This window comes from Streptomyces sp. NPDC050704 (genome assembly GCF_040654355.1).
Taxonomy (GTDB): domain Bacteria; phylum Actinomycetota; class Actinomycetes; order Streptomycetales; family Streptomycetaceae; genus Streptomyces.
Map to the genome: position 1 here is coordinate 1 of NZ_JBFAHW010000072.1, position 51,137 is coordinate 51,137.

At 70.0% G+C, this 51,137-nt stretch carries 41 protein-coding genes and 1 pseudogene; 23 read left to right on the forward strand and 19 right to left on the reverse strand.

The window, feature by feature from the left end; translation table 11 throughout:
- Nucleotides 1-82 precede the first annotated feature (82 nt).
- Entirely contained in the window at nt 83-907 is an 825-nt protein-coding gene (locus AB0I18_RS33630) for a maleylpyruvate isomerase family mycothiol-dependent enzyme (protein WP_363109445.1), read from the reverse strand.
- Between the two features lie 154 nt (nt 908-1,061).
- On the opposite strand from AB0I18_RS33630, the gene AB0I18_RS33635 reads away from it, so the two are divergent.
- Nucleotides 1,062-1,880: a carbon-nitrogen family hydrolase gene (locus AB0I18_RS33635; RefSeq protein ID WP_363109446.1), complete on the forward strand. Its 819-nt coding sequence runs from the start codon at nt 1,062-1,064 to the stop codon at nt 1,878-1,880.
- Between the two features lie 48 nt (nt 1,881-1,928).
- On the opposite strand, the gene AB0I18_RS33640 is transcribed toward AB0I18_RS33635, so the two are convergent.
- Nucleotides 1,929-2,423, reverse strand: coding sequence for an LURP-one-related family protein (locus AB0I18_RS33640; protein WP_363109447.1), 495 nt, complete (start codon nt 2,421-2,423; stop codon nt 1,929-1,931).
- Complete coding sequence (locus AB0I18_RS33645; RefSeq protein WP_363109448.1) at nt 2,420-3,460, reverse strand: helix-turn-helix domain-containing protein; 1,041 nt, start codon at nt 3,458-3,460, stop codon at nt 2,420-2,422. Before AB0I18_RS33645 ends, AB0I18_RS33640 begins: the two co-directional genes overlap by 4 nt.
- Nucleotides 3,461-3,512: 52 nt before the next feature.
- Here AB0I18_RS33645 and AB0I18_RS33650 point away from each other — a divergent pair, with 52 nt between their 5' ends.
- Nucleotides 3,513-3,899: a cupin domain-containing protein gene (locus tag AB0I18_RS33650; protein WP_363109449.1), complete on the forward strand. Its 387-nt coding sequence runs from the start codon at nt 3,513-3,515 to the stop codon at nt 3,897-3,899.
- Nucleotides 3,900-3,979: 80 nt separating this feature from the next.
- On the opposite strand, the gene AB0I18_RS33655 is transcribed toward AB0I18_RS33650, so the two are convergent.
- From AB0I18_RS33655 to AB0I18_RS33665, 3 genes are all read right to left on the reverse strand, one after another.
- Complete coding sequence (locus AB0I18_RS33655; RefSeq protein WP_363109450.1) at nt 3,980-4,228, reverse strand: hypothetical protein; 249 nt, start codon at nt 4,226-4,228, stop codon at nt 3,980-3,982.
- 86 nt (nt 4,229-4,314) lie between these two features.
- Nucleotides 4,315-5,643, reverse strand: coding sequence for a M18 family aminopeptidase (locus tag AB0I18_RS33660; RefSeq protein ID WP_363109451.1), 1,329 nt, complete (start codon nt 5,641-5,643; stop codon nt 4,315-4,317).
- Between the two features lie 141 nt (nt 5,644-5,784).
- Nucleotides 5,785-7,611 (reverse strand): acyl-CoA dehydrogenase, encoded by a 1,827-nt coding sequence (locus AB0I18_RS33665; RefSeq protein WP_363109452.1) that lies wholly within the window; start codon nt 7,609-7,611, stop codon nt 5,785-5,787.
- 308 nt (nt 7,612-7,919) lie between these two features.
- Between AB0I18_RS33665 and AB0I18_RS33670 the strand changes: the two genes are divergently transcribed.
- From AB0I18_RS33670 to AB0I18_RS33685, 4 genes are all read left to right on the forward strand, one after another.
- The gene (locus AB0I18_RS33670) at nt 7,920-8,402 is read left to right on the forward strand and encodes an SseB family protein (RefSeq protein WP_363109453.1); all 483 of its coding nucleotides are present in this window, start codon (nt 7,920-7,922) and stop codon (nt 8,400-8,402) included.
- A gap of 114 nt (nt 8,403-8,516) precedes the next feature.
- Nucleotides 8,517-9,488, forward strand: coding sequence for a pirin family protein (locus AB0I18_RS33675; protein WP_363109454.1), 972 nt, complete (start codon nt 8,517-8,519; stop codon nt 9,486-9,488).
- A gap of 201 nt (nt 9,489-9,689) precedes the next feature.
- Nucleotides 9,690-10,718, forward strand: a complete 1,029-nt coding sequence (locus tag AB0I18_RS33680) for an ATP-binding cassette domain-containing protein (RefSeq protein ID WP_363109455.1) — start codon at nt 9,690-9,692, stop codon at nt 10,716-10,718.
- Nucleotides 10,715-11,533: an ABC transporter permease gene (locus AB0I18_RS33685; RefSeq protein ID WP_363109456.1), complete on the forward strand. Its 819-nt coding sequence runs from the start codon at nt 10,715-10,717 to the stop codon at nt 11,531-11,533. The genes AB0I18_RS33680 and AB0I18_RS33685 overlap by 4 nt, the downstream gene beginning before the upstream one ends.
- On the opposite strand, the gene AB0I18_RS33690 is transcribed toward AB0I18_RS33685, so the two are convergent.
- On the reverse strand, nt 11,514-14,675 hold the full coding sequence (locus AB0I18_RS33690) for a BTAD domain-containing putative transcriptional regulator (RefSeq protein ID WP_363109457.1): 3,162 nt from the start codon (nt 14,673-14,675) through the stop codon (nt 11,514-11,516). The genes AB0I18_RS33685 and AB0I18_RS33690 overlap by 20 nt on opposite strands.
- 759 nt (nt 14,676-15,434) lie before the next feature.
- Between AB0I18_RS33690 and AB0I18_RS33695 the strand changes: the two genes are divergently transcribed.
- Nucleotides 15,435-16,550: an AI-2E family transporter gene (locus tag AB0I18_RS33695; RefSeq protein WP_363109458.1), complete on the forward strand. Its 1,116-nt coding sequence runs from the start codon at nt 15,435-15,437 to the stop codon at nt 16,548-16,550.
- On the opposite strand, the gene AB0I18_RS33700 is transcribed toward AB0I18_RS33695, so the two are convergent.
- The gene (locus AB0I18_RS33700) at nt 16,463-18,712 is read right to left on the reverse strand and encodes a SpoIIE family protein phosphatase (protein WP_363109459.1); all 2,250 of its coding nucleotides are present in this window, start codon (nt 18,710-18,712) and stop codon (nt 16,463-16,465) included. The two genes, AB0I18_RS33695 and AB0I18_RS33700, sit on opposite strands and share 88 nt — an antisense overlap.
- A 176-nt stretch (nt 18,713-18,888) precedes the next feature.
- Between AB0I18_RS33700 and aspS the strand changes: the two genes are divergently transcribed.
- The 3 genes from aspS (at nt 18,889) to AB0I18_RS33715 (ending at nt 23,375) form a co-directional block, all read left to right on the forward strand.
- Nucleotides 18,889-20,652, forward strand: coding sequence for an aspartate--tRNA ligase (gene aspS, locus AB0I18_RS33705; RefSeq protein WP_363109460.1), 1,764 nt, complete (start codon nt 18,889-18,891; stop codon nt 20,650-20,652).
- A gap of 131 nt (nt 20,653-20,783) precedes the next feature.
- A complete protein-coding gene (locus tag AB0I18_RS33710) occupies nt 20,784-21,740 on the forward strand; it encodes an intradiol ring-cleavage dioxygenase (RefSeq protein WP_363109461.1) in 957 nt (318 codons plus the stop codon).
- 234 nt (nt 21,741-21,974) lie between these two features.
- Nucleotides 21,975-23,375, forward strand: coding sequence for an MFS transporter (locus AB0I18_RS33715; protein WP_363109462.1), 1,401 nt, complete (start codon nt 21,975-21,977; stop codon nt 23,373-23,375).
- Nucleotides 23,376-23,439: 64 nt separating this feature from the next.
- Here the strand turns inward: AB0I18_RS33715 and AB0I18_RS33720 are convergent, their stop codons facing one another.
- Nucleotides 23,440-24,891, reverse strand: coding sequence for an ATP-binding protein (locus AB0I18_RS33720; RefSeq protein ID WP_363109463.1), 1,452 nt, complete (start codon nt 24,889-24,891; stop codon nt 23,440-23,442).
- Nucleotides 24,892-25,037: 146 nt separating this feature from the next.
- Nucleotides 25,038-25,931 carry an oxidoreductase gene (locus tag AB0I18_RS33725; RefSeq protein WP_363109464.1) on the reverse strand — a complete coding sequence of 298 codons (894 nt, stop codon included), beginning with the start codon at nt 25,929-25,931 and terminating at the stop codon, nt 25,038-25,040.
- Nucleotides 25,932-26,179: 248 nt separating this feature from the next.
- Here AB0I18_RS33725 and AB0I18_RS33730 point away from each other — a divergent pair, with 248 nt between their 5' ends.
- The 5 genes from AB0I18_RS33730 (at nt 26,180) to AB0I18_RS33750 (ending at nt 31,586) form a co-directional block, all read left to right on the forward strand.
- Nucleotides 26,180-27,505 (forward strand): polysaccharide lyase family 1 protein, encoded by a 1,326-nt coding sequence (locus tag AB0I18_RS33730; RefSeq protein WP_363109465.1) that lies wholly within the window; start codon nt 26,180-26,182, stop codon nt 27,503-27,505.
- 233 nt (nt 27,506-27,738) lie between these two features.
- Nucleotides 27,739-28,386 carry a DUF4956 domain-containing protein gene (locus AB0I18_RS33735; RefSeq protein WP_363109466.1) on the forward strand — a complete coding sequence of 216 codons (648 nt, stop codon included), beginning with the start codon at nt 27,739-27,741 and terminating at the stop codon, nt 28,384-28,386.
- Nucleotides 28,383-29,240 (forward strand): VTC domain-containing protein, encoded by an 858-nt coding sequence (locus tag AB0I18_RS33740; RefSeq protein ID WP_363109467.1) that lies wholly within the window; start codon nt 28,383-28,385, stop codon nt 29,238-29,240. Before AB0I18_RS33735 ends, AB0I18_RS33740 begins: the two co-directional genes overlap by 4 nt.
- The gene (locus tag AB0I18_RS33745) at nt 29,237-31,090 is read left to right on the forward strand and encodes a carbohydrate-binding domain-containing protein (RefSeq protein WP_363109468.1); all 1,854 of its coding nucleotides are present in this window, start codon (nt 29,237-29,239) and stop codon (nt 31,088-31,090) included. The genes AB0I18_RS33740 and AB0I18_RS33745 overlap by 4 nt, the downstream gene beginning before the upstream one ends.
- 130 nt (nt 31,091-31,220) lie before the next feature.
- Nucleotides 31,221-31,586: a hypothetical protein gene (locus AB0I18_RS33750; RefSeq protein WP_363109469.1), complete on the forward strand. Its 366-nt coding sequence runs from the start codon at nt 31,221-31,223 to the stop codon at nt 31,584-31,586.
- Nucleotides 31,587-31,623: 37 nt separating this feature from the next.
- Here AB0I18_RS33750 and AB0I18_RS33755 read toward each other — a convergent pair whose 3' ends face one another.
- A complete protein-coding gene (locus tag AB0I18_RS33755; RefSeq protein ID WP_363109470.1) occupies nt 31,624-32,100 on the reverse strand; it encodes a hypothetical protein in 477 nt (158 codons plus the stop codon).
- A 69-nt stretch (nt 32,101-32,169) separates the two neighbouring features.
- The gene (locus AB0I18_RS33760) at nt 32,170-33,372 is read right to left on the reverse strand and encodes a glycosyltransferase (RefSeq protein ID WP_363109471.1); all 1,203 of its coding nucleotides are present in this window, start codon (nt 33,370-33,372) and stop codon (nt 32,170-32,172) included.
- 279 nt (nt 33,373-33,651) lie between these two features.
- Here AB0I18_RS33760 and AB0I18_RS33765 point away from each other — a divergent pair, with 279 nt between their 5' ends.
- Nucleotides 33,652-34,389 (forward strand): hypothetical protein, encoded by a 738-nt coding sequence (locus AB0I18_RS33765; RefSeq protein WP_363109472.1) that lies wholly within the window; start codon nt 33,652-33,654, stop codon nt 34,387-34,389.
- Between the two features lie 163 nt (nt 34,390-34,552).
- Here AB0I18_RS33765 and AB0I18_RS33770 read toward each other — a convergent pair whose 3' ends face one another.
- From AB0I18_RS33770 to AB0I18_RS33780, 3 genes are all read right to left on the reverse strand, one after another.
- Nucleotides 34,553-35,143, reverse strand: coding sequence for a hypothetical protein (locus AB0I18_RS33770; RefSeq protein WP_363109473.1), 591 nt, complete (start codon nt 35,141-35,143; stop codon nt 34,553-34,555).
- Complete coding sequence (locus AB0I18_RS33775; protein ID WP_363109485.1) at nt 35,140-36,615, reverse strand: HAMP domain-containing sensor histidine kinase; 1,476 nt, start codon at nt 36,613-36,615, stop codon at nt 35,140-35,142. The genes AB0I18_RS33770 and AB0I18_RS33775 overlap by 4 nt, the downstream gene beginning before the upstream one ends.
- A 77-nt stretch (nt 36,616-36,692) precedes the next feature.
- A complete protein-coding gene (locus tag AB0I18_RS33780; protein WP_363109474.1) occupies nt 36,693-37,391 on the reverse strand; it encodes a response regulator transcription factor in 699 nt (232 codons plus the stop codon).
- 296 nt (nt 37,392-37,687) lie between these two features.
- Here AB0I18_RS33780 and AB0I18_RS33785 point away from each other — a divergent pair, with 296 nt between their 5' ends.
- The 4 genes from AB0I18_RS33785 to AB0I18_RS33800 all read left to right on the forward strand — a co-directional run bounded on the left by AB0I18_RS33785 (nt 37,688) and on the right by AB0I18_RS33800 (nt 41,803).
- Nucleotides 37,688-38,548 (forward strand): DUF3152 domain-containing protein, encoded by an 861-nt coding sequence (locus AB0I18_RS33785; RefSeq protein WP_363109475.1) that lies wholly within the window; start codon nt 37,688-37,690, stop codon nt 38,546-38,548.
- 182 nt (nt 38,549-38,730) lie between these two features.
- Nucleotides 38,731-40,083: a pectate lyase gene (locus tag AB0I18_RS33790; RefSeq protein WP_363109476.1), complete on the forward strand. Its 1,353-nt coding sequence runs from the start codon at nt 38,731-38,733 to the stop codon at nt 40,081-40,083.
- 152 nt (nt 40,084-40,235) lie between these two features.
- Entirely contained in the window at nt 40,236-41,144 is a 909-nt protein-coding gene (locus AB0I18_RS33795; RefSeq protein WP_363109477.1) for a hypothetical protein, read from the forward strand.
- A gap of 134 nt (nt 41,145-41,278) precedes the next feature.
- On the forward strand, nt 41,279-41,803 hold the full coding sequence (locus tag AB0I18_RS33800) for a CAP domain-containing protein (RefSeq protein ID WP_363109478.1): 525 nt from the start codon (nt 41,279-41,281) through the stop codon (nt 41,801-41,803).
- A 28-nt stretch (nt 41,804-41,831) separates the two neighbouring features.
- Here the strand turns inward: AB0I18_RS33800 and AB0I18_RS33805 are convergent, their stop codons facing one another.
- The gene (locus AB0I18_RS33805; RefSeq protein WP_363109479.1) at nt 41,832-42,281 is read right to left on the reverse strand and encodes a helix-turn-helix transcriptional regulator; all 450 of its coding nucleotides are present in this window, start codon (nt 42,279-42,281) and stop codon (nt 41,832-41,834) included.
- 146 nt (nt 42,282-42,427) lie between these two features.
- Here AB0I18_RS33805 and AB0I18_RS33810 point away from each other — a divergent pair.
- Nucleotides 42,428-42,751 (forward strand): annotated as a pseudogene (locus AB0I18_RS33810) (anti-sigma factor antagonist); the annotation flags it as partial.
- 213 nt (nt 42,752-42,964) lie between these two features.
- Nucleotides 42,965-43,717 (forward strand): class E sortase, encoded by a 753-nt coding sequence (locus tag AB0I18_RS33815; RefSeq protein ID WP_363109480.1) that lies wholly within the window; start codon nt 42,965-42,967, stop codon nt 43,715-43,717.
- Between the two features lie 20 nt (nt 43,718-43,737).
- Here the strand turns inward: AB0I18_RS33815 and metG are convergent, their stop codons facing one another.
- Complete coding sequence (gene metG / locus AB0I18_RS33820; RefSeq protein ID WP_363109481.1) at nt 43,738-45,453, reverse strand: methionine--tRNA ligase; 1,716 nt, start codon at nt 45,451-45,453, stop codon at nt 43,738-43,740.
- A 163-nt stretch (nt 45,454-45,616) separates the two neighbouring features.
- Nucleotides 45,617-47,428, reverse strand: coding sequence for a VWA domain-containing protein (locus AB0I18_RS33825; protein ID WP_363109482.1), 1,812 nt, complete (start codon nt 47,426-47,428; stop codon nt 45,617-45,619).
- Nucleotides 47,429-47,674: 246 nt separating this feature from the next.
- Between AB0I18_RS33825 and AB0I18_RS33830 the strand changes: the two genes are divergently transcribed.
- Nucleotides 47,675-49,759, forward strand: a complete 2,085-nt coding sequence (locus AB0I18_RS33830; protein ID WP_363109483.1) for a PhoX family protein — start codon at nt 47,675-47,677, stop codon at nt 49,757-49,759.
- Between the two features lie 78 nt (nt 49,760-49,837).
- On the opposite strand, the gene AB0I18_RS33835 is transcribed toward AB0I18_RS33830, so the two are convergent.
- Nucleotides 49,838-50,854 carry an endonuclease/exonuclease/phosphatase family protein gene (locus AB0I18_RS33835; RefSeq protein ID WP_363109484.1) on the reverse strand — a complete coding sequence of 339 codons (1,017 nt, stop codon included), beginning with the start codon at nt 50,852-50,854 and terminating at the stop codon, nt 49,838-49,840.
- Nucleotides 50,855-51,137: the final 283 nt, after the last annotated feature.

Sequence of the window (51,137 nt, forward strand, 5' to 3'; positions counted from 1 at the left end):
CTGCTGCGCCCCCAGACCCCCGCTTTTCGGCCTGAACGGCCTCGTCCTCAAACGCCGGACGGGCTGAAAGCAAGACAAGCAACTACGGCGTGACCGCGAAGTTCCGCAGAATCGCTGCCGTCAGTTCCGGGTCGCCCTCGGTCTTGAGGCGGTCTGCCACCGACTCCGGTGTCACGCGGCCGCAGGCCAGCCGGAAGTACGTCTCCCAGTCGAGGGTGAGGGTGGCGGCCGGGCCCAGTGAGGGGGTGCCGTCTATCGAACCGCGGCCCTCGGCGTCCACCCGGACCGTGCGCATGAACTCGACGGGCCCGTGGACGTCGAAGACGATCGCCGAGTTCGGCGGCGCGCCCGCGTCCTTGGCGACGATCTTCGGGAGCCTGCCGAGCAGCACGTCGCGGGCGACGTACGCGCCCGGCGAGTCGAGGTTGCCCGGCCGGCCGAGGGCGGTGCGCAGGTCCTGCTCGTGCACCCAGACGTCGTACGCCCGGCTGCGCATGGCCTCTTCGAGGGTGATCTGGGTGCCGAGCGGGCCGCGCACCAGGGTGTCGGGCTGCCGCGACTCGTTCCGCAGCTGACGGTTGCGGCGGATGATCGTGTACTCCAGCTCGGAGGTCATCTCCGGCGCGGTGTGGTGACGGCGGACGTCGACCTGCATCTCCATGTACCGCTGGTGCTCGTTCGTCACGTGGTACAGGTCGCGGGGGAGGGTGTGGATCGGCCGCGGGTCGCCCAGCATCTCGCTGTCCATGCCGATGACATGCGAGACCAGGTCGCGAACCGACCAGCCTGGGCAGGGTGTTCGCCGGTTCCACTCACCCTCCACCAGCGGCGACACCAACTCGGATATCGCGTCGATGGAGTGGGTCCAGGCGTCGGCGTAGGACTGAAGGCTCGGATGCAGACTCACGGAACGGGACCCCTCGGGCGATAGGACGCGGGCAGTGCACAGGCAGCGGGTGTCTTGGGACGCTAAGTTACGCTGCTGCGAGGCACCCCGGCAGTGCTTTCGTGTGACGATCGTAGGCCCGTATCAACGGCTCGAATGCCAGGACGGTGGTAGTGTGCGCGCCTCTCTCCTCCAGATCGCCGTGACCGAGGGCGAATCGGTGGCCGCCCGCAGGCAGCGCGTCGCCTCGCTGGTACGCGAACAGGCCGGTGCCGATCTCGTCGTACTGCCCGAACTGTGGACGACGGGCGCCTTCGCGTTCGAGTCGTTCGGCGCCGAGGCCGAGCCGCTCGAAGGGCCCACGTACGAGGTGATGGCGAAGGCGGCGAGCGACGCGGGCGTGTGGCTGCACGCGGGCTCGATCCCCGAACGGACCGCATCCGACAGCGGCTCCGCCGCGGAGGACGGGCCCCTCTACAACACCTCCCTCGTCTTCTCCCCCGCCGGCGAACTGGCCGCCACCTACCGAAAGATCCACCGCTTCGGCTTCGACAAGGGCGAGGCCGTGCTGATGGGCGCGGGCTCGGAACTGGTCACCGTACGACTGCCGTCGACCACACTCGGCCTCGCTACCTGCTACGACCTCCGCTTCCCCGAACTCTTCCGCGGGCTCGTGGACGCCGGCGCCGAGACCCTCGTCGTCCCGGCCGGCTGGCCCGAGCGCCGCCGCTCGCACTGGACCCTGCTCGCCCGGGCCCGGGCGGTCGAGGACCAGTCGTACGTACTCGCTTGTGGAACGGCCGGTACGCATGCGGGAGTTCCGCAGGCCGGTCACTCGATCGTGGTCGATCCGTGGGGCGAGGTCCTCGCGGAGGCGGGCTCGGACGAGGAGGTCCTCACCGTGGAGTTCGACCCGGCGAAGGTCGGCGTGACACGGGAACAGTTCCCAGCGCTGAAGGACCGGTTGCTGGGGCTCGACACGCCCCGGCGTTGAGGCCGCCCGGCGTCAGTCGTTCCTCCGGCGTCAGTCGTCCGCCCGGCGTCAGTCGTCCTCCCGCTCCTTCTCCGCGAGGTGGATGACGCACACCGCCACCGCGATCAGCAGCGCCGGGTCCGCGTCCTCCCGTACGACGTCGACCCCGTACGTCTCCCGCAGCCGCAGCCACCGCCGTGAGATGTGCGCCAGCAGTTCCCCGTCGTACTCGACGGCGAACTCACGGTCGAGGATCTTGCCGCTGACGTCCAGCTCGGTGCCGTCGGTGAGGGCCACGCGGTAGTGGTTGCGCAGCAACGACAGCCGTTTGCGCCGGATGGTCGCCAGCGGCTCGCCGTCCCGCTCGATGACCATCGTGTCGCGCAGGGCGAGCATCTTCTGCCGGATGTCGATGAGGACGCGCCCCTGCGGGTCCTTCAGCTCGAAGGTGTCCCGCAGCCGCATAGCCTTGCCGTCGACGAGGAACACCTTCCGCCCGTGCTCGTCCTCGATCCAGTAGTCGTCACCGATGCCGAGGAGCCGGTCGCGTACCAGGAATCTCATACGGACAGGGCTTCCCCGGTGGCGGGTCCGAAACGCCGCCGGTAGGCCGACGGGCTGAGCCCGGTCTCGCGCCGCACGCGCGCGCGTAGGTTCGCGGCCGTGCCGAGCCCGCTCCTCTCGGCCACCACGTCGAGCCGCTCCTCCCCGCGCTCGATCAGCCGGCAGGCGAGGGCCACCCGCTCCCCCGTGAGCCAGGCCAGCGGAGTGGTCCCCAGCTGTGCGCGGAAACGGCGGTGGAGCGTGGCGGGGGAGACGGCCGCGCGGGCCGCCAGGTCCGCCACCGTCAGCGCCTCCCCCAGCCGCTCCTGCGCCCACACCAGCAGCGGCCCCAGCGACTCGTCGGGCACCTCCGGCACCGGCCGCTCCACGAACTGGCGCTGGCCGCCGTCGCGATGGGCGGCGAAGACGAGCCTGCGGGAGACATGGTTGGCGATCTCGGCGCCGTGGTCGCGGCGCCACAGGTGCAGCCCGAGGTCGAGCGCGGCGGCACTGCCGGCGGCGGTGAGGATGTCACCCTCGTCGACGAACAGCACGTCGGGCTCCACCAGGACCTTCGGATGCAGTTCGCGGAACGAATCGGCCCACAGCCAGTGCGTGGTGGCCCGCCGCCCGTCCAGCACCCCGGCCTCGGCGAGCGCGAAACTGCCGGTGCAGAAGCTCAGGACGCGGGCTCCACGCGCGTGCGTGCGGCGGATCGCGTCGAGTACGGCGCCGCCGCGCGGCACGACGTTGTCCGGACGGCCGGGTACGACGAGGGTGTCGGCGTCGTCCACGGCGTCCAGGCCGCTCGCCCCGGCCAGGGTGAAGAACCCGTGGTTCATCCGCACCTCGGGAGTCGGCGTGCACAGCGTCACCTCGTACAGCGGGTGTTCCAGCCCCAGTTCGGGCCGCGGCAGCCCGAAGAGCTCGGTGGCCACGCCGACCTCGAACGGGTTGGTGCCCTCGTCGACGATCACGGCCACTCGATGAGGACGAGAGGGACGAGAGGGACGAGAAGGACGAGAGGGTTGAAAGGGCTGAGAGGATTCTTGCGGCATGTGCGATTTCTAGCACTCGTGCGGCGGTTCCACCACGCCCGACGATGAGCCCATGGATCCCATCTCGCTGTCCGCCGCCCTCGCCTCCTTCGCCGAGCGGTGGAGCCCGCGCATCGTCACCGCCGTCAACGACTACGACGTACGCGTCGCGAAGGTCGAGGGCGAGCACGTGTGGCACGTCCACGACCACACCGACGAGTTCTTCCTGGTCCTGGCGGGCGAGCTGCACATCTCCCTGCGGGAGACGGCGGGCGAACGCACGGTCGTCCTCCCCAAGGGCTCGGTCTTCACCGTCCCACGCGGCACGGAACACAAGCCGTACGCGCCGCGGGCGACCGAGATCCTCGTCTTCGAACCCACCGGCACCTTCTCGGTCGGCGACCGCCACGACGAGGTACCGGATCACGTGGACGCGACGGTCGGCCACGCGCTGGCCTGACCTCTCCCTGACCTGTCACCGACGGGACGTATCGCACGTCTGGCCGCACGTCTGGCCGCACGTCTGGGCGGCATGGCCGATCAGGCGCCGTAACCGTCGCTGTACCCGCCCCTGTTGTGGTGCCGTTCCTCGTCGATCACCGGTGTGTGCGGCGGCACCACGACCCGGCGCCGCTTGGCGATGCTGCTGAACGTCGCCACACCGATCAGCCCGACGATCATGAAGATGATGCCGACCAGGTCGAGGTTGACCCCCTGCATGTCCCAGTCGGTCGCGAACGTGAGGATCGCCCCGGTGGCGATCAGAATGATGCACCCGCCCAGGCCCATGGGTGTCGCCTCCTGTAAACCAGCACAGTGTCGTTCCGGGCCAACCCCGAGTACCCGACGCCATCCTGGCCATGCAGGCGACAGGGTTAGCCCTCCAGGAACGCCACCAGCGCGTTCGCCAGCAGGAACGGGTCGGCCGCGCCGCACAGTTCGCGCGCGCTGTGCATCGACAGGATGGCCACGCCGATGTCGACCGTCTTGATGCCGTGGCGGGCCGCGGTGATGGGGCCGATGGTCGTGCCGCAGGGCATGGAGTTGTTGGAGACGAAGGTCTGGAAGGGCACGCCGGCCTTCTCGCAGGCGGCCGCGAAGACGGCCCGGCCCGAACCGTCCGTCGCGTAGCGGTTGTTGACGTTCACCTTGAGGATCGGGCCGCCGCCCGCGCGCGGGTGGTGCGTCGGGTCGTGCCGCTCGGCGTAGTTCGGGTGGACGGCGTGACCCGTGTCGGAGGAGAGGCAGACCGTGCCGGCGAAGGCGCGGGCTCTGTCCTCGTACGCCCCGCCGCGCGCGAACACCGAACGCTCCAGCACGCTGCCGAGCAGCGGGCCGTCCGCGCCGGTGTCCGACTGCGAACCGTTCTCCTCGTGGTCGAACGCCGCGAGGACCGGGATGTACGGGAGTTCTGTGCCCTCTGTGCCCTCTGTGCCCTCTGTGCTCTCGGCGGTCGCCACGGCCGCCAGCGCCGCCGTGCCGGCGTGCACGGACAGCAGGTTGTCCATGCGCGGGCCCGCGAGCAACTCCTGGTCGCGGCCCAGGTAGGCGGGCGGTTCGATGGAGTGCACCATCAGGTCCCAGCCGGTGGACTCGCCCTCGGCAAGCCCCGACTCCTGCTCCAGGAAGCGGATCAGGTCGCCGTCGAGCACGTCGTCGCCGAGACCCCAGATGGGCTGCAGATGCCGCTGCTTGTCGAGCTTGAGGCCTTCGGAGGTGACGGAACGGTCCAGGTGGATGGCGAGTTGGGGGACGCGCAGCAGCGGCCGGTCGATGTTCACCAGCCGCGTCGAGCCGTCCCGGAGCGACAGCCGCCCGGCGAGGCCGAGGTCCCGGTCGAGCCAGGAGTTGAGCAGCGGGCCGCCGTAGACCTCGACCGCGACCTGCCGCCAGCCGTGCGCGCCGCTGTCGGGCCGCGGCTTCACCCGCAGGTTGGGGGAGTCGGTGTGCGCCCCGACGATCCGGAAGGCCGTGTGCGGCTCGGCGCTCTCCGGCACGTACCAGGCCACGATCGCGCCGCCGCGCAGCACGTACTTGCCGCCGCTCGTCCCGTCCCACGCGTCCGTCTCCGCGACCTGCCGGAAGCCCGCCTTCTCCAGCCGCTCGGCCGCGTTCGCCACCGCGTGGTACGGGGACGGGCTCGCCGCCAGGAAGGACATGAGGTCGTCGGTGTGGCCGCGATCGAAGCGTGGGGGTGTGCGCATGGGTTCACCTTAACGACGTACGAGGGCCCGTTCCCGGGGATGGGAACGGGCCCTCGTAAGGGGTGCGGACAAAGGGTGAGCGGGTGGGGAAAATCCGCCGCGAACCGGCGAAGCGACGGATCCGAGCCCCTCGGGCGATGGCTAGAAGGCGGCCTCGTCCAGCTCCATCAGGTCCAGCTCCACACCCTCGGCGAGCTTGCGCGCACCGGCGACACCCGGCAGGACGTTCGCCGCGAAGAACTTCGCCGCCGCGATCTTGCCGGTGTAGAACTGCTTGTCCTTGGCCGGGGCCGTCTCCAGCTTCTCGGCCGCGACGGCGGCACCCTTCAGGAGCAGGTAGCCGACGATCACGTCACCCGACGCCATCAGCAGGCGGGTCGTGTTGAGGCCGACCTTGTAGATGTTCTTGACGTCCTGCTCGGTCGCCGCGAGGTCGGTGAGCATGAGACCGACGATGGCCTCCAGCTCGACGGCCGCCTCGGCGAGGTGCTCGCGGGCGCCGGCCAGCTCCTCGCCGCCGGTGCCGAGCGCCAGGAACTTCTTGATGTCCTCGGCCAGCGCGTTCAGCGCCGCACCCTGGTTGCGGACGATCTTCCGGAAGAAGAAGTCCTGGCTCTGGATCGCGGTCGTGCCCTCGTACAGGGTGTCGATCTTGGCGTCGCGGATGTACTGCTCGACCGGGTACTCCTGCAGGAAGCCAGAGCCGCCGAAGGTCTGCAGCGACTGGGCGAGCTGCTCGTAGCCCTTCTCCGAGCCGTAGCCCTTCACGATCGGCAGCAGCAGGTCGTTGAGGGCCTCGAGAGCGGCGGTGTCCTCGCCCGCGGCCTCCTGGACCTGGATGTCGTCCTGCAGCGCCGCGGTGTACAGCACGAGGGCGCGCATGCCCTCCGCGTACGCCTTCTGCGTCATCAGCGAGCGGCGCACGTCCGGGTGGTGCGTGATGGTGACCTTGGGCGCGGTCTTGTCCATGAACTGCGCGAGGTCGGGGCCCTGGACGCGCTCCTTGGCGTACTCCAGCGCGTTCAGGTAGCCCGTCGACAGCGTGGAGATCGCCTTCGTGCCGACCATCATGCGGGCGAACTCGATGACGCGGAACATCTGGCGGATGCCGTCGTGCTTGTCGCCGATCAGCCAGCCCTTGGCGGGGTGGCGGTCGCCGAACGTCAGCTCGCAGGTGTTGGAGGCCTTCAGGCCCATCTTGTGCTCGACGTTCGTGGCGTACACGCCGTTGCGCTCGCCCAGCTCGCCGGTCTCGAAGTCGAACTCGTGCTTCGGTACGAGGAAGAGGGACAGGCCCTTGGTGCCGGGTCCGGCGCCCTCGGGGCGGGCGAGCACGTAGTGGAGGATGTTCTCCGACATGTCGTGCTCACCGGACGTGATGAACCGCTTCACGCCCTCGATGTGCCAGGAGCCGTCCTCCTGCCGGACCGCCTTGGTACGGCCCGCGCCCACGTCCGAACCGGCGTCCGGCTCGGTGAGCACCATGGTGGAGCCCCACTGCTTGTCCACGGCGATCTTCGCGATGCGCTTCTGGACCTCGTTGCCCTCCTCGAAGAGGACGCCCGCGAAGGCCGGTCCCGACGAGTACATCCAGATCGCCGGGTTCGCGCCGAGCAGCAGCTCCGCGTACGCCCAGATCAGGGAGCGGGGGGCGGTGGTGCCGCCGATCTCCTCGGGCAGGCCGAGACGCCAGTACTCGGCGTCCATGAAGGTCTGGAAGCTCTTCTTGAACGACGCCGGTACCGGAGCGGTGTTGGTCTCCGGGTCGAAGACCGGCGGGTTGCGGTCGGCGTCCGCGAAGGACTCCGCAAGCTCGTTCTCCGCGAGCCGGGTCATCTCTTCGAGGATGCTCTTGGCGGTCTCCGTGTCCATCTCCGCGAACGGGCCGGTGCCGTACAGCTTGTCGCGCCCGAGCACCTCGAAGAGGTTGAACTCGATGTCGCGGAGATTCGACTTGTAGTGCCCCATGGCGACGGCTCCGTTAAAGGGTCGGGGAGGTGGTGATTCCTCGTACCGGGTTCGTGTCTGGTGCGCATCTGGTTCGCGTACCAACCAGTAGCCATGATGATGCTACCCGTCGGTAATAAGAATCAACCCCTGGGCGCCCAAATGTGAGCAGGGTCTACATTCGGACGCCGTCGACCGACTCCGCCACCTGTTCGACGAAACCTTCGGTGAAATCGACGACGGGCCCGGTCCCTCCCGGGCCGGATCCCGCTCCCCGCATAAGCCGATGCGGCACCCGGCCGTCCCGCCCCGTCGGTACCCTTGCCCCCATGTACGGCTATGACCAGAACGCGGGACCGGGGCAGCAGTACGCGCAGCCCCAGCCGCCGCCGCAGCAGCAGATGCCCGGCGGTGTCGGCGGATACGGCCAGCAGCCGCTCTATCCCGAGCCCTCGCCGCCGTCCCTGGCGGACGCGGTGCGCGCGTTCACCACGGGGTCGCTGACCCCCGAGGACTTCCAGCAGGTCTTCGCCACCTCCAAGGTCTACTGCCCGCGCGGTGACAACCCCGGCTTCCTGGCGCTGCACAACACGCAGCAGCCCGTGATCCCGATGTTCACCTCGCTCAAGGAGCTGCGCCGGTACGCCGGCAAGGAGTCCAAGTACTTCGTGATCACCGGCGCGGAGGTGATCGACCTGCTCCCCACCGGCTACGGCTTCGTGCTCGACATGGAGGGTGAGCACCGCATCGTCTTCGACGCGAAGGCGGTCGAACAGATGGTCGATTTCGCGATGCGCCGCATGTATGGCTGACGACCCCGCGAGACAGGTCGCGCGCCCGGAGGGAATGTCCTCCGGGCGTTCTGTGTTCCGGGTGGCAAGAAGTTCTAGATTCAACTAAACTCGGAGCACAAAGGAGGTACCGACATGCCTGCAGTGACCGTCGAGAACCCGCTGACCCTGCCCCGTGTGACGGCGTCGGCCGAGGCCGTCGCCCGCCCCGTGCTCGCCGTGACCGACGCGCCGAGCGGTTTCGAGGGTGAGGGTTTCCCGGTCCGCCGCGCGTTCGCCGGGATCAACTACAAGTATCTCGACCCGTTCATCATGATGGATCAGATGGGCGAGGTGGAGTACGCGCCGGGGGAGCCCAAGGGCACCCCCTGGCACCCCCACCGCGGCTTCGAGACCGTGACGTACATCATCGACGGCATCTTCGACCACCAGGACAGCCAGGGCGGTGGCGGCACGATCACCAACGGCGACACGCAGTGGATGACGGCGGGCTCGGGCCTGCTGCACATCGAGGCTCCGCCGGAGTCGCTCGTCGTGTCCGGCGGGCTCTTCCACGGGCTCCAGCTGTGGGTGAACCTGCCGGCCAGGGACAAGATGATGGCGCCGCGCTACCAGGACATCCGCGGCGGCCAGGTCCAGCTGCTCACCACCCCCGACGGCGGCGCGCTGCTGCGGGTCATCGCCGGTGAGCTGGACGGCCACGAGGGCCCCGGCATCACGCACACGCCGATCACCATGATCCACGCGACCGTGGCGCCCGGCGCCGAGATCACGCTGCCGTGGCGCGAGGACTTCAACGGGCTCGCGTACGTGCTGGCCGGGCGCGGCAGCGTCGGCGCGGAGCGCAAGCCCGTGCACATGGGGCAGACGGCCGTCTTCGGCGCGGGCTCCTCGCTGACCGTCCGCGCGGACGAGCGGCAGGACTCCAACACTCCGGACCTGGAGGTCGCCATCCTGGGCGGGCAGCCGATCCGCGAGCCGATGGCCCACTACGGGCCGTTCGTGATGAACACCAAGGCAGAGCTTCAGCAGGCCTTCGAGGACTTCCAGAAGGGGCGCCTGGGTACGGTCCCGGCGGTTCACGGGATGTCGGAGGGCGGGCTCTAGAACTCGCCGGAACCAGCTGCTGACGAGCCCCGTCCGAACCTGGACGGGGCTCGTTCGTGCGGGAAGCCCAGGTCATCGGCCTGCGCTGTCAGTACGTGCTCCGGGCCGGCGCAACTGCAGCCGTCCGCGGGAACCCCGGTTTCAGAGCGCTGAAAGCATCCTGAAACCGCGTTGAATGCGCCCTGCCGCAACCTCTGGGGCATGACGACACCGACACCAGCCACTCCGACTCCGACTCCGACACAGCACTCTCCCGCCATCGTGGCCAAGGGGCTGCGCAAGGCCTACGGGGACAAGACGGTCCTCGACGGCATCGACCTGGCGGTGCCGGCCGGCACGGTCTTCTCCCTGCTCGGGCCGAACGGCGCCGGCAAGACCACCGCCGTCAAGATCCTCTCCACGCTCATCACGGCCGACGCCGGTGAACTGCACGTCGGCGGCCACGATCTGGCCACCGACCCGCACGCCGTGCGGGCCGCGATCGGCGTCACCGGGCAGTTCTCCGCCGTCGACGGCCTGATCACCGGCGAGGAGAACATGCTCCTCATGGCGGACCTGAACCACCTGCCCAAGCGGGAGGGCCGGCGGGTCGCCGCCGAACTGCTCGAACGCTTCGACCTGGTGGAGGCCGCGAAGAAGCCCGTCTCCACCTACTCCGGAGGTATGAAGCGCCGCCTCGACATCGCCATGACGCTGGTCGGCGATCCGCGGATCATCTTCCTCGACGAGCCGACCACCGGGCTCGACCCGCGCAGCCGCCACAACATGTGGGGGATCATCCGCGAGCTGGTCTCCGACGGCGTCACCGTCTTCCTCACCACCCAGTACCTGGAGGAGGCCGACGAACTCGCCGACCGCATCGCGGTGCTCAACGACGGCAGGATCGCCGCCGAGGGCAGTGCCGACGAGCTGAAGAGGCTCGTCCCGGGCGGGCACGTGCGGCTGCGGTTCGCCGACCCGGTCGCGTACCAGTCGGCCGCCGTCGCGCTGCGCGAAGTCACCCGCGACGACGAGTCGCTGTCCCTGAGCATCGCCAGCGACGGCAGCCAGCGCGAACTGCGGGCCATCCTCGACTGGCTGGACTCGGCCGGCATCGAGGCGGACGAGCTGACCGTGCACACCCCCGACCTCGACGACGTGTTCTTCGCCCTGACCAGCGGCACCGACCGGCCCAAGACCAACCGGCCCAAGACCAACCAGGCCAACCAGACCAAGGAGACCGTCCGATGAGCACCCCCCTGGCTCCCGCCCGCCCGTCCCGGATCTCCCTCGCCGTACGCGACTCGAACACGATGCTGCGCCGCAACCTGCTGCACGTACGGCGCTACCCGTCCCTGACCCTGAACCTGCTGCTCACGCCGATCATGCTGCTGCTGCTCTTCGTCTACGTCTTCGGCGGCGTGATGAGCGAGGGCATCGGTGGCGGCGGCGCGGACCGCTCCGACTACATCGCCTATCTCGTCCCGGGCCTCCTGATCATGACCATCGGCTCCACCGTGATCGGGGCCGCGGTGTCCGTCTCCATGGACATGACCGAGGGCCTCATCGCCCGCTTCCGTACGATGGCGGTCTACCGCGGTTCCGTGCTCGTCGGGCACGTCGTCGGCAGCGTGCTGCAGGTGCTGGCCAGCCTGGTCCTCGTCGGTGCCGTCGCCGTCGCCATCGGCTTCCGGTCCACCGACGCGACCGCCCTGGAGTGGCTGGCGGCGTTCGGACTGCTCACGCTGTTCACCCTGGCGCTCACCTGGATCGCGGTCGGGATGGGCATGGCCAGCCCGAACCCCGAGGCGGCCAGCAACATGGCGACGCCGCTGATCCTCCTCCCGCTCATCTCGTCCGCCTTCGTCCCCATCGACGCGATCCCGGGCTGGTTCCAGCCGGTCGCCGAGTACCAGCCGTTCACGCCGGCCATCGAGACCCTGCGCGGCCTGCTGCTCGGCACCGAGATCGGCAACAACGGGTGGATCGCGATCGCCTGGTGCGTCGGCCTGACCGTGCTCGGCTACCGCTGGTCGACGTCGCTGTTCAACCGCGACCCGAAGTAGCGGTAACCGCCATGACAGCCCGGGCGGCCTCCCGCAACTCGTCCCGTCCCAGGGCGGCGTACTCCGACACCGCGTCGGCGTACGCCGCCCTGGCCGTGTTCCCGGCGGCCTCGACCGCCTTCCGGGCGCGGTCCGACGACATCGTCGGCTGGAAATCGCGCAGCACCCGCAGCCGGTCGGCCAGCGCGATCATCCGTACGGTGGCCGAGGCGTCGTCGCCGGAGGCGAGCCCCGCCATGCCGAGCGCGTGCAGCGCGGTCCCGAACACGGACAACTCCATGTGCGAGCCGGACGGGTCGGAGAGCAGGGTCCGCAGCCCCTGCCGCAGCCGGTCGACCGGCTGCGCGACCAGTTCGAGACGGCCGGCGTGCGCGTGCGCCGTCACTGCCACCGACAGGGTCTGCAGCACCCACCGGTCGAAGAAGGGGTCGTCGCCGTGTGCCGAGTCGACTTCGGGCAGCGGCTGCACGGCGCTGCGCCACAGGCCGAGCCCGACCTCCGTCAGTCCGCGGGCGAGCGCGATCTCGGCGCGCCCGAGGAGGTCCATACCGTAGGCCTCCTGCTTCGAGGTGTCGGCGCTCTCCGCCTCCCGCAGCCAGTACTCGGCCTCGTCGGGGTCGCCGCGGTGCAGACAGGCGAGGACGAGGCCCCAGCGGATGCCGATGAGGTCGTGCTCGTCGCCGACCCGCGGCAGCGTCTGGAGCGCCGCCCTGAGATGTTCGTACGCGGCCTCGCCCCGCTCCGTCTGCAAGTACAGCTCGCTCAGCCGGGAGTGGCCCATGAGCTGCAGGAACGGGTTGTCGACCGGCGCCAGTTCGGCGATGATCCGCCGAGCCGAGGCGAGCGCGCGGTCGAGGTCGTGCTCCGACTCCCAGACGTAGGTGGCGACGCACTCCGCGATGCCGGCGAGCAGCGGCTGCTCGCTCTCGCAGAGCTCGCGCAGCCCTTCGTAGTCGGGCGGCAGCATCTCGGGGACCGCGCTCAGCACTATCGCGATGGCGCGCATCAGTGTGTCCGGTGGGGCCGGGGGCAGCCGCCGGAGGGTGACGAGCTGGCGTACGGCGGCCGGGCCGTAGCCCATGAACAGGCTCGTCGTGCACAACACCGCGGCGGCGCGGGCTACTTCGACGTATTCGGGCTCGGGGTCGTAGTGCGACAGCGGCGGTCCGGTGTCCGCGGCGAGGGCGGTGAGGCGGGGGTAGTTGGAGCCGATGGACCACAGGGCGGCGAGGACGGCGGTGAGGGCGGCGATGGCGGGGCCGTCCGTACGGGCCAGGGCGTGCCGCAGGGCCAGTACGAGGTTGTCCTGCTCGGCCCTGATCCGCTCCAGGTCACTCAACGGTTCCGAGCGGAAGAGCCAGTCGTGGTACGCGACCCCGAAGTCCCGTGCCCAGGCGAGGAACCGGCCGATGGCCGCGTCCTCCTCGCCCGCCTCCGCGCGACGGGCCGCACTGAACGCCCGTACGGTCTCCAGCATCCTGAACCGCACACCGGCCGGGGTCTCGGCGACGGTGAGCAGTGACTGATCGGCCAGCTGCTCCAGCAGGAACAGCGCGTCCTCGCCCATCACTTGTTCCGCCGCTTCACCGGAGAAGCCGCCGGGGAAGAGGGACAGCGTGCGCATGGCTGCCCTGGCCTCGTCGTCGAGGAGGTTCCAGCTCCAGTCCACGACCGCGTGCAGCGTGCGGTGGCGTTCCGGGGCGTCCCGTGCCCCGCCGCGCAGCAGCGCGAACCGGTCGCCGAGGCGGCGCGCTATCTCCGGCACCGACAGCACCCGTACGCGCGCCGCGGCCAGCTCCACGGCGAGCGGCAGCCCGTCGAGGTGGCGGCACAGCCCGGCCACCGCGTCCGGCGGCAGCTCCACACCGGGCCGGGCGGCCCGGGCCCGCTGCGTGAACAGTTCGACCGAGGTGTCGAGCCCGAGTTCCGGCAGCGCGTACACCGCCTCCGAGGTGAGGCCGAGCGGGGCCCGGCTGGTGGCGAGCACCCGCAGGTCCTTCGAGGACGAGACCAGGGCCTGTACGAGGTCGGCGGCGCCCCGGACGACCTGCTCGCAGTTGTCGAGGACCAGCAGTGCGGGCCCGGAGCCGAGCACGCCGAGGATGCCGGACACCGGGTCGCCCAGGGTGTTGCCGCTCATGGCGCCGGGCCGTCCCTCGCCCGCGCCGAGCGCGGCGGCCACCTCCGCGGCCACGTCCGCGTCCGCGGTGACGCCGGCGAGCGGTACGAAATACACCAGGCGCTGCTCGGCGCGGCGGCTGACGGCGTACGCGAGCCGGGTCTTGCCGAGGCCGCCGGGGCCGCCGACGGTGACGGCGCGGGAGGCGCGCAGCAGCCGCTGCACCGCCGCGATGTCCTCGTCCCTGCCGAGCAGCGGATTCGGCTCGTGCGGCACGCCGTGCCTGGCCACGGGCGCCTCGCCGCGCAGCAGCTCCCGCTGTACGGCCTTGAGCCCGGCGCCCGGATCCGTGCCGAGCGTGTCGCGCAGCTCGCGGCGGTACGCCTCGTACCGGGTCAGCGCGGCGGACGGGCCCGCCGTCGCCGCCTCGCCGCGCAGCAGCTCGGCGAGCAGCTCCTCGTCGCGCGGATGCTCCGCGGCGGCCACGGCCAGCGGCCCGGCCGCCTCCGCGTGCCGTCCAAGGCGGGCGAGCGCGAGTGCCCGGGCGCGGACGAGCGTGCCGCGGACGGGGGCGCGTTCGGCGCGCAGCGCGGCGACGGGGTCGTCGCTGTCGCCGCCGCCTCCTTCCGCGGCCCCCTCCCACAGCGCGAGCCCGGCCTCCGCCGCGGCCAGCGATCCCGCGTGGTCGCCGGCCCTGGCCCGGTCCGCGCTCGTGGCGGCGTGCAGCAGCAGGGCGGAGGTGTCGACCTGGTCCTCGGCGAGGGTGAGCCGGTACCCGGTCGGCGTGCTGACGACGACGTCGGTGCCCAGCTGCGCCCGCGCCCTGGACACGAGGACCTGCACGGCCTTTCCCGGCCGCTCCGGCAACTCGTCCGGCAGCCACAGCCCTGCCACCAGCCGCTCGATGCCGCAGCCCGTACGCAGGTCGCCCGCGAGCAGCGCGAGTAGGCCGCGGAGCCGGGGCGCGGTGACCTCCTGCCCGCGATAGGCGACACGCGGCAGCAGAGTCAGGTCGATGGTCACCCGTGCAGATTAGCCAAGCCCCACCCACCAAAACCCCCACCACAGGCCCGAACTCCGGCCGCCCGCAAGGCCGGCGCCACGGCGGGCCCGCCAGCCTGGGAGGTCACCGACCCGCGCGGCCACTGGCCCGGGCGTCCGCCGCCCCCGAGCGGTCGCCGCCCCCGGGCGCCTGCCAACCCAGTTGCCCGCAGACCCGCGCGCCTACCGACCCGGGCGGTCGCCGACCAGCGCGTCCGCCGCACCCGGGTGCCTGCTAACTCGGGTGCCTGCCGACCCGGGCGGTCGCCGACCAGCGCGCCCACTGCACCCGCGCGTCCGCCGCACTCGGGCGGTCGCCAACCCGGGTGCCTGCCAGCCTGGGCGGTTGCCGACCCCGCGCGCCCGCCACCCCGCGCGCCCGCCCCACCCCCGCCAACCGACCCCGCCACCGTCCGCGCAGCCCGTGCCACCGCCCGCCGCCCGCGGGGAGCGATGGCAGGCCAACCACCCGCCTCCATCAAGCCCCGCAAGACCCCCATCAAGCCCCGCCCAGCCTCGCCCCCAGCCCTACCCAGCCCCGCACAGGCCCCGCAGGGACCCGTATCGTCCCGGCCGTTCACGGGAATGCCGTGGGGGCGGGTTGTAAGATCTGCGCAGTCTCGGCGGCGGCCGGTCCGGCATCTTCGGCGACGTCGGGCGGCCCACGCGTCTTCGGCGCTCCTTGTCCGGTTGAGGCTGTTCCCATGGGACGGTCCGGCCGCCTCACGAACGGCTGGCAGCGTGCAGGCCCTGCGCCCTCTCCTCCCCGAACCCGTCCGGCGGCTGGCCGCCTGGTGTGTCGTCGTCCTGCTGGTCATCGCCGTGGTGTCCGTCGGGATACGGCTGGCCATCGAGATCAGGACGGCCGTCATCCCGGTCCTCCTCGCGCTGCTCGGCACCGCGCTGCTCGGCCCGGTCCACCAGCGCCTGGTCAGGGCGAAGGTCAACCGCTCCCTCGCGGCGGGCCTGACCTGCCTGGCCGTGCTGGCGGTCGTCGGCGGAGCGGCGTACATCGTCGTCACCGCGCTCATCGACACCGGTGACCAGATCGTCGCCTCGCTCAAGGACGCCGCCACCTCGCTCAACGAACGCTTCGGCACGGCGGGCACCTCGCTGGAGGACCTGGTCGACAACGGCCGGGAGCTGCTGGGCAAGTTCGGCGGCAGCGCGGCGTCCGGGGTGCTCAGCGGGATCAGCGTCGTCACCGAGTGGATCACGATGGCGGTGCTGGCGCTGTTCCTCGTCTTCTTCTTCCTCCGGGACTCCCACCGCGCGGTCGGCGCCCTGCGCGGGTTCACCACGCCGGGCAGCGCCGACCTCGTCGAAGCCATGGCCCGGCGCGCCTACGCGGGCGTGGAGGGCTTCATGCGCGGGACGACGGTCATCGCGCTGATCGACGCCGTCTGCATCACCGTGGGCCTGCTGATCCTGCAGGTGCCCGGCGCGGTCGGCCTCGGCGCGCTCGTCTTCGTCGGCGCGTACATCCCCTACCTCGGCGCCTTCATCTCCGGCGCGGTGGCCATCCTGGTCGCCTTCGCCGACCGGGGCCTCGCCATCGGGCTGTGGGCGCTCGGCGTCGTCCTCGCGGTCCAGGTCCTGGAGGGCAACGTGCTCCAGCCGATGGTCCAGAGCCGCACGGTCCAGATGCACCCCGCGGTCGTCCTGCTGTCGATCACCGCGGGCGCCTCGGTGGCGGGAATCCTCGGCATGCTCCTCGCCGTACCCCTCACGGCGGCCGTGTTCGGCGTGCTCGCCGAGCTGCGGACCCGTTACAGCCCGGCAGGTTCCCCCGAGGATCCCCCGGCGGGCTCCCCCTCGGATCCCCCGGCGGATATCTCGCCGGCCGCGGACTCGTAGAGCTCGAACCAGATGCTCTTGCCCTCGCCCCGGGGGTCCACGCCCCACGCGTCCGCGAGCAGGTCCATCAGCATCAGTCCCCGCCCCGAGGACGCCAGTTCACCGGGGTGCCGCTTGTGGGGCAGGTCGTCGCTCCGGTCCGTCACCTCGACCCGCAGCCGACGGGAAGCATGGGAACCCGGCTCACCCGCTCCACCCGCTCCACTCGCCGCACCCGTCCCACCGGTCATTTCGGCTACGAGCAACGCGTCCCCGTCCGTGTGGACGAGCACGTTCGTGACCATCTCGGAGACCAGCAGTACCGCCGAGTCGACCTGGTCGGCGGAGGCCCAGTCGTGGAGGAGTTCGCGCATCTGCTGCCGGGCTCCCGCGACCCGCTCGGGCTCGGCCTGCGCGACGGTCAGCATGGTGCGGCGCACGGAAGGCCGTACGGTCACGCTGTCGGCGCAGCCGCATCCCTCCCCCTCCCGGCAGAGCAGCAGCACCGCTATGTCGTCCTCGCGGCGGTCCACCAGCGGCCCGGTCGTGTGGTGCGAGGAGGGCCCGAGTACGGCCTGGACCAGTGCGTCGGCGAGGGACTCCAGGTCGCCGTCGTGGCTCTCCAGGATCTGGCGTATGCGGCGCCAGCCGGTGTCCAGGTCGTGCCCGCCGGTCTCGATGAGCCCGTCCGTGCAGATCAGCATGGTCTCGCCCGGCTCCAGGAGGAGCCGCGTCGTCGGATAGTCGGCGTCCGGGTCTATGCCGAGCGGCAGCCCGCCCGCGGTAGGCCGTGTCAGCACGGTCCCGTCGGCCATGCGTATCGCCGGGTCCGGATGCCCGGCCCGGGCTATCTCCAGGACGCCGTTCTCCGGATCGACCTCCACGTACAGGCAGGTCGCGAAGCGCAGGTCCGTCATCTCCTCGTCGTACGTGATCCCGTACAGGAAGCGTGAGGCGCGCGAGAGGACCGCGTCCGGGCGGTGGCCCTCGGAGGCGTACGCCCGCAGCGCTATCCGGAGCTGGCCCATCAGCCCGGCGGCGCGCACGTCATGGCCCTGGACGTCGCCGATGACCAGGGCGAAGCGGCCGCCACCGGAGTTCGTCCGGGAGGTGCCCCCGGGCAGCGGGATCATGTCGTACCAGTCGCCGCCCACCTGGAGCCCGCCGCCCGTCGGGACGTACCGGGCCGCGACGCTCATCCCCGGGATCTGCGGTCCCAGGGTGGGCAGCATCGAGCGCTGGAGGCCGTCCGTGAGCTCCCGTTCGGACTCGGCGACGCCGGCCCGGGACAGCGCCTGCGCCAGCATCCGCGCCACCGTCGTCAGCACCGAGCGCTCGTCGGGCGTGAAGGTGACCGGGTACGTGAAGGCCGCCATCCACGCGCCCATCGTGCGGCCCGCGACCGTGAGCGGCAGGAACGCCCAGGACTGGCGGCCGAAGTGCTGGGCGAGCGGCCAGGAGGCGGGGTAGCGCGATTTGTAGGCCTCCGGCGAGGAGAGGTAGACGGCCCGGCCGGTGCGGACCACCTCGGCGGCCGGATAGTCGGTCTCCAGCGGCATGTGCAGGAACGGGCGCTCGTCCTCCGGCTGCTGCCCGTGGTGGCCGATGACCGTCAGCCGGTCGCCCTCCGCGCCGAACACCGCGAGCCCGTCCGGCGAGAAGCCCGGCATCGACAGGCCGGCCGCGACCCGCAGCACCTCCTCCGTGGACCGCGCCTCGGCCAGCGCGCGCCCCGCGTCCAGCAGGAACGCCTCGCGCGAGCGGCGCCAGTCGCCCGTGACGGGCGTGCGCGCGGCGGTGCCCGGCGGCGGCTCGGTGACCTCCTGGAGGGTGCCGATCAGCTCGTACGCGCCGGTGTGCCGGTCGATCGACGACTTGGAGCGGCTGCGTACGGTACGGATCACGCGGCCCTGCTCGTCCATGACCCGCAGCCGGAGCTCGGCGAGCGTGCCCTCGGCGGCGGCGAGTTGCACGACCCCGTTGACCTCGTTCCAGTCGACGGGGTGAAAACGGGCGCGCGCGCCTGCCTCGGTGAGCACGGTCGGCTCTGCGGGCAGGCCGAGGAGCCGGGAGGCCTCGGCGTCGAGGGTGACCTTCCCAGCGCCGTCTTCCCACCTCCACAAACCCGTGGCGAGCGTGGCGAGGACGTCCCCTACGGAGGGAAGGGGATCACCGGTGTGCATTGACCCACTGTAGGGAGAGGTGATCGAAGGGTGCCACCGAGCCAGGTGGGACGTGGGTGAGCACTGAGGAGCACCGGGTGCCAGAGCTATTGCGGGCAGTGATCTTGGGACGGCCGGTAGGCTTGCTGTGTTTCACGTGAAACATCCCCCGATCCGCGAAGACTGGATGAACGACGATGCATCGGTACAGGTCCCACACCTGCGGCGAGCTCCGCGCCTCTGACGTCGAAAGCGACGTCCGGCTGAGTGGCTGGCTGCACAATCGCCGAGACCTGGGCGGCATCCTCTTCATCGATCTGCGCGATCACTACGGCATCACGCAGCTCGTCGCCCGCCCCGGCACGCCCGCGTACGACGCCCTGGACAAGGTCTCCAAGGAGTCCACGGTCCGCGTCGACGGCAAGGTCGTCTCGCGTGGCACGGAGAACGTGAACCCGGACCTGCCCTCCGGCGAGATCGAGGTCGAGGTGAGCGAGGTCGAGCTGCTCGGCGCGGCCGCCCCGCTCCCGTTCACGATCAATGCCGAGGACGGGGTCAACGAGGAGCGGCGTCTGGAGTACCGCTTCCTGGACCTGCGCCGCGAGCGCATGCACCGCAACATCATGCTGCGTACGGCGATCATCTCGGCCATCCGCCACAAGATGACGGCGCTGGGCTTCAACGAGATGGCGACCCCGATCCTCACCGCCACCTCCCCCGAGGGCGCGCGTGACTTCGTGGTGCCGTCCCGCCTGAACCCGGGCAAGTTCTACGCCCTCCCCCAGGCCCCGCAGCAGTTCAAGCAGCTGCTGATGATCTCCGGCTTCGACCGCTACTTCCAGATCGCGCCCTGTTTCCGTGACGAGGACGCGCGCGCGGACCGGTCGCCGGGCGAGTTCTACCAGCTCGACGTGGAGATGTCCTTCGTCGAGCAGGAGGACGTCTTCCGGCCCATCGAGAAGCTGATGACGGAGCTGTTCACGGAGTTCGGCAACGGCCGCGAGGTCACGTCGCCCTTCCCGCGCATCCCGTTCCGCGAGTCGATGCTGAAGTACGGCTCCGACAAGCCGGACCTGCGGGCCCAGCTGGAGCTCGTCGACATCACCGACATCTTCGAGGGCTCGGAGTTCAAGGCCTTCGCGGGCAAGCACGTACGGGCGCTGCCGGTGCCGGACGTGTCGTCGCAGCCCCGGAAGTTCTTCGACCAGCTCGGGGACTACGCGGTCTCGCAGGGCGCGAAGGGCCTGGCCTGGGTGCGGGTGACCGAGGACGGCTCGCTGACCGGCCCGATCGCGAAGTTCCTGACCGAGGAGAACGTCGCCGAGCTGACGAAGCGGCTTTCCCTCGCCGCCGGTCACGCGGTGTTCTTCGGCGCGGGCGAGTTCGACGAGGTCTCGAAGATCATGGGCGCGGTGCGGGTCGAGGCCGCCAAGCGTGCAGGTCACTTCGAGGAGAACGTCTTCCGCTTCTGCTGGATCGTCGACTTCCCGATGTTCGAGAAGGACGAGGAGACCGGCAAGATCGACTTCTCGCACAACCCGTTCTCGATGCCCCAGGGCGGCATGGAGGCCCTGGACACCCAGGACCCGCTGGACATCCTGGCCTGGCAGTACGACATCGTCTGCAACGGCACGGAACTGTCCTCCGGCGCGATCCGTAACCACGAGCCCGACATCATGCTCAAGGCCTTCGGCATCGCGGGCTACGAGGAGGAGACCGTCGAGCGCGAGTTCGCGGGCATGCTCCGGGCCCTCCGCTTCGGCGCCCCGCCGCACGGCGGCATCGCCCCCGGCGTCGACCGCATCGTCATGCTCCTCGCCGACGAGCCCAACATCCGCGAGACGATCGCCTTCCCGCTCAACGGCAACGCCCAGGACCTGATGATGGGCGCGCCGACGGAGCTGGAGGAGACGCGGCTGCGCGAGCTGAACATCTCGGTGCGCAAGCCGCAGCCGAAGTAGTCGCTAATCGCCTCAGGGTGGCTCGGAACCGGCGTCGGTTCCGAGCCACTTTCATGTGTACGGGGGAAAGTCCGGGAAGCCACAGTGCGCACCCATGTTGTTGACAGCTTGCCTGCCTAACTTCGCTGCCCATGACGGGAAACCAAACAACCCAAGGGCCGAAACACAAGCGGGACGTGACGCGACGGAAGGTCGTCCTGGCAGGCGGCGCGGCGGTGGCCGCGGTGGGCGTGGGCGGTGCGATCGCCGCGAACGCGAACGCGGGCCAGTCGACCAGAAGCGCGTCGCCGACCGCCTCGCCCGCAGCCTCCACCTCCTCCACGTCCTCGGAGGCCTGCTACAAGCTCACCTCGGAGACCACCGAGGGTCCGTACTACATCGACGCCGACAAGCTCCGCCGGGACATCACCGAGGACAAGGAGGGCATCGCGCTGACCCTCCGGCTCAAGGTGATCGACAACGAGACCTGCAAGCCGGTCAAGAACGCCGCCGTCGACATCTGGCACTGTGACGCGCTGGGCATCTACTCCGGCTACGAGGACGCTTCCACCGGCGGCGGTGATGGCGGTGCCGGCACGCCGCCCAGTGGCACGCCCACCGACGTCCCGTCCGGTACGCCGACCGGATCTCCGCCCGCGGGCGGCGGCGGTGGCGGCGGTGGCGTCCACGAGGAGCCGACCGACGACGAGCGGTACCTCCGCGGCACGTGGAGGACGGACAGGAACGGCCTCGTCACCTTCAAGACGATCTTCCCGGGCTGGTACCGGGGCCGCTGCGTCCACATCCACACCAAGGTGCACGTGGACGGCGAGTGGACCGACGCCGGTTACGAGGGCGGGCACGCCTGCCACACCGGCCAGTTCTTCTTCGACGAGGAGTCCGTCCTCGCCTCCGCCGAGGTCGAGCCGTACTCCACGAACACCACCGAACGCACCACGCTCACCGAGGACGGCATCTACGACCAGTCCGGCACGGCCGGCGGCCTCCTCAAGCTCACGTACAAGAAGAACGACATAGCGAAGGGCGTCGTCGGCTCCATCACGATGGGCGTCGACCCGGACGCGACACAGGACGGTACGGGCGGCTGACCACCGTACGGCTGCTGGTCGTACGGCCGGCTGATGACGGTCGTACATGTGTGTAGGAACGGGCCCGGAAATGTCGCGATTCTGGGCCCGTTCCTGCTGTTCACCTCCATGTTTGTTCACATGCTTGATTCTTGGAACAACCCATTGACCCGGAACGAACGCCTCCGTTAGTTTCCCCAAGTTCCCACCTACGTGATTGCTGTTCACGTATATGTGCGACTAGGGGAGACAACGATGTCAGAAGTCGTGATACCCGGTGTGCCCGGCGTACCCGCCGAGCCCGACGCCGAGAGTCGTGCGGTCGGCAAGTTCCTGCGCCGCATGCTGCCGATCCTGGTCCTGATGCTGCTGGTCAACCAGATGGACCGGACGAACGTGGGCTTCGTCCAGGACGAACTGCGGGCCGACGTCGGAGTGAGCGCCACCGCCTACGGGCTCGGCGCGGGCCTGTTCTTCATCGGGTACGCCCTGTTCGAGGTGCCGAGCAACATGCTCATGGAGCGGTTCGGTGCCCGGGTGTGGCTGACCCGGATCATGATCACCTGGGGCCTGGTGATCGTGGCGATGTGCTTCATCCACAACGTCATGACCTTCTACGTCCTGCGCTTCCTGCTCGGCGTCGCGGAGGCCGGCTTCTTCCCCGGCGTGCTCCTCTACTTCACCCAGTGGCTGCCCGACTCCAGCCGTGGCCGGGCGAGCGCGATCTTCCTCGGCGGCTCGGCGACGGCGTACATCGTGACCGGCCCGATCACCGGAGCGCTGCTCGAACTGCACGGCGCGGGCGGATTCGCCGGCTGGCGCTGGATGTTCGCGCTGGAGGGCGTCTTCTCCATCGTCGTCGGGATCGTCGCCGGGTTCTTCCTCGTCTCCCGCATCGAGGACGCCCGCTGGCTCACGCGGGAGGAGAAGGACGCGCTGAGCGCGGCGGTCGCCCGTGACGAGGAGGCCCGCAGCCGGGCCCCCAAGGTGTCGCGGATCAAGTTGATCCTCCATCCCCAGGTCGCCGTACTGACCGCCGTCTTCTTCGCGATGGCCCTCACCGGATACGCGATCACGTTCTGGCTGCCGAGTCTGGTCGACGACATCGGCGGGCTCTCGTCCTTCCAGGTCGGACTGCTCACGGCCGTCCCGTGGATCTGTGCCGTCATCGCGATGTACACGGTCAGCCACTTCACCGACGGCTCCCCGGACCGCCGCCCGTACCTCGCGATCGCCCTGGTCCTGTCGGCGACGGGCACCTTCCTGGCCACCCTGGGCTCACCCTGGTTCGGGCTCGCCGCGATCACGCTCGCCGCGGTCGGCGGGAAGTGCGCGGCCACCCTGTTCTGGCCGATGGCGCAGTCCGGCCTCGACTTCAAGGTCGCCGCGCCGGGTCTTGCCGTGGTCAACTCCATCGGAAACCTGGGCGGTTTCGTCTCGCCCACCCTCTTCGGCTACCTCAAGGACACGACGGGGAGTACGAACGGCGGCCTTTACACCCTCTCCGCTGCGTCCGTACTCGCGGTGCTCGGGGTGGGCCTGATCCGCAGGAGCACGGGCGGCGCCGGCGGCACTGGCGATGACACGGACGCCGAGACCGGCTCCGGCCGCCCGGCACTGGCCAAGGGCCGGGTGCCGACGACGGGCGAGGCGTGACGGCGCCTGCCGGGCCCGGGGCGACGGCAGGACTCGCGAGGTCGAGGTCTCGCCCCCGCTCACCTCACGAACGCCAGGCGGCGACCACGTCCCGCGCACCCCACACCAACTCGACTCCGCCATCGGTCACCTGCCCTGTTGTCCCGGACAGCGACACCACCGCCAGACCCGTGGCGCCCGAGGCGAAGCCGGGAACCTGCGTGGCGCCCTTCTGGAGGGCAGTCAGGTCGTGCTGGTCGAACGGCGAGGCCAGCCACTTCGCGGAGCCGACGAAGAAGAGCGTGCCCGCGACGGGTGCGCGGTCGGCGCCGATGAGGTCGATCTCCGGGGAGAACCGGCGGTTCCACCAGCCGCCGACCACCTCCGTGTCGGGCCAGGGGAAGTCACCGGAGGCGGCGGCCAGTTCCAGCGCCTCCCGGATCAGCGGCTCGACGGCCCGCCCACGCCAGGTGGTCCACCGCCGCTGGACCAGCCGGTACGCGGCCTCGGGGCGACCGCGCCTCGACAGTTCCTGCGCGGAGCGCATCGCGGCGAGGTAGAAGCGCAGGTTGCTGTCGGCGAGGCGGTAGAGGGTCGGCTTGCCCGGGCTGGTGGACAGTGGAGTGTCGGAGGCGAGGACCCGCTTCTCGTCGGTGAGCCGTCGCAGCAGAGGGGACAGTATCCCCGACGGCAGCGCCCCACTCTGGCTGCCTGCCGTCGCCGCGATGTTGGCATGTGTACGGTCTCCGCTGCCCACCGCCTCCAGGACCCGACGGGACTGGTCGGGCGCCGGGAACTCGGCCATGAGGGCCGCCTCCGGAACACCGAAGAGCGGTGAGGCGGGGTCGGCGCACTCGGCCTCGACGAAGTCGAGCGCCGGGGTGCCGTGCGGCCAGGCGCGGAGAATGCCCGGCAACCCACCGGAGACAAGGTGCGCATCGACGGCGTCCGCGGCTTCCAGTCCCAGCGCGTCCCCGGTCTCGGCCGGGTTGAGCGGGCCGAGGACCAGGCTGTCGGCCCGCCCGTAGAAGGGCCGGTCGTACGCGGTGAACCGCTCCATCATGTGCAGATCGCTGCCGAGGAGCAGGAGCAGCACCGGCCGAGTGGCCAGCAGCCGGTCCCAGGCCGTCTGGAGCGCCCCGTCGAACACGGGGTCCTGCTCGGCGAGCCACGGCAGTTCGTCGAGTACGACGACGCTGGGCGACGCGGGCAGCACGGCGGCCAGTGCCCGGAACGCGTCCGGCCAGTTCGTGGGGGCCTCTTTCGGCACAAGCTCCGGGTCGGCGGGCAACGAGGACTCCCTCAGCTCCGCCATGAAATCCGCGATCCCTTCCACTGGGGAGGCGCCCTTGGTGGCGCTGAAGAAGACGTACGGCCGCTGGGCCCGGTCGCAGAACTCCTGCACGAGCCGAGACTTCCCGACCTGCCTCCGCCCCCTTATGGCCAGGGCGGCCCCGGCGCCGCCGGCGGTGACGCGGTCGAGGCGTTTGCGGAGGAGGGCCAGCTCGGCGTGGCGGCCGACGAAAGGGGTGGGCACGGGGTCCTCCCGGGCGAGGGGTATTGGGTAGATTCATTCTACGTAGATTGATACTACCTACTTGTACTCCCCGTAGCCCCCACGGCCTCGCCGCCCTCCTGTACCGGATACGGGCAGGCCGCCCGTAACACCATCGACACCGTCCGTCAGACCGGCCCGATGGCGTAGCGGACGCCGGTGAGGTCTTCCGATCGCGCCCACAGCCGCGCCGCGGACCCGGTGTCTCGTGAGGCGCGGCTTGAGCGGACCAGGGTCGGGTAGCCGTTGCGCTGCGCGAATCCGTCCGGGCCGACGCAGGTGCCGCCCGCGACGCCGGGCGCCGTGGCGGCGTACAGGATGGGCAGCGCGCCCATCTCGGGGCTCTGTGCGGGTCCGCCGGCCAGGAGCTTGCCCTGGAGGGAGGTGTCCCGGCGCATTCCCTCGGTGGCGGCGACGCCGGGGTGGGCCGCCACGGAAATCGTCCGCCGATCCGCCGCGGACAGCCGCCGTTCGAGCTCGTAGGCGAACAGCAGGTTGGCCAGCTTGGACTGCGCGTAGGCCGGCCAGCGCTGGTAGCGGCGGTGCTCCCAGTTCAGGTCGTTGTTCAGGTCGCCGCGGATTCGGCCGAGCCGGTGCAGGCCGCTGGTGACGGTGACGACGCGGTCGCGCACGCGGTCGATCAGCAGGCCGGTCAGCGCGAACGGCCCGAGGTGATTGGTGCCGATGTGCCGCTCGAAGCCGTCCGCCGTCGTGCCCTTCGGCACCGCCATGACCCCGGCGTTGTTGATCAGCACGTCGACTTCGGCGTCACCGTCGAGGCCGTCGGCGAAGGCCCGTACCGAGGACAGGTCCGCCAGGTCGAGCCGGCGTACCTCGGTGTCCCCGTCGACCGTGGCGGCCGCCGACCGCGCCCTGTCCTGGTCGCGGCACGCCATGATCACCTTTGCGCCCGCCACGGCCAGCACGCGGGTCGCCGCTACGCCGAGTCCGCTGTTCGCGCCGGTGACGATCACCGTGCGCCCGTGCTGATCGGGTACGTCCGCCGTTGTCCACCCGGTCATGTCGCGCCTCCTCCGCCGTGCGCCGGCGCCGCACACCTAGGGATTGTCGTCGGTTCGGTGCCGATGTCGAGTGTCGAGCCCCCTCCCGCCAGGACGGGCAACGGCCAATTCCACCCGCCGAGTTGGCCGAAAACGCGCGGCAACCTTTCCGGCCACGGCAGCCACAGATGAGTCAGAAGCTCCATCCACGTCCGGCGGAGCTTCACACAGCACACGTGTCCCACAAGAACCACGTAAGGAACTCATTCGTGGCATCCCCCGCGGCACCCCCCTCCCACCGCCGGTCCCTCCGTCGGCGGCGCACCGCCCTGCTCTCCGTCGGTGCCGTCGCGGCCGCCGGTCTCGGCGCTGTCCCCTTCGTGATGAACGCGAACGCGGGTGCCGTAGAACTGGCCCGTCAGACGCTGCCCGCCAAGGACGGCTGGGCGGCCTCCGGCTCCGGTACGACCGGTGGCTCGAAGGCCTCCACCGCGCGCGTCTACACCGTCTCCACCCGGGCCCAGCTGGTGAAGGCACTCGGCGCCGCCACCAACTCCGCGCCGAAGATCATCAAGGTAAAGGGCAAGATCAACGCAAACACGAACGCCGCGGGCAAGGCGTTGACCTGCGCCGACTACTCCTCCGGCACCGGTTACTCGCTGGCGGCCTACCTGAAGGCGCCCTCGGGCTCGCAGGAGAAGGCGCGCGCCGCCGCCCAGGCGAAGCAGAAGAAGAACATCGTCTTCACGGTGCCGGCCAACACGACCATCGTGGGCGTACCGGGTACGAAGGCCGGGATCACCGGCGGCAGCCTGCAGGTGAAGAACGTCGACAACGTCATCATCCGCAACCTCTCCCTCACCAACACGAGGGACTGCTTCCCGGCCTGGGACCCGGACGACGGCGACACCGGCAACTGGAACTCGGAGTACGACTCCGTCACCCTGCGCGGGGCGACCCATGTGTGGGTCGATCACAACACGTTCAGCGACGGACCGAACTACGACAGTGCCGCCAAGACATACTTCGGCCGCAAGTACCAGCGGCACGACGGCGCCCTCGACATCACCAACGGCTCGGACCTGGTGACCGTCGAGCGGAACAGGTTCACCAACCACGACAAGACGATGCTGATCGGCAGCAGCGACACCGACAGCGTCGGCAAGCTCCGCGTCTCCATCCACCACAACGTGTGGAAGGGAATCTCCCAGCGCGCCCCGCTGGCCCGCATCGGCCAGATCCACCTCTACAACAACTACTACGACACGACGACCGTCAACGGCTACGCGCACTCCTACAGCATCAACTCGCGTGCCAAGGCGCAGGTCATCGCCGAGCGCAACTACTGGAAGGTCCCGGCCGGCCAGAAGATCGCGAAGCTCCTGAGCGGCGACGGCACAGGCGCGATAGCGGGCACCGGAAACCTGGTGAACGGCAAGGCCACCAACCTCGTAACCGCGTACAACACGGCCAACTCGAAGAAGCTGAAGACGACGGCGAACTGGAAGCCGACCCTGACGGCCCGCCTCCAGCCCTCAGCGGCAAACCTGCCGACGTCCCTGGCATCGACAACCGGCGCCGGAGTCCTCTCCTAGCGTTACCGTCCGTCCCTCTGTCCTCCCTCCCGACCGACCGGCCGCCGGTCGGGAGGGAGGGCGGACGCCGTGTGCGTTCATCTCGGCGTCGGCTCAGCTTCGGTTGCTGTACTTTTCAAGCTTCGTTAAGGAAAGGCAAAGGAGCCTCACAGGAAGACCCTCGATCGTCGTTGTCATGAGCCCAATAACCGCTACCGCGGGCTACGACGGCAGATCCGAGGGAGACAGCTGACATGGACCGGTTGCTTCTTGTGGTCGCCGATCTGGTCGCCATCGCCGTACTGACCTTCGGGATCTACTTCCCGCGTCATCACCGCCGGGACCTGGTCGCCGCCTTCCTCGGCGTGAACGTCGGTGTGCTCGCCGTGGCGATGATCCTCGGCTCCACGTCGGTCGGAATCGGCCTGGGGATGGGCCTCTTCGGCGTCCTGTCGATCATCAGGCTGCGGTCGTACGAGATCGCGCACCAGGAGATCGCGTACTACTTCTCGGCGCTGGCCCTCGGTCTGCTGGCCGGGCTCTCCGAGTCCGTCGGCGTCCTGCACGTCGCGCTGATGGCGCTCGTCGTGGTCACGCTCTTCGTCGCGGACCATCCCCGGCTGTACTCGCGCCACCGGCAGCGGGAGCTGCGCCTGGACTCCGCGCACACGGACGAGGAGGCCCTGCGCGCGCACCTCGAAGTGCTGCTGGGCGGGCGGGTGGTGAACCTGTCGGTCAAGGCGATCGACCTCGTCAACGACACGACACACGTCGAGGTCCGGTACGTCGTCGTCGGCCCCGCCTCCGGGACGCCCGAGTCCAGGCCCAGGTCCACGCTCACGCCCGAGCGGGCCGGCGGGACCGGCTCCCGTACCGCCGCCGAACAGGGAATCCGGGCGTGACAGCCCTCGACGCCGTCCGGCCGGTGGTGGGCACGCTGCGGCCGATCGGGCTCGACGAACTCGTCGCGCAGGCCTCGCTGCTGACCCGGCTGGACCGCAAGTACATGCTGCCGGTGGCCGACCTGCCCTTCGTACTGGGCGGCCTCGACGAGGACACGAGGGTCCTGGAGGCCGACGGGGCGAGGGAGTTCGGGTACCGGTCCGTCTACTTCGACACCCCGGAGCTGGACGGGTACCTGGGCGCCGCCCGGAGCCGGCGGCGCAGGTTCAAGCTCCGGATCCGTACGTATCTCGACTCCGGGCAGCACTTCCTGGAGATCAAGACCCGGGGGCCGCGCGGCACCACGGTCAAGCAGCGCGTCCCGTACGAGATCCCGCACGGGACCTCGTACACCTCATGCACCTCATACGGGACCGCGCGGGCGGGTTCGTACGGGGGGGGCATCCGGCGGCTCGGGCCCGAGGCGCGGGCCTATGTCGACGCCGTGCTCGGCGAGGCCGGGATCGACTCCGCCCGCTTCCGGTTCGTGCCCGCGCTGACCACGTACTACCGGCGGACCACGCTCTTCCTCCCGGCCACCGGGAGCCGGGTGACCGTCGACACCGGCCTGACGTGGGTCCTGCCCGACGGGAAGGCCGCCCTGCGGACCCCGGACCGGACCATCGTCGAGACGAAGGCGGGCCGGGCGGGCTCGGGCGCCGACCGGCTGCTCTGGTCGCTGAAGCACCGGCCCTGTCCCGTCTCGAAGTACGGCACCGGGCTTGCCGCCCTGCGCCCCGACCTGCCCGCCAACCGCTGGCTGCCCGTACTGCGGCGCCACTTTCCGACCGCCCTCGACGGGAGCCCCTCATGAGAAGTGCACGAAGGTTTCGTACGAAGGCGGCCGGCGCCCTCGCCTCGGTGGTGCTCGCGACCGCGGCGCTGGCCGGGTGTTCGTCGGAGTCGGGGAGCGAGTCGGACTCCGACTCCGGGTCCTCGTCGGCGAGTTCGGGCGGGAGCGGGTCGGCGGCCGCCGCGGACGGTGGTCAGAACGCCGCCGCCGTGCTCGCCGACAACAAGAACTCGCACGCGAAGGCCTCCGACGGCGACTGGGACGAGTCCGACGCCGTCGCGATCGAGCTGGACGGCGACTCCGCGTCCGTCGAAGGGGGTGGCGGTGGCGATGCCGGTGGGGTGACGGTGAAGGGCTCCACGGTGACCGTCACCGCCGGCGGCACGTACCGGATCAGCGGCACCCTCTCCGACGGTCAGGTCGTGGTCAACGCGCCTGAGGACGATGTGCAGTTGGTGCTCGACGGGGCCGAGATCTCCAGCTCCTCCGGTGCGGCGATCGACGTCACCGAGGCGGATGAGGCCGTGGTCGTCCTCGCCGACGGGAGCGCGAACACCCTCAGCGACGCCGACTCGTACGCCGACGACGCCGAGGCGAACGCCGCGCTCCACAGTGCCGCCGACCTGACGGTCACGGGCGGCGGGAAGCTCACCGTGCACGGCAACGGCAACGACGGCATCGCGAGCACGGACGGCCTGGTCATCGCCTCCGGCACGGTCACCGTCGACGCCGCCGACGACGGCATCCGCGGCAAGGACTACCTGATCGTGGAGGGCGGGAAGATCACCGTCACGGCCGGGGGCGACGGGCTCAAGGCCGACAACTCCGAGGACGCGGACTCCGGTTACGTCGCGGTCGGTGCCGGGACGGTGAAGGTGACCGCCGGGGGCGACGGCGTCGACGCGGCGACCGACGTGGTGGTCACTGGTGGCACGGTGAGTGTGGAGAGCGGCGGCGGGAGCGGTACGCAGCCGTCGGACGACGTGTCCACGAAGGGGCTGAAGGCGGGCGTGATCAACGTCCTTGAGGGCGGCACCGTCTCGGTCGACTCCTCCGACGACGCGGTCCACAGTGACGGCGCGGTCCACGTCAACGGGGCGAAGGTGACGGTCGCGAGCGGTGACGACGGGGCTCACGCCGAGGGCGATCTCACCGTCGACAAGGGGTCGTTGAAGATCACGTCGGCGGTCGAGGGAGTCGAGGGCGCCGACATCTCGGTGAACGGCGGCTCGGTGGAGATCCGTTCGAGCGACGACGGGGTCAACGCGGCCGGCGGTACGAGCACTTCCGGTGGGGGCGGCTTCGGTGGAGGCGGCGGCGGAGGCGGTGGTGAGGATGTCGGCGACTTCAAGCTGACCGTCACCGGCGGCACGCTCGTGATCACCTCCGACGGCGACGGCCTCGACTCCAACGGCACCGCCGATATCAGCGGCGGCACGGTCGTCGTCAACGGGCCTGAGCAGGCCGGTAACGGTGCCCTCGACGTCAACGGCACCTTCACCGTCAGCGGCGGCACCCTGCTGGCCGCCGGCAGCGCGGGCATGGCGGTCGCGCCCGACACCGAGTCCGAGCAGGGCTGGCTCTCCGCGACCCCCGACTCGGCGGTCGCCGCGGGTACGACCCTCCACGTCACGGACTCCGACGGCGAGGTCCTGGCCACCTTCGTCACGTCGAGGCCGGTCCAGAACGTCGTCTACTCCTCCTCCGCCGTCAAGAGCGGCGAGGAGTACCGGATCAGCTCCGGCGGCTCCGCCTCGGGCACGAGCACCGGCGGTCTGGCCGCATCGGGCAAGATCGGCTCGGCCGAGGAGATCGCCACGGTGACGGCGGGCGAGGCCCCGGAGGGAGGCTTCGGCGGCGGCCGGAGGTAAGCGGGGTACCGGGGTACGGGGGGTACGGGGCAGGTGGCAGCCGTCGCGCGGGTCGGTGGTCGGGGGGAGACTGGAGGGAGAGACGCGGAGATTCCAGAGACCCCCGCAATGATCCGGTCCTGGAGGAATCATGACGGCTACCACTCGGAGCGACACCCCCGTGGCCATCGAGGGCAACGGAGTAGAGCTGCGCGCGCAGGAGGTCGGCGGAGACATGAGCGTCGCCTTCGCGCACCTTCCCAAGGGCACGGACATGACGCCGGCGGTGAAGGGCCTGCACGACGACCAGTGCCAGTGCCCCCACTGGGGATACCTGTTCAAGGGCCGGCTGAAGATGCGTACGAAGTCGGGCGACGAGGTCTACGAGGCAGGGCAGGCCTTCTACTGGCCCCCCGGTCACGTTCCGGAGGCGCTTGAGGACTGCGACTACATCGACTTCTCGCCGACGAAGGAGTTCAACGAGGTCATCGACCACGTGAAGGCGCAGCTGGGGTGACGCCGGCTGCCCGGCCGTGAACTCAGGTGCCGTGGGCTCAGGTGTCGTACAGGCCGTCCCAGGGCGGGCCGAAGCCGAGGCGGTCCGGGTAGAGCTCGGCCCAGGCCTCGCCCTCGTCCTCGCCGGTCAGCAGGCCGAACAGCACGCCGTCGAAGGTGAGCTGGAAAGGCCGGATCGCGATGTCCGTGTAGGAGCGCCGGGGGAGGCTCCGCAGCAGGGTCGCGAGGTGGGCCTGGGCCCGGGAGAGTACCGAGTCCCGGCCCTCCGGGGCGCGCTGTTGCTCGGCCCAGGTGCCCGCGCACCAGATCTCCGACTCGCGGTACCAGCCCTCGGCGTCGAAGGTGTGGAGCACGGTGTAGAGGCGTTTGTGCTCTTCCCAGCCGTCGTCGGGACGGAAACCTTCGGGGAAGGCGTACGTGACCGACGCCAGGAACTGGCCATCCGCGTAGCGGCCGATGGCCTCGGTGCGGTGGTGTGGCTCGTAGGCGATCGGGATGACCTGGGGGACTGCCATGGCGAAACCATACGGATGAATCGTGGACATGCCAGTGGCGGGGCCTGTAAAGCGGGACCGTAGCAGGCCTCAGCCTGTCTGCGAGGCTGCTTGCAGATCTTCGGCCGAACGGTCCCGGCGGCCCTCGGGGGTGGCCGGATCCGGCCGGGCGGCGAGCCGCAGCTCCGCGAACTCCCGGTTCTTCAGGGTCTGTTGGCGGTACGCACCGGGCAGGTCCGGCATCGAGAGGAGCAGGTCACAGGCCCGGAGCGAGGCGGCCGGGTCGCCCACCCAGTAGGCCGTGACGGAGAACTCGAACAGCAGACCCCATCGGTACACCCACGGCTGGACGAAGAGAAGGTCGTCCGGGGGTTGCTGACCGAGCCGCGCGCTGACGATGGCGTGCGCGGTGTGGTGGTGGCCCCGGACGCGGAGCCGTGAGGCCAGTTCGTAGCAGGCCTCCAGCCGTTGCGGACGGGATTCCCAGGCGCGGGTGAGGGCGTCCATGGCGGCGGGCCAGTCGTCGGCGTCGGCGTTGGCGTCTGCGTCTGCGTCTGCGCGGAGGACGCCTGCCTGGAGGAGTGCGTAGTAGACCTCCTCGGCCCAGCCGCCCATCGCGGCGCGGCGTTCGTAGAGGGCGATCGCCGCCGCGGTCTCGCCCATGTCGCGCATGGTCTGTGCCAGGTAGAAGACGGTGCGGGTGTTGGCGGGGTCGCGTTCGAGTTCGGCGGTCAGGAGGCGGGCGTCGCGCTCGAACTTGTCGTGCCGTGAGCCGCCGTTGGCGAAGTCCTCGACGACGAGGGCGTCGAGGTTCTCCTGGATCTCCTGGGTATCAGAGATCCCCGGGGTGTCCGGGGTGTCGGCCCGGTCGGCGGTGAGGTACTCGTGGGTGACGCCCTCGTAGCGCCAGGGGAGACCGTCGCGGACCAGGCGTTTGACGCGGTACTCGGTCGCGCCCTCGTGCCGCAGCATGTACGAGTCGGCGGTGAGCGGGGGCAGTGGTCCTTCCCGGCGGAGTACGAGGTCGGCGTCGAGCAGGAGCAGGTAGTCGGCCCTGCCGCGGGCCCGCCCGATGTTCAGGCTCCGGTTGTGGCCGAAGTCGACCCAGGGGTCCTCGTGCAGCTCGCCCGGGATGCCTTCCAGCGCCGTACGGACCAGGTGCCGCGTTCCGTCGGTCGAACCGGTGTCGGAGATCACCCAGGTGTCGATCAGGTCGCGGACGGAGGCGAGGCATCGTTCGATGACCCGCGCCTCGTTCTTGACGATCATGCAGAGGCAGATGGACGGCTTCACGGCAACACCACTCCCGGCGACTCGGACCGGGAGACCGTACGCACCGGACCCCTCCGGCGTGGCGCGGCTCGCCGACAGCCGCCATTCGATTCGCTGTCGCGCACGCACCCATTGAGGTATCGAGGGTGGGCTGATCTGCTGATCACACTGGAAAAGCCTCAAGGCGTTGCATCTGCGATCCGATGTGGGCAAGGGAAGCTCGAACGTGTTTCCGGCATGTCACCCGATCTCACCTGATCTAACTAGATCTCACCAGATCCGGATCAAAAGGAGCAGTGTATGAGTCCTGAGCCCAGGACCCGGTCCTCCCTCGGCCCGCTCCCCGCGCGGAGCGCATGGCTGACCTGCGGGGCCGTCGCCTCGCTCGCCCTCGTCCTCGCGGGGATCGCGAACCCGGCGGTGGCCGTCTCGCGCACCGTCGCGCCGACCGCAGACATCACGGTGGCGGGTCCCTCGGGCCCGTCCACCGGGGACGACTGCAAGAAGCCGACCGGCCCGAACAAGCCGAGGCCGGAGGGCAAGGCGCAGTCGTCGGTCGACGTGCGGCACGACAAGTGCAAGGTCGGGCCTACGGGGCCTCCTGGTCCCAAGGGTCCCAAGGGCGACCCTGGACCGGCGGGGCCCGTTGGTCCCGCTGGTCCTGTGGGGCCCAAGGGTCCCAAGGGTGACCCCGGCCCGTGCTCCGACATCGACACCTACAGCCCTTCGAACACCGAGGACTTCCAAGCTGTCCTCACCGGCGGGAACGCGTTCGCCGGCAAGGCGAGCGTGCCCGGCGGAGCGATCGTCTGGCAGGACCTCACCAACCCGGACGACGTCGGTACGGATCCCGACAATGACGACTACCCGGCCGACGCCTGTGCCATCGCCATCGAGGCTCAGGGCAAAGACGCGTTCATCAAGGTGGTGACGACGGGCGGAGAGGTGTGGCAGACGCACGGCGACGTCGGCGGCAATACCTTCGTCTGGGATGAGCCCTGGTCCAAGCAGATGTCGAAACCGACGCCGGTGGTCTAGCGAGCAAGCAAGTTCAAGGGTGACCTGACCCACGGCCGACACCTGCAGCCCGCCCGAGTCGGCCAAGGAAAGCCCCTGACACCCGCCCGGTTCGCCGCGCGCAAGGCCAAGGCCGCGCGCGGCGAACCGGTCAGGTCGAGTCGGCCCCGGTCCCGGCGCCCGTTCAGGTGCTGGACGGTGCAGGGCTCGGGAGCTCTTCCGGGTTCGCGGGGCTCCTCTGGGACGCGCCGATGTCGGCGATTGCGGGGCACCGCTCGGCGGAGCCCTCAGTGCGCCAAGCGGCGCCGGGGGCCGTCACGGTCACCTTCGTCGACGCGGGGTCGGTGTCCGGGGCTTCGAGGAGGAGGGCGGCGGCGGCCGTGCAGATCACTTGGGCGGCAGCCGTCGTGGTCAGCGGTCGGGTGTCCCGGGACAGCTCGACCGACACCCGCGCCCCGTCCGTCCGTACCATCGGAATGGCCGCCACCGGCGGAAGTTCGGTGGTCACGCCCGTGGCGCGCTCTCGGGCCTCCGGCCCCCCGAACAGCATCACCACGGACTTGTCGACACCGATCGGGTCGGAGGTCGGGCGTTGGACGGCGATCAGCGTGCCCGCCCTGACGAAGTAGAGGACCCGGCTCGCCCGGATGCCGGTGGCGCCCTCTCCGGCCTCCACCACCCCGGTCGAGGGGATGCCGCAGGAGGAGAGCAGGAAGGCGGTCGCGAACAGCAGCGCGGGCCGCCGGAACGACCGGTGTGCGGCGGGTCCTCTCATGGCTCCTCCCCCTGCGGAGGCCGTTGTGCGGGCTGATGGGCGGGCCGTCGCAGCGGGAGCTCGACCGTGAACACGGCACCGCCGCCCGGTGCGCGGTTCGCCGCCCGGATCGTGCCGCCGTGCAGCTGGACGTTCTCCGCCGTGATCGAGAGTCCGAGGCCGCTGCCCTCCGTTCTCGTCCGGGCGGTGTCCGACTTGTAGAAGCGGTCGAAGACGTGCGGCAGGACGTCCGCGGGGATGCCCGGCCCGCTGTCCAGCACCTCGATGACCGCGACCGCGCCCCCCGAATCCCCGTACAGACGCAGTTGTACGGGGCGTTCGCCGTGCCGGAGTGCGTTGCCGACCAGGTTGGCGACGACCACGTCGAGGCGGCGCGGGTCGACCCGGCCGCGCAGTTCGCCGGGTGGCGGGAGCCGGGTGTCCACCGTGTCCAGCCAGGCGCGGGAGGCGAGGGTGCGCCGAAGGCACTCGGCGAGGTCGATGTCGTCGAGTTGCAGGCCCGCCGCGCCCGCGTCGAAGCGGGAGATCTCCATCAGGTCGTCCACCAGGCGGGCCAGCTTCACGGTTTCCTCGCTGATGAGCCGTACGGCCGTGGCGGTGTCCCCTTCGAGCCGGCTCACGTCCTCGTCCAGGACGTCGGTGACCGCCGACATCGCGGCCAGCGGGGTGCGCAGCTCGTGCGACACGTCCGCGACGAAGCGGCGGGCGCGGGCCTCCATGCGGCGCAGCTCGGCCACGGACTCCTCCAGCGCGGCGGCGGTCTCGTTGAAGGTGTGCGACAGGTCGGCGAGTTCGTCGGAGCCGTCGACGGCGAGCCGCGTGTCCAGGCGGCCCTCGGCGATCTGGCGGGTGGCCCGCCGCAGTTCCCGTACCGGCCGCAGTACACCGCGGGCGGCCAGCAGGGCGAGCAGGACGGCGAGGCCCAGCGCGGGTATGACGGCGCGTCCGATGGCGGTGACCAGGGCGTCGACGTAACCCTGTTCGCCGGTCTGCGGGACCGCCAGGAAGACGGCGATCCCGGAGGCCGTGCGGTCACCGGTGCCGAAGGTGACCGGCAGGCCGACGACGAGCGAGGAGCGGCCGTCCGTCGTGACCCGCTGGAAGACGGCGGCCCGGCTGGAGCGCACGGCCGACCGCATGTCGGGCGTCAGCTCGTCGAACCCGTCCTGTGGCGCGGAGGCGGCGCGCAGGTCGCGATAGGTGACCAGGACGCGCCAGCTCTGCCCCGGTTCGGCGCGGGCCACCTCGTTGGCGATCCACTCCAGGGCAGCCCGGTCCGGGGGGAAGTCGACCTCGGGGGCGAGGGTGTTGACGCGTTCCCGCAGCCGTTTGATCACGGTGTCCTGGCTCTGCTGGAGCACTCCGGTGCGGGCCTCGCGGAAGGTGAGGGCCCCCGTGGTCAGGGTGGCGACAGCGGCGACGAGCACGAAGGCCACGAGCAGCCGGCCGCGGAGACCGCGCAGGCCGGGCAGGCGACGGAGACGGAGGCCCTTGAGACCACCGGAACCACCGGAACCATCGAGACCGCCGAGACCGGGCAGCGATGTCCTCACCGGGACTGGAACCGGTAGCCGAAGCCGCGCACGGTCTGGATGTAGCGCGGCTGCCCGGCGGGATCGCCCATCTTCGTGCGCAGCCGCTTGACGCAGGCGTCCACCAGCCGTGAGTCGCCGTGGTAGCTGTGCTCCCACACCGCCTCCAGCAGCTGCTGCCGGCTGAAGACCTGGCCGGGCGAGGCGGAGAGGGTCAGCAGGAGCCGCAGTTCGGAGGGGGCGAGGGGGACCGGCACGCCCTGCCGGGCGACGGTCAACCCGGCCCGGTCGATGGCCAGTTCACCGTCCTCGCCGTGCGTCTCGATCTTCGGTATGCCGCCGTCGGCCGGCGGGCCGCCCACTCTGCGCAGAACCGCGCGGATACGGGCGTTCAGTACGCGTGCCTGCACCGGCTTCACGACGTAGTCGTCCGCCCCGGCTTCGAGCCCGACCACGATGTCCGTGTCGTCGCCCCGGGCGGTCGCCATGATGACCGGCACCTGGTCCTCGGCGCGGATCCGGCGGCACACGTCGAGACCGCTGAGGCCGGGCAGCATCAGGTCGAGGACGACGACGTCGGGCCGGAACGACCGCAGCAGGTCAAGCCCCTCCTCACCGGTCCCGGCGGCGGTGACGTCGTGTCCCTGACGGCGCAGTGCGAGCCGGACGCCCTCCCGTACGGCGCGGTCGTCTTCGATGAGCAGGACGCGTGGCATGGGCTCAGTATCCGTACGGGCCAAGGGACTTGAGGCCCGGACGCGGGCAGCCTCGGGAACTGTTACGGGACGATCACACAGGCCGGCCGGGGATCTGGCGTTATGTTTTCGTTATCTGATGAGCCAGAACCCATCACATCTCGTACACAGTCTTGATGACCATGACCAAGATCGCTCGCCGTGCGACAGCATCGCCCTCTCGATCCCGTCGCCGCGTCGGAGGCCCCACGCACGCCGGTGGCGGGCGCCGCCGAAAGAGGCAGGGACCCCTGCTGGGAGGCCTGGCCGCGCTGGCCGTGTTATCCCTGCTGTCCCTCGTCGTCGCGCTGGCCATGAAGGGTACGGGCCCCCTGGCCTCCGGCGCCGACGACGGATCCACGATCGCCGCGCGGCCGTCCCCGCCGACGCCGGAGCGGTCCGCGAAGCCGAGCGGCGACACGGCGGCCGGTCCCGACGGGAAGTCCGGTGGGACGGCCGACGCGGAGGCGAACGAGAAGGGCGACCCGTCCACGGACCCCGCCCCCTCCTCCTCTTCTTCCTCTTCCCCCTCTTCCTCGTCCTCCTCGTCGCGGTCCTCGTCGCCGTCCATCCCGCTGTCGGGTCCCGGCACGTTCACCACCGCCGGTGGTGGGAGCGGGACCGTGGGGAAGGGCAGCCGGCTGCTGCGCTACGAGGTCGTCGTCGAGGACGGTCTGACGCAGTCGGCCGCCGACGTCGCCCGGCAGGTGGAGGGCGTACTCGCCGACCCGCGCGGCTGGACGGCCGACGGCCGGTCGGGGTTCCGGCGCGTCTCCAGCGGTACGTCCGACTTCGTCGTGCGGCTCGCCACACCGGGAACGGTGGACGAGATCTGCGGCCGGTACGGGCTCGACACCGGTGGCGAGGTCAACTGCAGCGTGGGCAAGGACGTCGTGGTCAACCTCAAGCGGTGGCTGCTGGCGACTCCGGTCTACGCCGACGACGTGGACGCCTACCGGGCGCTGATCATCAACCACGAGGTCGGCCACTTCCTCGGCCACGGCCACGTGACCTGCCCCGGCGCGGGCAAGCCGGCCCCGGCGATGATGCAGCAGATCAAGGGCATGCGCGGCTGCGTGCCCAACGTCTGGCCGTACGACTCCAAGGGCCGGCTGATCACCGGCCCGGCGGTGCCCTGAGGTCAACGACCTTTTCTGGACGTCGAGTTGGCCAACAAGTCGGCCATCAAGTCGGCCGAAGAAACCTGGCGACAACCTGGCAACCAATCCGATCGCCGCGACCACACATGAGTCAGAAGCCTCGTTCACGGGAGCTTCACACCTTGCACGTGCCCCACAAGAACCATGTAAGGAACTCATTCGTGGCATCCCCCTCGCACCGTCGGTCCCTCCGTACGCGGCGGACCGCTCTCCTCTCCGCCGCCGCCGTGGCGGCCGCGGGTCTCGGCGCTGTCCCCTTCGTGATGAACGCGAACGCCAACCCCGTCGACCTGGCCCACCAGGCGCTGCCCGCCAAGGACGGCTGGGCGGCTTCCGGCGCCGGTACGACAGGTGGCTCGAAGGCCTCCTCGGCGAATGTCCTCACGGTCTCCACCCGGGCCCAGCTGGTTAAGGCGCTGGGCTCCGCCACCGGCACCACGCCGAAGATCATCAAGGTCAAGGGCACGATCGACGCCAACACGGACGACGCGGGCAAGAAGCTGACCTGCGCGGACTACGCCTCCGGCACGGGTTATTCGCTGGACGCGTACCTGAAGGCGTACGACCCGGCGACGTACGGCAAGAAGGCGCCCTCGGGCACGCAGGAGAAGGCGCGCGCCGCCGCCCAGGCCAAGCAGAAGAAGAACATCGTTTTACGGGTCCCGTCGAACACCACGCTCGTGGGTGTTCCGGGCACCAACGCCGGGATCAAGGGCGGCAGTCTGCTGGTGCAGGACGTGGACAACGTCATCGTCCGCAACCTCTCCCTCACCGCCACCGAGGACTGCTTCCCGCAGTGGGACCCGACGGACGGCTCGTCGGGCGAGTGGAACTCGGCCTACGACTCGGTCACGCTGCGCGGGGCTTCCCATGTCTGGGCGGACCACAACACGTTCAGTGACGCGCCGTTCTTCGACAAGGCCGAGAAGACGTACTTCGGCCGCAAGTACCAGGTCCACGACGGCGCCCTCGACATCACCAACGGCTCGGACCTGGTGACCGTCGAGCGGAACCAGTTCACCAACCACGACAAGACGATGCTGATCGGCAGCAGCGACACCGACAGCGTCGGCAAGCTCCGCGTCTCCATCCACCACAACGTGTGGAAGGGCATCACCCAGCGCGCCCCGCTGGCCCGCATCGGCCAGATCCACCTCTACAACAACCACTACGACACGACCTCCCTCAACGGCTACGAGGCCAAGTACAGCCTCGACTCCCGCGCCAAGGCCCAGGTCGTCGCCGAGCACAACACCTGGACGCTGACGTCCGGCGCGAAGGTCGCCAAGCTCCTGAGCGGCGACGGCACGGGCTCGGTCGCCGGCAGCGGCAACCTCGTCAACGGCGCGGCGACGGACATCGTGGCCGCGTACAACTCCGCGAACTCGTCGAAGAAGCTGAAGACGACGGTGAACTGGAAGCCGACCCTCACGGCGGGCCTCCAGACATCGTCGAAGAGCCTGCCGACGGAGCTGCTGAACTCGACGGGCGCCGGGGTCCTGACCTCGTCCTGAACCGCCTGTTGTTCCTGAACATGTGAGTGGGGCCCGGGACGCCAAGTCCCGGGCCCCACTCACATGCCCTGGAGGACGCGGGCCGGGGTGTGACCTATGTGCCGCATAGCGCGTTGATCGCATCGGACATGGTCGGACAGAAAGGAGAGCTGGTGGTCAGCTCGTCGCACGAGGCACTGCACCGGATCTTCCAGAAGGACCCCGCGCTGCTTACACGAACCCTTCAACGCGTACTGCACATCCCGTTCCCCGAGCCCCGCGACATCGCGATCCTGAACGCGGATCTCACGGAGATCGAGCCGATCGAGCGGCGCGTGGACACGCTGTTGCGGGTGGAGACGGACGAGGGGACGTATCTCCTGGTCGTCGAGGCGCAAGGCAAGAAAGACGAGGCCAAGCGGGGGAGTTGGGCGTACTACCTCTCCTACTTGTATGCGAGGTACGGATGTGAGCCGATCCTGATCGTGTTGACGCAGAGCAGGTCCACCGCTCGCTGGGCGGCACAGCCCATCCGGCTGGGACTGCCCGTCTGGAACTCGCTCACCGTACGGCCGCTGGTCCTCGGCCCGGACAATGTGCCGCTGATCATGGACGAACACGAGGCTGTACGGGACGTGCCGCTCGCCGCCTTCTCGGCGATGACACATGGCAGGGGCCCGCAGGCCGCCGCCATACTGGAGACCCTGGCCGCCGCACTGCAAACCCTCGACCCCGACACCGCGGCGGTCTTCGCGCAGTTCACCGAGTCGTGCCTGGTCGATCCCCAGGCGAAGCAGATCTGGAGGGACCTGATGACGGCGATCAACTACTTCTTCCGGCACGAGGTCGCGGAGAAGGTGCGCGAAGAAGGCCGAGAAGAGGGGCGTGAGGAGGGCCGGCTCGAAGACCGTGCCGAAATGACCCTGAACATCCTGCGGTGGCGCGGTATCCAGGTGCCGGACTCGGTCCGTGAGCGGGTGGAAGCCTGCACCGACATGGACCAGCTCGAAGTCTGGGCGCAGCGAGCGGTCCAGGTGACCGAGGCGACCGCATTGTTCGATGGCGAATCACCCAGCCCCTGACGGCGACGGTCGTCAAGGGCAGCCTTTGGAAAGTCTCTGATGCCGCTCTCGATCCGTGAACTCAGGAATGTGCCTTATTCTCTACTGGCTCGGCGCAGAGGGAATTTCTGAGACGCCTCAGTAAGGGGTTATGAATGGCCACTTTCCGGAATCAGTCCTGGTTGGTTCGGGTATCGTTATTGGCGGTTTCCGCGGGCTTGGTGACTTCAGGGGTGATATCGACCCCCATGGCGTCGGCGGCCGAATCGGCGGCGCTCTCGTCGATGGAGAAGCGGGCATTCGACAACATAAACACGCAACGGGCGGAAAAGGGCTGCGCGGCACTGGTGGTCGACCCGAACCTGCAACAGGCCGCCCATGACTACGCGGTCGAAATGGTGCGGACCGGCAACTTCTCGCACACCTCGGCCACCGGACAGAGCCCCACCGACCGGGCCAAGGCTGCCGGATATAAGGGCGGCGTCGGTGAGAACATCGCGATGGGATTCCGCGATGACCCGAACGGCGTGGTCAACAACGGGACGTACGGGTGGATGAACAGCGCCGGGCACCGCGCGAACATCCTCAACTGCAACTACACCAGGACCGGAATGGGATACGACTCGGGCAATATCGACCCGGCGTACGCCGACGGTTCCTGGGTGCAGGTTTTCGGCTGATACAGGAAAGCCGCGGCGGAACGCTGCCTCACGGCAGGTGGCGTTCCCGGGGAGCGGTCGCGCCCTGCTCCGCCACCCTTCCGATTTTCGCCATGCGGACCAGTGTCGGCCTGGACAACACCTCGCCGATGTCGTGCAGGGCCACGATGAGTTCCTCGATGCCGTCCAGGGGCGTGTCCTTGTCCGCGTGCAGGAGTACGCCCCTGTACTCCTCGGACGAGATCTCCCTCCCGGGCATCTCGATGCGTTCCTCGTCCGTGAGGAACAGGGCCGGCACCGAGGTGTCCAGGGCCAGGGCGATGGCCGTGAGCTCGGTCGCCGTGAAGGCGCGGCCACCCCGTTCGGCCTGGTGGACGGCCTGACGGCTCCAGGGCTTGGCCAGGTACCGGCCCACCGCGTCGCCCAGTTCGGCGAGTGACATCCGCCGCGCCTCCCGGAGGCGTGCGATCTGCCGTCCGATGGCTTCCTCGACTCGCATGCCGCTCCTCATGTCATTCCCCACGATGACATAGCAATATCAGCATTGACATTGCTTGTCGAGCGCCCTAGCGTAATGCCAAGGATTTCTCTGTCAATGCACAGAATGACAGACGGCAAACGGAGGTCGAAGTGCAGCATTTCCATGTGGAATCCGTGGGTGCGGGGGACGGCTGCACCGTCCTCCGTGCCGCGGGCGAGATCGACGTGTACACCGCCCCCAAACTGCGCGAGAAAGTGATCGAGCTGATCGGCAAGGGGACCCTGCACCTCATCGTGGACCTGCGCGGCGTGGAGTTCCTGGACTCGACCGGCCTGGGGACTCTCGTGGGCAGCCTCAAGCGGCTGCTGGCGCGCGAAGGTTCCCTGAACCTGGTGATCACATCCGACAGGATCATCCGGCTCTTCCGCATCACCGGCCTCGTCAAGGTCTTCACGATCCACCCGACGGTCCCGGCGGCCATCACCGCCGACCGCCAGTGGCGGCAGACCTTCGCCGCGCAGGGCCATGACGCCGAGCAATGGTGCCGCGATCACGGACTGCTGTGAGTTCGTCGGTCAGATTCAGATTCCTTGGAAGCTGCTCGCCTGTGGCCGACTCGATACCGCACAGTGGGGAGTGGTTCTGTTCCCTCAGACAACCTCCGGCCAGCGATACCGAGCGCCAGGTCCATGCCCATGCCCATGACCACGCAGTCCCTGTCCCGGTCCCGGTCCCGGTCCCGAGCACGTTCCGTCGCGCTCACGGGCGCCGTCGTCGTCCTGCTCCTCGGCTGTTCCACCGAGAGCGAGCCGGTGACCGCCCCCGCCGGGCCTCAGCGAGATACCTCCCCGGCCGCCTCGGATGCGTCGGCCACGGCATCCCCGTCGGCTCCCGCCGCGCCCTCCGCCGCGGAGCCGACTCCCCGTGAGACCAGCCCCCGGGTCGAGACCGCCTTGCTCACCATCCCGGAGATCGGGCTCAGGGACCTGCGCGTTGTCCCGTACGAGGGGACGACCGACGACTGGCCGGGCACCCGGATCCAGAACCGCGGCGTCGGCGCCAGCCCGTACGGCAGCCGTGGTGGTGTCGGGCCCGGCGAGGTCGGCAACTACCTCGTCACGGCCCACCGCCTCTCCGCGGGCGGGCCCCTGCGCGAGCTTCCCTCCCTCGACGCCGGTGACTCGGTCCGCGTCGCGGCGGGCGGCACGGTCTACACGTACGAGATCACCGGGACCAGGGAGACGTCCTTCCGCTCGGAGCGTTCGCTCGCCGAACAGCGGGCGGCCGTTCCGGGGTTCCCGGGTCAGCGTCCCAGCCGGGCCATGATCACCCTCTCCACCTGCGCGACGCCCGAGGACAACGCGGCCGGGAACTACTGGCGCGACGACAGGGGCAACCCCGAACACCGCATCGACAAGATCGGCGTGCTGACTTCGACACGGCCGAGTTCGTAGGGCTTACGGGGGCGCGGCCGTTACTCCGGTGCGCCGCCGAAGCGCTCCTTGTACGCCTCCAGGTCCTCGTCCGTGATCTTGGCGAAGAGGACCGGGGGGACCGTGAAGGGCGTGCCCACGGGGACCGAGTCCAGTGACCTGGCCTCGTCGGCGGTCACCCAGACCGCCGTGTCGTCGGGCAGGGTGAAGGCCGAGCGCATGGCCTTCGCCGAGGCCGGGATGAAGGGCTCCGAGACCACCGAGTAGAGGTGGATCAGGTTCATCGCCGTACGGAGGGTCAGGGCCGCGCCCTCGGGGTTGGTCTTGATCTCCAGCCAGGGGGCCTTCTCCTCCAGGTAGGAGTTGCCGGCCGACCACAGGGCGCGCAGCGCGGCCGCCGCCTTGCGGAACTGGATGGCCTCCATCTGCTCCTCGTACTCCGCGAGCAGGCGGGCGATCTCCGCGCCCAGCTTCGCCTCCGCCTCGCCGGGCTCGCCGCCCGCCGGGACGTCGTCGCCGAAGCGCTTGCGGGAGAAGGACAGGACGCGGTTGACGAAGTTGCCGAGGGTGTCGGCGAGGTCCTTGTTCACCGTGGCGGTGAAGTGCTCCCAGGTGAAGGAGGAGTCGTCCGACTCGGGGGCGTTCGCCATCATGAAGTAGCGCCAGAAGTCGGCGGGCAGGATCTCCAGCGCGTCGTGCGTGAAGACGCCGCGCCGCTGCGAGGTGGAGAACTTGCCGCCGTAGTAGTTCAGCCAGTTGAAGGCCTTGATGACGTCGACCTTCTTCCACGGCGCGCGGGTGCCCAGCAGGGTCGCCGGGAACATCACGCTGTGGAAGGGCACGTTGTCCTTGCCCATGAACTGCGTGTAGTGGACGTCGCCCTCCGACTCCCACCACCAGGAGCGCCAGTCACGGTTCTCCGGGTCCTTGTCCGCCCACTCCTTCGTCGACCCGATGTACTCGATCGGGGCGTCGAACCAGACGTAGAAGACCTTGCCGTCGGCGGCCAGCTCCGGCCACGTGTCGGCCGGGACCGGGACGCCCCAGTCCAGGTCGCGGGTGATCGCGCGGTCGTGCAGGCCCTCCGTCAGCCACTTGCGGGCGATGGAGGAGGCGAGCACCGGCCAGTTGTCGGCGCGCTCGTCGACCCACGACTCGACCTCGCCGGCGAGCGCCGACTGGAGGAGGAAGAGGTGCTTGGTCTCGCGGATCTCCAGGTCGCTGCTGCCGCTGATGGCGGAGCGCGGCTCGATCAGGTCCGTGGGGTCCAGGACGCGCGTGCAGTTCTCGCACTGGTCGCCGCGGGCCTTGTCGTAACCGCAGTGCGGGCAGGTGCCGATGATGTAGCGGTCCGGGAGGAAACGGCCGTCCGCGACCGAGTACACCTGGCGGATCGCCCGCTCCTCGATGAACCCGTTCGCCTTCAGTTCGCGGGCGATCTCCTGCGTGATGTCGCGGTTCTGCGGGCTGGAACTGCGGCCGAAGTAGTCGAAGGCCAGCTGGAAGCCGTCGTACACGGCCTTCTGCGCGTCGTGCGCCTGGGCACAGAACTCGTCGACCGGGATGCCCTGTTCCTTCGCCGCCAGTTCGGCGGGCGTGCCGTGCTCGTCCGTCGCGCAGATGTACAGGACGTCGTGGCCGCGCTGGCGGAGGTACCGGGAGTACACGTCCGCCGGGAGCATGGACCCCACCATGTTGCCCAGGTGCTTGATCCCGTTGATGTACGGAAGGGCGCTGGTGATGAGGTGTCGAGCCATTGCGGGCTGCTCCCGAGTCGGTACGTGGGGTGACGGTTTCGTTTCTTCGTACTTCGACCTTCGACCGTCTACGAACCTTGAAATCGTAGCCGACATGGGTGGGCCGCCCGCTCCCCGTTTTACGGGGTGAGCAGCGGGCGGCCTCGGGTGGTCTCTGCGGGGTTTACGGGCGCCAGTTCGCCAGTACGCCCTCGTAGACCTCCGCGTCGGTGAGTTCGCGCGGGGTCGGGCCCGCGGGGAAGAAGGCCGTGTTCTCCGTCTTCAGCTTGCGGAGGTAGTCGAAGGCCTTGTTGTCCGGCTCACCGAAGGCGACGAAGGAGAAGAAGAGGGCGGGGTGGTTCTTCGCCGCGTCCGTCAGGGCCTGGGTGGCGGGGGTCTTGGCGTCCGGGGCGCCGTCCGTCTGGAAGATCACCAGGGCGGGGTCGGTGGTGCCGGACTTCTCGTAGTGGGCGATCACTTCTTCCACGGCCGCGTGGTAGCTCGTACGGCCCATGCGGCCGAGGGTGCCGTGGAGTTCGTCGATCTTGTTCTCGTGCTCGGTGAGGGTGAGCTCGCCGGTGCCGTCCAGTTCGGTGGAGAAGAAGACGACGTGCACGGTCGCCTCCGGGTCGAGGTGGGCGGCGAGGGCGAGGGACTGCTCGCCGAGGGCCTGGGCGGAGCCGTCCTTGTAGTACGGGCGCATCGAGGCGGAGCGGTCCAGGACGAGGTAGACCTTGGCGCGGGTGCCGTTGCCTCCGGCGGTGGTGAGGTTGTGTTTGGTGAGGGCGTCGGCGGCGGCGTTGTAGGCGGTGAGTAGGCCGGGGGCGTGGGATTCGACGTTGGCGAGGGCTGGGGCGGGAGCGGGCTTGTCGGCCTCGGCTTCGCCTTCGGCCCCGTCGTTGTTCCCACCCGCACCACCCGTGACGCTCTCGTCGTCGACTGCGGGTGGCCCCTGTGGGGCCTCGTCACCGTCGGCGACCGCGGGCTCGTTCGCTTGCGCGGCGACGGGTTCGGGCTGTGCGGTGATGGGCTCGGCGTTCGCGGCGGCGGGCTCGGGTTCGGCCTGCGCGGTGGCGGGCTCGGGCTCGACGGTCGCGGCGGCGATCGGCTCCGCCTCCGCCTCCGCCTCCGCCTCCGCCTCAACTTCGGCTTCCGCCTTCGCCGCCGGGGTCTCCTCGACCACGGACTTCGGCTCCGGCGCGACCTCGGCCTCGGCCTCGGCTTCGGGCTCGCGGGCGGCCTCCGCGACGGGCTCGGGCTCGGGCTCGACAACCGGCTCGGCTTCCACCACGGGCTCGGGCGCCGACTCGGGGGCGACCTCGGCGACCGGTTCGGACTCGACAACCGGCTCGGCTTCCACCACGGGCTCGGGCGCCGGTTCGGGGGCGGCCTCGGCGACCGGTTCGGGCTCGGGCTCGATGACCGGTTCCGGCTCCACCACGGGCTCCGGCTTGGTCTCGGCGACGGGCTCGGGCTCTGCAATCGTCTCCGGCTCGGGGGCGATCTCGACGACCGGCTCCGGCTCGGGCGTGACCTCCGCGACAGGCTCCGGCTCGGGCGTGACCTCCGCGACAGGCTCCGGCTCAGGCTCCGGAGTTGCGGTGGCGGCAACCGGTTCGGGCTCGGGTGCTGTCTCCGGCTCCGGGGTCTTGTCGGTGGCGGACACGGTAACGGGCTCGGCCGGGGCCGCGGCCGCGGCCTTCGGCGTCGTCGCCAAAGGCATCTGCTTCGGGACCGTCACGTTGTCGAACGCCGCCGAAACCAGCTCGTCCACCACGGAGCCCTTGGACGCCTTGGACGACTCCGATGTCTTGGGTTCGGTGGCGGGAGCCGCCGGCGCCGGTACCGAAACCTTCGGCTCGGCTGCCGCGGGCACAGGCGTGGGCTCGGGAGCCGTCTCCTGCCGGGCAGACGGCACGCTCGGCTCAGCCACCGCGGTGGCGTCCCCCTTGCGTGACTTTCCAAACGCGTTCCGCAGGAGGTTGAGAATGCCCATGTGCGCAACCCTTCGCATGAGTTGGTTCCGTCAATCCCTGGCCAGGACGGACACGTAAGGTTAGCCGCAGGATTTGACGATCTTCGGCAGGGTCGGTTTCGGTCCTGAACTTAGGTATCCCTTACCTTCCCTTTGCCTGGACTCCCCTGCGGACGCCGGGGGTTCACCTCTCGTTCACCTCATGGCTGCGCCCTCGCACTCGCGTGCCCCTAGCGTCACGCTCGACACAGACATAGGGGAGGGAACGTGCGCAACCTGCTGCCTCTGATCGGCTCGACCGGCTCACACCCGGGCGGACGATCCGCGATGACCTGCCGGTACCGCTGTGGTGACGCCTGCTTCCACGAGGTGCCCAACACCAGCGCCAACGAATACGTCGGCGACGTCATCGCCGGGGCGCTCAGCCGTCGTTCCATGATGCGCGCCGCCGCCGTGGTGACGGTCTCCACCGCCGCCGGAAGCGCCGTCGTCGGTGCGGGCGCGGCCCCGGCCGCCGCCCAGAGCGCCGACGCCGCTCCGGCCGCGGCCCCGGCGGCGTACACGAAGGGCAAGGCCGCCCGCGGTCTGCGCTTCACGCCGGTCGCGCCCAACACGGCCGACGCCGTGACCGTCCCCGAGGGCTACAACCAGAACGTGGTCATCCGCTGGGGCGAGCCCATCCTGCGCGGCGCCCCCGCCTTCGACCCGGACAAGCAGACCGCGAAGGCGCAGGCGGGCCAGTTCGGCTACAACTGCGACTTCCTCGCCCTGCTCCCGCTGCCGGGCGAGCGCGGCCGGCAGGTGCTCGTGGCGAACCACGAGTACACCGACGAGATCCTGATGTTCAAGGGATACGACGCCGCCAACCCGACCCGCGAGCAGGCCGAGATCGCCTGGGCGGCGCACGGCTTCTCCGTCGTCGTGGTGGAGGAGGACCGGAAGAGCGGCAAGCTCACCCCCGTACCCCGCCACCACCTCAACCGCCGCGTCACCGCGACGAGCGAGTTCAGGATCACGGGTCCGGCCGCCGGGTCCGATCTGCTCAAGACCTCCGTCGACCCGACCGGCACGAAGGCGCTCGGCACGCTCAACAACTGCGCCGGCGGCGAGACCCCCTGGGGCACGACGCTGCACGGCGAGGAGAACTTCAACCAGTACTTCGCCAACAGCAGCCGCGCGACCGACAAGCGGTACGGCATCGGCACCGGCGCCACCGAGCGCAAGTGGGAGCGTTTCGACAAGCGCTTCGACGTCGCCCAGGAGCCGAACGAGGTGCACCGCTTCGGCTACATCGTCGAGCTGGACCCGTACGACCCCACCTCGACGCCCCGCAAGCGCACCGCGCTCGGCCGCTTCAAGCACGAGGGCGCGACCATCCGCCTCACGGACGACGGCCGCCCGGTCGCCTACACCGGCGACGACGAGCGCTTCGACTACCTGTACAAGTTCGTCGGCAGCAAGCGGATGCGGCACGGCCACAGCCGGTCCGCCCGCGAGCACAACATGACCCTCCTCGACGAGGGCACGCTGTACGTCGCCAAGTTCACCGGTGACTCCCCGGCGACCGAGATCGACGGCACGGGCAAGCTGCCGTCGGACGGTGAGTTCGACGGCGGTGGTACGTGGATTCCGCTGGCCACCGCCACCGCGAAGGGTGCCGTCTCGCACGTCGAGGGTATGACGGCGGACGAGGTCTTCGTCTTCACGCGGCTCGCCGGTGACAAGGTCGGCGCCACGAAGATGGACCGCCCCGAGGACGTCCAGCCCTCGCCGCACTCCGGCAAGGTGTACGTCGCCCTCACGAACAACTCCAACCGCGGTGTCGGTACGAACGCCAAGGCCGACGAGGCCAACCCGCGCAACGCCAACAAGCACGGGCACGTCCTCGAACTCACCGAGCGCTGGAACCGTGCCGACGCCAAGACCTTCGCCTGGTCGCTGTTCCTCGTCGCGGGTGACCCGGCCGACCCGGCCACGTACTTCGCGGGCTTCCCGAAGGACAAGGTCAGCCCGATCTCCTGCCCCGACAACGTGGCCTTCGACCCGTACGGCAACCTGTGGATCTCCACCGATGGTGCCCAACTCGGTTACCACGACGGCCTGTTCGGCGTCGCGACCAAGGGGGACCGGCGCGGTGAGCTGAAGCAGTTCCTGACCATGCCGAAGGGCGCCGAGACCTGCGGCCCGATCGTCCAGGACCGCCGCGTCGTCGTGGCGGTGCAGCACCCGGGCGAGATCGACGGCGCGACCGTCGAGAAGCCGGCGAGCGCGTGGCCCGACGGCCCCGGGAAGATGGTCCGCCCGTCCGTCGTCGCGGTGTGGCGCAAGGACGGATGCGACATCGGCGTCTGAGCCGCGGTCGTACTTGCGTTTGTCCTTGTATGTGGGCAGGGGGCGCCTTCCTTCGGGGAGGCGCCCCCTGCCTTTGTCCTACGGGCTCTTGTGGAGGGTCAGGTCCACGACGAGGGTCCTGTGGTCCGTGTTCTCCAGGTCCAGGAAGCGGGTCCTGTTGGCCGAGAAGTCCCGGGACACGAGGACGTGGTCGATCTGGGTGCCGAGGATCGGGGACGTCCGGGAGGGCCAGGTCGGGGTGCGGGTGTCGCCGGTGAGGCGGGCGCTGTCTCTGAGCCCCGTGTCCAGGATGCGGCGGAAGGCCGCGTGGTCCTGGGTGGCGTTGAAGTCGCCGGCCACGATGGTGGGGGCCGTTCTGTTCGCGGCGGCGTAGTCGCGCAGGGCGGTGAGTTCCCTGCGCCAGGTGCCGAGGTGGGCCGGGAGCGGGGGCATGGGGTGGGCCAGTTGGAGGCGGACCTCCAGGCCCGCCACCTCGGCCGTGGCGCCGGGCATGCCCATGGTGGCCGGGATGCCGGCCGTCGGCTTGAGCGGGTGGCGGCTGAGGATGACGGAACCGTCCGAGCCCGCGCCCTCGACCGCCTGCCGGTAGGGGTACGGGTTCTTCCCGTCCGCCCCGAAGGCCTGCTTCAGCTTGTCGTCGCAGGTGTACGTGCACTCCTGGACGAAGACGAGGTCGGGGCGCTGCTCTGTGACGGCCTCGATGAGCTCGTCCGTGGCCTGGCCGAACTCGACGTTCGAGGTGAGTACGCGGAGTTCGGTGACCGGGGTGCCGGTGGCTTCCGTGGTCTTTCCGTACGGCTCCATGTGCCAGGCGATCGCGGCGAGGGCGGCCACGCTCCAGGCCAGGCCGGTGCGCCAGCGGGTTAGCGCGGCGAAGAGGAGGGCGACGGCGGTGGGGGCCAGTAGCCAGGGGAGGAAGGCGAGTAGTTGGGGGACGGGGGTGATGGCGTCGGTGTCGGCGATTCGGCAGCCGACGATGACGCTCACGGTGGTGAGCAGGAGGCCGGCGAACCAGGTGGCGGCTCTTGGGCCGCCGGGGCCTGACCTGGGGGTGTCGTCGGTCCACTCGTCGGTCTCAGCCGTCGCACTGCCCAAGGTCGCCCCTTCCCTCTGCGTGGATCCTCTCTCAAAGACGGGGGTTTTGGGCGGCGGGTTGTGTTCTTGTACGTGTGTCTGCGGGTTCGGTGGGGGCTGGTCGCGCCCACGCGGCGGAGCCGCACAATGTCACAGCCTCGCGCCCCTGGGTGTGTGGGTGGGCGGTGCCGCGACGGGGTGTCCGATCGCCGCTCTGGGATATTCGGTCATGGCATGTTGCCGCGGCGATCGGACACCCCGACACGACCCCTCACGCCGGAAGGCCGAGAGCGGAAAAGCGTCG

Bases quoted from the DNA above. Each gene is read 5' to 3' on its own strand.
- AB0I18_RS33780 (WP_363109474.1), bottom strand. From the start codon at position 37,391: ATGCCACGCGTCCTGCTCATCGAAGACGACCGCGCCGTACGGGAGGGC.
- AB0I18_RS33815 (WP_363109480.1), top strand. From the start codon at position 42,965: ATGACCACGCAGTCCCTGTCCCGGTCCCGGTCCCGGTCCCGAGCACGT.
- AB0I18_RS33770 (WP_363109473.1), bottom strand. From the start codon at position 35,143: ATGAGAGGACCCGCCGCACACCGGTCGTTCCGGCGGCCCGCGCTGCTG.
- AB0I18_RS33750 (WP_363109469.1), top strand. From the start codon at position 31,221: ATGACGGCTACCACTCGGAGCGACACCCCCGTGGCCATCGAGGGCAAC.
- metG (WP_363109481.1), bottom strand. From the start codon at position 45,453: ATGGCTCGACACCTCATCACCAGCGCCCTTCCGTACATCAACGGGATC.
- AB0I18_RS33675 (WP_363109454.1), top strand. From the start codon at position 8,517: ATGCCTGCAGTGACCGTCGAGAACCCGCTGACCCTGCCCCGTGTGACG.
- AB0I18_RS33805 (WP_363109479.1), bottom strand. From the start codon at position 42,281: ATGCGAGTCGAGGAAGCCATCGGACGGCAGATCGCACGCCTCCGGGAG.
- AB0I18_RS33745 (WP_363109468.1), top strand. From the start codon at position 29,237: ATGAGAAGTGCACGAAGGTTTCGTACGAAGGCGGCCGGCGCCCTCGCC.
- AB0I18_RS33665 (WP_363109452.1), bottom strand. From the start codon at position 7,611: ATGGGGCACTACAAGTCGAATCTCCGCGACATCGAGTTCAACCTCTTC.
- AB0I18_RS33715 (WP_363109462.1), top strand. From the start codon at position 21,975: ATGTCAGAAGTCGTGATACCCGGTGTGCCCGGCGTACCCGCCGAGCCC.
- AB0I18_RS33670 (WP_363109453.1), top strand. From the start codon at position 7,920: ATGTACGGCTATGACCAGAACGCGGGACCGGGGCAGCAGTACGCGCAG.
- aspS (WP_363109460.1), top strand. From the start codon at position 18,889: ATGCATCGGTACAGGTCCCACACCTGCGGCGAGCTCCGCGCCTCTGAC.
- AB0I18_RS33650 (WP_363109449.1), top strand. From the start codon at position 3,513: ATGGATCCCATCTCGCTGTCCGCCGCCCTCGCCTCCTTCGCCGAGCGG.
- AB0I18_RS33710 (WP_363109461.1), top strand. From the start codon at position 20,784: ATGACGGGAAACCAAACAACCCAAGGGCCGAAACACAAGCGGGACGTG.
- AB0I18_RS33700 (WP_363109459.1), bottom strand. From the start codon at position 18,712: ATGCACACCGGTGATCCCCTTCCCTCCGTAGGGGACGTCCTCGCCACG.
- AB0I18_RS33685 (WP_363109456.1), top strand. From the start codon at position 10,715: ATGAGCACCCCCCTGGCTCCCGCCCGCCCGTCCCGGATCTCCCTCGCC.
- AB0I18_RS33800 (WP_363109478.1), top strand. From the start codon at position 41,279: ATGGCCACTTTCCGGAATCAGTCCTGGTTGGTTCGGGTATCGTTATTG.
- AB0I18_RS33765 (WP_363109472.1), top strand. From the start codon at position 33,652: ATGAGTCCTGAGCCCAGGACCCGGTCCTCCCTCGGCCCGCTCCCCGCG.
- AB0I18_RS33825 (WP_363109482.1), bottom strand. From the start codon at position 47,428: ATGGGCATTCTCAACCTCCTGCGGAACGCGTTTGGAAAGTCACGCAAG.
- AB0I18_RS33735 (WP_363109466.1), top strand. From the start codon at position 27,739: ATGGACCGGTTGCTTCTTGTGGTCGCCGATCTGGTCGCCATCGCCGTA.
- AB0I18_RS33640 (WP_363109447.1), bottom strand. From the start codon at position 2,423: ATGAGATTCCTGGTACGCGACCGGCTCCTCGGCATCGGTGACGACTAC.
- AB0I18_RS33645 (WP_363109448.1), bottom strand. From the start codon at position 3,460: ATGCCGCAAGAATCCTCTCAGCCCTTTCAACCCTCTCGTCCTTCTCGT.
- AB0I18_RS33655 (WP_363109450.1), bottom strand. From the start codon at position 4,228: ATGGGCCTGGGCGGGTGCATCATTCTGATCGCCACCGGGGCGATCCTC.
- AB0I18_RS33755 (WP_363109470.1), bottom strand. From the start codon at position 32,100: ATGGCAGTCCCCCAGGTCATCCCGATCGCCTACGAGCCACACCACCGC.
- AB0I18_RS33725 (WP_363109464.1), bottom strand. From the start codon at position 25,931: ATGACCGGGTGGACAACGGCGGACGTACCCGATCAGCACGGGCGCACG.
- AB0I18_RS33680 (WP_363109455.1), top strand. From the start codon at position 9,690: ATGACGACACCGACACCAGCCACTCCGACTCCGACTCCGACACAGCAC.
- AB0I18_RS33660 (WP_363109451.1), bottom strand. From the start codon at position 5,643: ATGCGCACACCCCCACGCTTCGATCGCGGCCACACCGACGACCTCATG.